This window comes from Larkinella arboricola, assembly GCF_003259745.1.
Lineage (GTDB): Bacteria > Bacteroidota > Bacteroidia > Cytophagales > Spirosomataceae > Larkinella > Larkinella arboricola.
Genome location: NZ_QLMC01000001.1, coordinates 403,700 through 461,370, shown reverse-complemented (window position 1 = coordinate 461,370; position 57,671 = coordinate 403,700). Strand labels below are relative to the sequence as shown.

General features: G+C 52.9%; 49 protein-coding genes (2 of these 49 running past the window's edge). 21 read left to right on the top strand and 28 right to left on the bottom strand.

What is annotated here, in order from left to right:
* The 5 genes from LX87_RS01915 to LX87_RS01895 form a co-directional block, all read right to left on the bottom strand.
* Positions 1-343 carry the 5' portion of an outer membrane beta-barrel protein gene (locus LX87_RS01915; RefSeq protein WP_111626478.1) on the bottom strand. 1,016 nt of this gene lie to the left of the window's left edge, so 343 of the gene's 1,359 nt are visible here — the first part of the coding sequence; its start codon is at positions 341-343; its stop codon lies beyond the left edge, outside the window.
* Complete coding sequence (locus LX87_RS01910; protein ID WP_111626477.1) at positions 324-899, bottom strand: RNA polymerase sigma factor; 576 nt, start codon at positions 897-899, stop codon at positions 324-326. The genes LX87_RS01915 and LX87_RS01910 overlap by 20 nt, the downstream gene beginning before the upstream one ends.
* A 70-nt stretch (positions 900-969) precedes the next feature.
* Positions 970-1,497, bottom strand: coding sequence for a hypothetical protein (locus LX87_RS01905; protein ID WP_111626476.1), 528 nt, complete (start codon positions 1,495-1,497; stop codon positions 970-972).
* A gap of 89 nt (positions 1,498-1,586) precedes the next feature.
* Positions 1,587-2,258 (bottom strand): hypothetical protein, encoded by a 672-nt coding sequence (locus LX87_RS01900; protein ID WP_111626475.1) that lies wholly within the window; start codon positions 2,256-2,258, stop codon positions 1,587-1,589.
* An 86-nt stretch (positions 2,259-2,344) separates the two neighbouring features.
* Positions 2,345-3,442 (bottom strand): sensor histidine kinase, encoded by a 1,098-nt coding sequence (locus LX87_RS01895; RefSeq protein ID WP_111626474.1) that lies wholly within the window; start codon positions 3,440-3,442, stop codon positions 2,345-2,347.
* 185 nt (positions 3,443-3,627) lie between these two features.
* Here LX87_RS01895 and LX87_RS01890 point away from each other — a divergent pair, with 185 nt between their 5' ends.
* On the top strand, positions 3,628-4,764 hold the full coding sequence (locus tag LX87_RS01890) for a redoxin family protein (RefSeq protein WP_111626473.1): 1,137 nt from the start codon (positions 3,628-3,630) through the stop codon (positions 4,762-4,764).
* On the opposite strand, the gene LX87_RS01885 is transcribed toward LX87_RS01890, so the two are convergent.
* Complete coding sequence (locus tag LX87_RS01885) at positions 4,761-6,002, bottom strand: MFS transporter (RefSeq protein ID WP_111626472.1); 1,242 nt, start codon at positions 6,000-6,002, stop codon at positions 4,761-4,763. The two genes, LX87_RS01890 and LX87_RS01885, sit on opposite strands and share 4 nt — an antisense overlap.
* A gap of 61 nt (positions 6,003-6,063) precedes the next feature.
* Positions 6,064-6,408: a cupin domain-containing protein gene (locus tag LX87_RS01880; RefSeq protein WP_111626471.1), complete on the bottom strand. Its 345-nt coding sequence runs from the start codon at positions 6,406-6,408 to the stop codon at positions 6,064-6,066.
* 184 nt (positions 6,409-6,592) lie between these two features.
* On the opposite strand from LX87_RS01880, the gene LX87_RS01875 reads away from it, so the two are divergent.
* Positions 6,593-7,756 carry a PAS domain-containing sensor histidine kinase gene (locus tag LX87_RS01875; protein WP_111626470.1) on the top strand — a complete coding sequence of 388 codons (1,164 nt, stop codon included), beginning with the start codon at positions 6,593-6,595 and terminating at the stop codon, positions 7,754-7,756.
* On the opposite strand, the gene LX87_RS01870 is transcribed toward LX87_RS01875, so the two are convergent.
* Genes LX87_RS01870 through LX87_RS01860 form a run of 3 tightly spaced genes read right to left on the bottom strand, consistent with a single transcriptional unit; the run spans position 7,753 to position 11,051 of the window.
* A complete protein-coding gene (locus tag LX87_RS01870; RefSeq protein ID WP_111626469.1) occupies positions 7,753-8,340 on the bottom strand; it encodes a biliverdin-producing heme oxygenase in 588 nt (195 codons plus the stop codon). The genes LX87_RS01875 and LX87_RS01870 overlap by 4 nt on opposite strands.
* Complete coding sequence (locus LX87_RS01865) at positions 8,340-8,765, bottom strand: response regulator (protein ID WP_111626468.1); 426 nt, start codon at positions 8,763-8,765, stop codon at positions 8,340-8,342. Before LX87_RS01865 ends, LX87_RS01870 begins: the two co-directional genes overlap by 1 nt.
* Before the next feature lie 12 nt (positions 8,766-8,777).
* Positions 8,778-11,051, bottom strand: coding sequence for an ATP-binding protein (locus tag LX87_RS01860; RefSeq protein ID WP_111626467.1), 2,274 nt, complete (start codon positions 11,049-11,051; stop codon positions 8,778-8,780).
* Between the two features lie 185 nt (positions 11,052-11,236).
* Here LX87_RS01860 and LX87_RS01855 point away from each other — a divergent pair, with 185 nt between their 5' ends.
* Together LX87_RS01855 and LX87_RS01850 are read left to right on the top strand one after the other, a co-directional pair.
* Positions 11,237-12,064 (top strand): glycoside hydrolase family 16 protein, encoded by an 828-nt coding sequence (locus LX87_RS01855; protein WP_111626466.1) that lies wholly within the window; start codon positions 11,237-11,239, stop codon positions 12,062-12,064.
* 70 nt (positions 12,065-12,134) lie between these two features.
* The gene (locus LX87_RS01850; protein ID WP_111626465.1) at positions 12,135-12,860 is read left to right on the top strand and encodes a DUF72 domain-containing protein; all 726 of its coding nucleotides are present in this window, start codon (positions 12,135-12,137) and stop codon (positions 12,858-12,860) included.
* 6 nt (positions 12,861-12,866) lie between these two features.
* Here the strand turns inward: LX87_RS01850 and LX87_RS01845 are convergent, their stop codons facing one another.
* The 6 genes from LX87_RS01845 to LX87_RS01820 form a co-directional block, all read right to left on the bottom strand.
* Positions 12,867-13,301 (bottom strand): ester cyclase, encoded by a 435-nt coding sequence (locus LX87_RS01845; protein ID WP_111626464.1) that lies wholly within the window; start codon positions 13,299-13,301, stop codon positions 12,867-12,869.
* Positions 13,302-13,389: 88 nt separating this feature from the next.
* The gene (locus LX87_RS01840) at positions 13,390-13,962 is read right to left on the bottom strand and encodes a Crp/Fnr family transcriptional regulator (protein WP_111626463.1); all 573 of its coding nucleotides are present in this window, start codon (positions 13,960-13,962) and stop codon (positions 13,390-13,392) included.
* Positions 13,963-13,967: 5 nt separating this feature from the next.
* Positions 13,968-15,440, bottom strand: coding sequence for a sulfatase family protein (locus LX87_RS01835; protein ID WP_111626462.1), 1,473 nt, complete (start codon positions 15,438-15,440; stop codon positions 13,968-13,970).
* An 81-nt stretch (positions 15,441-15,521) separates the two neighbouring features.
* Positions 15,522-16,028: a GNAT family N-acetyltransferase gene (locus tag LX87_RS01830; protein WP_111626461.1), complete on the bottom strand. Its 507-nt coding sequence runs from the start codon at positions 16,026-16,028 to the stop codon at positions 15,522-15,524.
* 17 nt (positions 16,029-16,045) lie between these two features.
* Complete coding sequence (locus LX87_RS01825) at positions 16,046-17,338, bottom strand: O-antigen ligase family protein (protein WP_111626460.1); 1,293 nt, start codon at positions 17,336-17,338, stop codon at positions 16,046-16,048.
* Between the two features lie 545 nt (positions 17,339-17,883).
* Positions 17,884-19,413, bottom strand: coding sequence for a PKD domain-containing protein (locus tag LX87_RS01820; RefSeq protein ID WP_111626459.1), 1,530 nt, complete (start codon positions 19,411-19,413; stop codon positions 17,884-17,886).
* Positions 19,414-19,819: 406 nt separating this feature from the next.
* On the opposite strand from LX87_RS01820, the gene LX87_RS01815 reads away from it, so the two are divergent.
* From LX87_RS01815 to LX87_RS01780, 8 genes are all read left to right on the top strand, one after another.
* Positions 19,820-20,824, top strand: coding sequence for an NAD(P)/FAD-dependent oxidoreductase (locus LX87_RS01815; protein WP_111626458.1), 1,005 nt, complete (start codon positions 19,820-19,822; stop codon positions 20,822-20,824).
* Positions 20,825-20,929: 105 nt separating this feature from the next.
* Complete coding sequence (locus LX87_RS01810) at positions 20,930-21,244, top strand: 2Fe-2S iron-sulfur cluster-binding protein (RefSeq protein ID WP_111626457.1); 315 nt, start codon at positions 20,930-20,932, stop codon at positions 21,242-21,244.
* Between the two features lie 258 nt (positions 21,245-21,502).
* Positions 21,503-24,286 carry a S8 family serine peptidase gene (locus LX87_RS01805; RefSeq protein ID WP_111626456.1) on the top strand — a complete coding sequence of 928 codons (2,784 nt, stop codon included), beginning with the start codon at positions 21,503-21,505 and terminating at the stop codon, positions 24,284-24,286.
* 29 nt (positions 24,287-24,315) lie between these two features.
* Positions 24,316-26,025 carry an amidohydrolase family protein gene (locus LX87_RS01800; protein WP_111626455.1) on the top strand — a complete coding sequence of 570 codons (1,710 nt, stop codon included), beginning with the start codon at positions 24,316-24,318 and terminating at the stop codon, positions 26,023-26,025.
* Between the two features lie 202 nt (positions 26,026-26,227).
* Complete coding sequence (locus LX87_RS01795; protein WP_111626454.1) at positions 26,228-28,543, top strand: glycoside hydrolase family 20 protein; 2,316 nt, start codon at positions 26,228-26,230, stop codon at positions 28,541-28,543.
* A 36-nt stretch (positions 28,544-28,579) separates the two neighbouring features.
* A complete protein-coding gene (locus LX87_RS01790; protein ID WP_111626453.1) occupies positions 28,580-29,491 on the top strand; it encodes a DUF1338 domain-containing protein in 912 nt (303 codons plus the stop codon).
* A gap of 97 nt (positions 29,492-29,588) precedes the next feature.
* A complete protein-coding gene (locus LX87_RS01785; RefSeq protein WP_111626452.1) occupies positions 29,589-30,611 on the top strand; it encodes an alkaline phosphatase D family protein in 1,023 nt (340 codons plus the stop codon).
* A gap of 65 nt (positions 30,612-30,676) precedes the next feature.
* Entirely contained in the window at positions 30,677-31,114 is a 438-nt protein-coding gene (locus LX87_RS01780; protein ID WP_111626451.1) for a hypothetical protein, read from the top strand.
* A 34-nt stretch (positions 31,115-31,148) separates the two neighbouring features.
* On the opposite strand, the gene LX87_RS01775 is transcribed toward LX87_RS01780, so the two are convergent.
* The 4 genes from LX87_RS01775 to LX87_RS01760 form a co-directional block, all read right to left on the bottom strand.
* The gene (locus LX87_RS01775) at positions 31,149-31,895 is read right to left on the bottom strand and encodes a class I SAM-dependent methyltransferase (protein ID WP_111626450.1); all 747 of its coding nucleotides are present in this window, start codon (positions 31,893-31,895) and stop codon (positions 31,149-31,151) included.
* Positions 31,896-31,923: 28 nt separating this feature from the next.
* On the bottom strand, positions 31,924-33,549 hold the full coding sequence (locus LX87_RS01770; RefSeq protein WP_111626449.1) for an acyl-CoA carboxylase subunit beta: 1,626 nt from the start codon (positions 33,547-33,549) through the stop codon (positions 31,924-31,926).
* 86 nt (positions 33,550-33,635) lie between these two features.
* Complete coding sequence (locus LX87_RS01765) at positions 33,636-34,622, bottom strand: MlaD family protein (RefSeq protein WP_111626448.1); 987 nt, start codon at positions 34,620-34,622, stop codon at positions 33,636-33,638.
* Between the two features lie 89 nt (positions 34,623-34,711).
* Positions 34,712-35,482 carry an N-acetylmuramoyl-L-alanine amidase family protein gene (locus tag LX87_RS01760; protein ID WP_111627443.1) on the bottom strand — a complete coding sequence of 257 codons (771 nt, stop codon included), beginning with the start codon at positions 35,480-35,482 and terminating at the stop codon, positions 34,712-34,714.
* 345 nt (positions 35,483-35,827) lie between these two features.
* Between LX87_RS01760 and LX87_RS01755 the strand changes: the two genes are divergently transcribed.
* The gene (locus LX87_RS01755; protein WP_229310511.1) at positions 35,828-38,662 is read left to right on the top strand and encodes a putative LPS assembly protein LptD; all 2,835 of its coding nucleotides are present in this window, start codon (positions 35,828-35,830) and stop codon (positions 38,660-38,662) included.
* Between the two features lie 265 nt (positions 38,663-38,927).
* Here LX87_RS01755 and LX87_RS01750 read toward each other — a convergent pair whose 3' ends face one another.
* On the bottom strand, positions 38,928-39,365 hold the full coding sequence (locus LX87_RS01750) for a DUF1573 domain-containing protein (protein WP_111626447.1): 438 nt from the start codon (positions 39,363-39,365) through the stop codon (positions 38,928-38,930).
* Positions 39,366-39,651: 286 nt separating this feature from the next.
* Between LX87_RS01750 and LX87_RS01745 the strand changes: the two genes are divergently transcribed.
* The gene (locus tag LX87_RS01745; RefSeq protein ID WP_229310510.1) at positions 39,652-42,060 is read left to right on the top strand and encodes an alpha-ketoacid dehydrogenase subunit alpha/beta; all 2,409 of its coding nucleotides are present in this window, start codon (positions 39,652-39,654) and stop codon (positions 42,058-42,060) included.
* A gap of 67 nt (positions 42,061-42,127) precedes the next feature.
* On the opposite strand, the gene LX87_RS28710 is transcribed toward LX87_RS01745, so the two are convergent.
* Positions 42,128-42,268, bottom strand: coding sequence for a hypothetical protein (locus LX87_RS28710; RefSeq protein ID WP_170139289.1), 141 nt, complete (start codon positions 42,266-42,268; stop codon positions 42,128-42,130).
* 153 nt (positions 42,269-42,421) lie between these two features.
* Here LX87_RS28710 and LX87_RS01735 point away from each other — a divergent pair, with 153 nt between their 5' ends.
* The 3 genes from LX87_RS01735 to nuoK are packed head-to-tail and all read left to right on the top strand — an operon-like array spanning position 42,422 to position 44,908.
* Entirely contained in the window at positions 42,422-44,053 is a 1,632-nt protein-coding gene (locus LX87_RS01735; protein WP_111626445.1) for a 4Fe-4S dicluster domain-containing protein, read from the top strand.
* Positions 44,054-44,067: 14 nt separating this feature from the next.
* Complete coding sequence (locus LX87_RS01730) at positions 44,068-44,592, top strand: NADH-quinone oxidoreductase subunit J family protein (RefSeq protein WP_111626444.1); 525 nt, start codon at positions 44,068-44,070, stop codon at positions 44,590-44,592.
* 7 nt (positions 44,593-44,599) lie between these two features.
* Entirely contained in the window at positions 44,600-44,908 is a 309-nt protein-coding gene (gene nuoK, locus LX87_RS01725; protein WP_111626443.1) for an NADH-quinone oxidoreductase subunit NuoK, read from the top strand.
* Between the two features lie 63 nt (positions 44,909-44,971).
* Here nuoK and LX87_RS01720 read toward each other — a convergent pair whose 3' ends face one another.
* From LX87_RS01720 to LX87_RS01700, 5 genes are all read right to left on the bottom strand, one after another.
* Positions 44,972-46,369 carry an MBL fold metallo-hydrolase gene (locus LX87_RS01720; protein WP_111626442.1) on the bottom strand — a complete coding sequence of 466 codons (1,398 nt, stop codon included), beginning with the start codon at positions 46,367-46,369 and terminating at the stop codon, positions 44,972-44,974.
* Positions 46,366-47,163, bottom strand: a complete 798-nt coding sequence (locus LX87_RS01715; RefSeq protein ID WP_111626441.1) for a sulfite exporter TauE/SafE family protein — start codon at positions 47,161-47,163, stop codon at positions 46,366-46,368. The genes LX87_RS01720 and LX87_RS01715 overlap by 4 nt, the downstream gene beginning before the upstream one ends.
* A 102-nt stretch (positions 47,164-47,265) precedes the next feature.
* A complete protein-coding gene (locus tag LX87_RS01710) occupies positions 47,266-48,765 on the bottom strand; it encodes an APC family permease (RefSeq protein WP_111626440.1) in 1,500 nt (499 codons plus the stop codon).
* Positions 48,766-48,904: 139 nt separating this feature from the next.
* Positions 48,905-51,892 carry a protein translocase subunit SecDF gene (gene secDF / locus LX87_RS01705; protein WP_111626439.1) on the bottom strand — a complete coding sequence of 996 codons (2,988 nt, stop codon included), beginning with the start codon at positions 51,890-51,892 and terminating at the stop codon, positions 48,905-48,907.
* 144 nt (positions 51,893-52,036) lie between these two features.
* Complete coding sequence (locus LX87_RS01700) at positions 52,037-52,414, bottom strand: hypothetical protein (RefSeq protein ID WP_146624412.1); 378 nt, start codon at positions 52,412-52,414, stop codon at positions 52,037-52,039.
* A gap of 125 nt (positions 52,415-52,539) precedes the next feature.
* Here LX87_RS01700 and nadC point away from each other — a divergent pair, with 125 nt between their 5' ends.
* From nadC to nadB, 4 genes are all read left to right on the top strand, one after another.
* Positions 52,540-53,373 (top strand): carboxylating nicotinate-nucleotide diphosphorylase, encoded by an 834-nt coding sequence (nadC, locus tag LX87_RS01695; protein ID WP_111626437.1) that lies wholly within the window; start codon positions 52,540-52,542, stop codon positions 53,371-53,373.
* A gap of 213 nt (positions 53,374-53,586) precedes the next feature.
* A complete protein-coding gene (nadA, locus tag LX87_RS01690; protein WP_374755111.1) occupies positions 53,587-54,510 on the top strand; it encodes a quinolinate synthase NadA in 924 nt (307 codons plus the stop codon).
* 117 nt (positions 54,511-54,627) lie between these two features.
* A complete protein-coding gene (gene map, locus LX87_RS01685) occupies positions 54,628-55,389 on the top strand; it encodes a type I methionyl aminopeptidase (RefSeq protein ID WP_111626435.1) in 762 nt (253 codons plus the stop codon).
* Between the two features lie 158 nt (positions 55,390-55,547).
* Positions 55,548-57,143 carry an L-aspartate oxidase gene (gene nadB / locus LX87_RS01680; RefSeq protein ID WP_111626434.1) on the top strand — a complete coding sequence of 532 codons (1,596 nt, stop codon included), beginning with the start codon at positions 55,548-55,550 and terminating at the stop codon, positions 57,141-57,143.
* A 1-nt stretch (position 57,144) separates the two neighbouring features.
* Here nadB and LX87_RS01675 read toward each other — a convergent pair whose 3' ends face one another.
* A protein-coding gene (locus LX87_RS01675; RefSeq protein ID WP_229310509.1) for a serine hydrolase domain-containing protein crosses the window boundary here: on the bottom strand, positions 57,145-57,671 show its final stretch. 715 nt of this gene lie beyond the right edge of the window; 527 of the gene's 1,242 nt are visible here — the last part of the coding sequence; its start codon lies off the right edge, out of view — the gene reads right to left on this strand; the stop codon is at positions 57,145-57,147.

Here is a 57,671-nt window from a genome sequence, read left to right as displayed (position 1 = left end):
GGTTGACGGGTTTAGTCGCCCCAGCAGCCTGATCCAGCACCGGATTGGCCGACCGCTGTTGAGCAACTTCCGGCTGATCGTTCGGATTAACCGGCTGCGGACGCCTGACGGACTGCTCTGGCGAATCGGACGGTTTGACGTACAGCCAGAGCGGTACGCCCAACATACCGAGCAGCAGACAGGCCGCCATTGCATACCGGAACCAGACAAAGGGCTGCCGTTGCCTGCGCCGGTTTCGCAACCGCTGAAACTCCTCCCACGAGCCGGGTTCGTAAGAGACTTCATGCCGCCCCACGGTTTTCCGAATGTGCTCGGTCAGCTTTTTATGGATAGAATCTTTCATTGTGATTCGGGAAATAACGCTTCACTAACCGCGCCAACTGCTCTTTCGCGCGCACCAGGTACACCCGCGACGAACTAACCGACAGGTTGAGTTGCCGGGCAATTTCTTCGTGTGAATACCCTTCGATTTCGTAGAGGTTAAACACCATACGGTATTGGGCAGGCAGGTGTTGCAGCAGCTTCAGAATATCGTCCGCCGTTAGTTGGCTAATGACGGAATCCTCAACCAGAACCGTCTGGCTATCGGCCTGATCCAGATCAAGTGCGTGGGTGTGTTTTGCCAGTCGGCGGTAGTGATCGAGGGCGGTGTTGACCACAATCCGGCGCAGCCAGCCGCGAAACGTTTCAGTAAATTCATACCGGTTAATCCGGTCGAAAACCTTCATAAAACTATCATTGACCACGCTGCCCGCTTCCTGCCGGGCCGGATGATAGCGTAACGCAATGGCCATAACAAACCCGTAAAAATGCTTGTAGAACATTTCCTGGTGCTGCGGACTGCCGTTGCGGCATCCTTCGATGAGTTGTCGTTCGAAAGGTGTACAGTCGGGTGCCATACCACCGGCTACGGGCGATAAAAAGAACGGGGAGCCGCGCGCGACTCCCCGTTCAACGCTGGATAGTAACTTATTTGTTGGAGACGCTGCCGTCCGGGTTCAGCGTGGTGTCCTGCACCTTCGACCCGTTGTAAACGACAAACGTTGTATTCGAATGATCGCCCTCGCCCACCACTTTGGTAATGTCAATTTTGAGCGTGTGTTCCATATCAACCGGACAGCCGAATACTTCCGCCGTTTCGTGCAGCAAGGCCAGGTGAATCGTCGGCGGATAGAGCATGATCTCCATCCCGTTCCAGACGGCTTTGAACGATTCGGGCGAGCAACCGCCTTTTACTTTGACGGTCAGAATGTTGCCCTCGCGGCTTACGTTTTCGATGGTGAACGGGATGCCCTGGGCTTTGGTCCGGGCGTTCATGGCCCGGTTGTATTCTTCCGGACTCTTCACCAGCGCAGTAAGGTCCTTACCGGACGGAGCCGGCTCGTCGTTGCCCGAATTCTGGTTACAGGCGCCGAGGGCCATCAGCAGCACAAAGCTTAGCAGGGTGGTGGTTTTTCGGTAATTCAGGATGCTGGAAAAAATGAACGTTTTTTTCATGGTAGTAGATGATAGTAAAGTATTCATCACCATGACGTAAAGCAGAAAACAAACGCTACAGGTCAGCCCTGATTTTTCAGAAAATATCGTTAGTTCAACGCGACGCCTACCACACAGGTCTGGTTATAGGATTCCACCAGATCGCCAAACCGCTTCCAGTCCCGGCGCGTGGCCGCCGGAAACCGTTGCACAAAAGCCGGACAGTCGCCAAACAGGGCTTCGTGCTCATCGTCGAAGGTTCCTTTCTTCACGATCCGGGCGTTGGTCTGGTCTTTCACCACCACAAAGCTGAGGTCTTTCGGGTTGGTGGCGATGGTAAAGTTGCCGAACGTATACTCCGCATTCTTTTTCCAGCCGTTGGCGTCGAAGTACAGCGTAATTTTTCCGGGATGGCTTAGCCGTTCGAGCAGGGCCGTTTTGCCGTCTTTACGCGGATTCGGAACCCGTTCAAACACGATTTGTTCGCGTTCACGGGGAATCGCGCCGGTCGCGTAAGCAAACTTGGGAATGTCCTGGGCCACCAGCCGCAGTTTTTCACCCTTGAAGGTCACTTTCTTGTCGTCGGCCAGCCGAACCACGATGCTGGCGGGGGCGTCATTCACCATCGTATTCACCCGGACTTTACCGCGGATGGTATCATTTTCGGTCGTGACCACGTAGCCGTCGGCCCAGGAGGTGATAGCGCCCAGTGGAGCGTATTGAGCCCTGCTAACCGTCGCACTCAGCAGCGCGAAGAAGAGACTGATTTTTAGCGTTTTCATGATGTATTGTTGTTTACTGGTTTGCAAAAGTAGACGCCAGCCCCATTAAGCTGGCAAACTTTTATGTGAACGGTATCTGCTTTCTGTTACCGCCGAATGAGCGGAACCGTTACCCGAAATTCTTCGCCATCGTCGCTGATAACGAGCGCCGGTAATCCCAGCCGCCGGAAGCGGTCGGTCAGGGTACCCAGGCCGATGGGCGTGGCCGTTACCCGCAACGGCTTGCGCTGAATTGGATTTACGACCTGCAACTGGCCCTGATCTGTCGTATGGATGTTCAGCCATAACGGTTTTTCGGGCAAAATGACGTTATAACGAATGGCATTTTCGACCAGCGTCTGAAGCGTCAGCGGGGGGAGCAGGGTGTCGAGCCACGGGTCGTCAATTTGAATCGTATACGAAATCGCCGGGCCAAACCGCTTCTGAATCAGAAACAAATACGAGTGAATGAAATTGACCTCGCTCCGCAGTGAGGTCACCTCCCGGTCGGCTTCCTGTAATAAATACCGGTATACGCTGGCGAGTTCATCCAGAAATTCGCCAGCCAGCTTTTTATCCTCGGTAATGAGCGACGACAGCGAATTGAGGGAATTAAACAAAAAGTGGGGATTTACCTGATTTTTCAGCGTATCGTACTGACTCTGCAACGCCACTTTTTTAAGTGATTCGGCTTCCAGAATTGCTTCCCGGTTTTTTTCGAGGTAGTACATGCTTTCGTAAATCACCCCAACCACAAACGCGAAGAGCAACGCCATGACCAGGTGAATCAGGTAAACGCGCGGAAACTCCGGGGGCGCAATCAGGCCCGTCAGGTCCAATTGGCTGACCGTCCAGGTTTCGGCCAGTTGCAGCGGGATGGTAAACAGCAGATACCCGCCGAACGTCATCAAAAGCCGTTGCCGAAACTGCGTCCGGTCGGCATACCATTGCCGGACCCGCATTACCCACCACCGCAGCACCTGCCAGGTTACTGCCGTCGAAACGATGCCCCAGCTAAACGTCTGGGCAAAAAGCCGCCATTTGTAGCCGTATTCGTGCAGATAAAAAAGCACGAACGGCATCACTGCCAGCGGAACGCCAATGATCTGGAGCCATGTGTCGTTGATGGGTTCGGTTCTTTTCAGCAGTTCGGGCGGATTCAGTTTGGGCACGGACACGTTGTGTTCCTGATTTGGATTCGTCAATTACGGCGGTTGTAAACCGCTCATTAAAAGTAACCTGCCCGGTATCGGTTTCAAAAAAATGTCGGTTGAATTCACATTTTTAGTCACCCAACCGGAAGAAAGTAACGACTTCACTTTCGAAATCTACAGCATTTAATTATTTTCAGGTATACTAATACAATTCCACTACCAAAAAGCGTATTACTATGATTTATAAACCTTTAACCCATCAAGTAACCTGGATAACCGGGCTGGTCCTTTTGCTGGGTCTGGCGGCTTCTGCGCCGAAGGAAGATCATAAAACGCTGGACATTGGAGCGTCAGCACCGGATTTTTCGCTACCCGGTATTGATGGAAAACAATACAGCCTGAAAAGCTTTGCCGGTTCGTCCGCGCTGGTGATTGTTTTTAGCTGCAACCACTGCCCCACCGCCCAGGCTTACGAAGACCGGCTGATTCAACTGGTGAAGGATTACAAACCGAAGCAGGTGAACTTTGTCGTTATTTCGCCCAACAACCCCGCCACGGTCAGTCTGGCCGAACTGGGGTATACCGACCTCAGCGACAGTTTTGAGGAAATGAAAATCCGTGCCAAAGCGAAAGGCTACAACTTCCCGTATCTGTACGACGGCGACACGCAGGCTACGGCCCTGAAATACGGTCCGGTGGCAACACCCCACGTTTTCATTTTCGACAAAGACCGCAAACTGCAATACGCCGGTCGGTTTGACGCCAAAGAAAAACCGGGCACGGGCAACGCCGAAGATGCCCGAACGGCTTTGGATGCGGTATTGGCGGGGCAGAAAGTGCCGGTCCCGACCACCAAAACGTTTGGCTGCTCGGTCAAGTGGATGGAAAAGGAAGATTACATCAAAAAACAGCAGGCCGAATGGGCCAAACGCCCGGTTTCGCTCGAAGACATTGATGTGGCCGGGCTGAAAAAGCTGATTCAGAACGATTCCGACAAACTGCGGCTGATCAACGTCTGGGCCACCTGGTGCGGGCCCTGCGTGCAGGAGTTTCCTGATTTTGTGAGCATTGACCGGATGTACCGCGAACGGGATTTTGAGTTCGTTTCCGTTTCAGCCGACAAACCCGATAAAAAAACCAAGGCGCTGGAATTTCTGAAAAAGAAAGAAGCTTCCAACCGGAATTACATTTTTAGTTCGGAGGATAAATACGCGCTCATCGAAGCCATCGACCCGAAATGGCAGGGCGCACTGCCTTACACGATTCTGGTAGAACCGGGCGGCAAAATCGTCTACAGCAAACAGGGCACGATCAACGTGCTGGAAATGAAAAAGCAGATTGTAGAAAACCGCCTGCTGGGACGGTATTACTAAGTCAGTATGACCTCCTCGGTCGGGTCGATCCGGAGCCAGAGCAGGCAACTACACAACAACAGAAAGGCAATCAGAAACAGCGGCAGGTTGAAGTCGCCCGTGACGTTAACAATATACCCGAACAAAACGCCCAGAAAAACCGCCCCGAGTTGCCCGACGGTATTCATGGCCCCCGATACCATGCCCGACTGGCTCCGGCCTACGTCGTTGCAAACCGCAAACGAAACCGGCAGGGTCAGGTCTTTGAAACCCATGCCCATCGACAGAAAGATGGCCGCCGTTGAATTGTCCTGGGTTAGCGCCGACAACAGAATCATGGCCGACGAAAGCCCGAGCCCCACAATACCGACCACCCGCCGACCGGTTTTCAGGCCGTAGCGTTTGGCCAGCCAGTCGCTCAGATAACCGCCCGTAAAGCAACCAATGGCCCCCAGCAAAAACGGCAGCGTGGCAAACCACTGCATTTCTTCCTTGCCGAAGTGACGGCCTTCGCGGAGATACGTCGGCAGCCAGCCCGTAAAGAAATAAGCGCCGTACATATAAAAATGAAACATCAGCATGATGGCCCACATGTTCTGACTCCGCAACACCGCCCGCCAGGGAATGTGATGGCTCGCCGTCCGAAACCGCCGGTTTTGCTCGATGTATTCCAGCTCGTCGGTGCTGATGTCCTGTTTTTCGCGCGGAAAATCGCGGAACCAGACGTACCAGCAAACCGCCCAGAGCAGGCCCAGCAACCCCATGACGTAGAAGGAAGCCCGCCAGCCAAACTGCGTAGCCACCGGCACCACCACCCAGGGGGCCAGCATTCCGCCCACGCGCCCGGCTGCCCAGATGTAAGCCTGGGCCCGTCCGGTTTCCTGCCGTGGAAACCAGCGAGAGACCACAATCGACGCGTTGGGGTACGCCCCGGCTTCGCCCATTCCGAACAAAAACCGCACGACCACCAGGTATAACCAACTGGCCGCCGTTCCGGTCAGTGCCGTAAACACCGACCACCAGCCCACCACCCGCGTCAACACCCGGCGAGGGCCTAGCCGGTCGCCAAGCGCACCGGTTGGTAGTTCGAACAGGGCGTAGGCCAGCGCAAACGCGCTCAGAACCCAGCCCCATTGGTCATTGCCGATTGCCAGGTCGGTCTTGATGTCCGACGCAACCAGCGAAATGCAGGTACGGTCGATGTAGGTAATGGCCGAAAGCGCAAATAAAAACGAGAGAACCCGGGAACGGTAATTCATGAAGAGCCAGTGGTAAATCCTGACTCAAAATAGTGAAATAATGAATGGTACCGTCTGCTTTTCAGGATTTCAGAAAATCCTCGCGCATGGGCGTAAACACGTCCACCAGCATTCCGGCTTCCAGAGCTAACGCACCGTGTGGAATGTTGGGTGGCACATGATAGACATCACCGGCTTTCAGTTCGCGGGTTTCGTCGCCAATCGTGATGGCAAACCGTCCGCTTTCGATGTAGCTCATCTGCGTGTGGTAGTGGTGGTGAACAGCGCCGATACCGCCCGCTTCAAACTGGACCTTCACCAGCATGAGGTTGGCGTCGTAGGCCATGATTTTACGCCGGACACCGGGGCCAGCCTCCTCCCAGGGTTGATTTTCATCGTTACTAAAAAGACTTTCAAAAGCCACCATGCCGTAAACATAAAGGTGAGACGTTGATTGCAAAACTACCAGAATGGCCGGAAGAATGGTGCCGGATATATACCGCCAGACAATAGTTTTTAGCGTTTCCGGCGAAAAATCAACAATTAACCAATTATCTTAGTTGAATATATTCCGAGTACTATCCGCGCGATCTATCTATATTTTAACGCCCTTGGATTCGACGATTGACCTCTTACAGAATGAAATTGCCCGTCTGCGGGCGCTGATGGATAGCTCACAATCAGCGCTGTACCTACTGAAACCGGTGTATGGCCATCAGGGCCAGATCACGGATTTTACATTTGTTGTTGTTAACAAAAAGTTATCGGCTTTTGTTGGCCAGGAGCCGGAAGCCCTGCGCGGTACACGCTACAGCCAGTGGTTCCCGCAGTACAGAACCAACGGTATTTTCGAGTATTACTGCCGGGCCTTTGCCCAACTGACGCCCCTCCAGTTTGAACACCATTATATCAACGACGGTACAGACTCCTGGCTTACGCTCGAAGCCAGTCGCCTGGGTGATGAACTACAAGTAACGTTTCTGGATATTACCGAAAACAAACGAATTCAGTATCAACTGGAAGCGACAATTCACCAGATCAAAAATTCCAACGAAAACCTGGAGCAGTTTGCTTACATCGCTTCCCACGACTTACAGGAGCCGCTGCGGAAATTGCAGGCATTCGGCGATGTGCTGCAAAGCCAGTTTGCGGATAGTCTGGTAGATGGTGAGATCGATCTGGTCCGGCGGATTCAGAACTCGGCCAAGCGTATGCAGGTGCTGGTACGCGATCTGCTGACGTACTCACGGCTATCGACCCAGACCGAACCGTTCGAAAACATTTCCTTGTCGCGCCTGATTAAAGAAGTGCTCAATGATCTGGAAATAATGATTACGGAAAAGCAGGCCACGGTTCGGGTATCGGCCCTGCCAAATCTGCTCGGCAATCCGCTGCGTTTGCGGCAGTTGTTCCAGAATCTGGTAGCCAATGCCATTAAATTTCAGAAACCCGATCAGAAACCGCTTATCCAGATCAGCGCCCGTCACGCTGTACCGAACGAACTGCCGGAAGAACTGAAGGCGCAGGAACAACGGTTATTTCTGCTGGTGGAAGTGGCCGACAATGGCATTGGTTTCGACGAAAAATACAAATCCCGGATTTTCCAACCCTTCCAGCGGCTCGAAAGCCGTTCGACGTACAGCGGCACGGGTATTGGGCTGGCCATCTGTAAGAAAGTGGCCGAGATTCACGGCGGAGTCATTGATGTAAGCAGCCAGGTCGGACAGGGCTCAACGTTTAAAGTATTTCTCCCGGTGTACGGTCGAACCAGCTAAACCACCGCCGGATTCTGCCGCTTCGTGTGTCTGAATACATCGTGATAAGCCCGGAAGGTCCGGTGCGCGGCTTCAACGATCTGGTCGTGATCTGATTCCTTCTGCCCGGCCAGAATAGCCCCAAACGCTTTCCACTTTTCCAGTGCTTCCGCGCCATAGCCTCGGTAAAAACGAGCGTTCTGGAGCAACGGTTTTAACTCCGGACTCTTCTGCAAATGGTGAAAAACAACCTTTCCGCCCAGCATGGACCCTTCGCCTACATAAGCCGCACCCAGCAACGCAACGGGCGACCAGTCCGCAAACAGTTCTGGCAGCGGGTCGGGCAGCGGGATGTTCAACTCCGCCAGATCGGCTTCCAGCCAGGGCGTTTTCCGGCGGTCATCGGGGCGGTATGCCTGAAAAAACACCGGATGCCGGTCGATGGCCGTTTCCAGCGCGTGATGAAACAGCCAGTGAACCCGGAGCAGATGACTATATTGCCCGGCTGTTAGCTGACCGGCCTTCAGTGGTTCGGTATACAGTAACTCTTCAGTTTCTTCGTGGACGGCCCGGGTGTCGAGCCGCAATCGTTCCGCTAACGTCATTAGGTTACAATATTGTTATCAATCAGCCAGAAATCACAAAGCCGTCTCAGCATCTGATTAATGGACTGGTAACTCCCCGGCTTTACTACGTAGGCATTGGCGCCCAGGGCAAGCGACTGGCTGATGTCCTGGGGGTTGTCGGAGGTACTGAAAACCACAATCGGCAGTAACCGCGTTCGAGCCAGGGAGCGGGCTCTCTGGATGATTTCAAAACCACTGTATTCCGACAAATCCAGGTCGAGCAGCAGGAGCTTCGGTAAAGGAGCGGTCTGTTGCCCGTATTTGCCTTCGGCGGTGAGGTAATCCAGGGCTTCGGAGCCGACATTGATTACTTTATAGGAGATACCTTTCTCCATTTTACGAATGACCCGACCAAAAACATCGGCATCATCCGGGTTATCTTCAACATAGAGTACGTCTAACATGGTCGAGTGCGCTTATAGTACTTGTTGTTCCTTCGGAAACGATACGGAGAAGGTGGTTTCGCGGTTGGGTTCGCTATGAAACCAGATTTTCCCCCGGTGCCGGCTGATGATCCGTTTGACAATGGCCAATCCCACGCCGGTTCCCTCAATTCCAGCGGCATTGTCCAACCGTTTGAACAGGTCGAACATTTTGGCCGCATGCTTCATGTCGAAGCCAATGCCATTATCCCTGACGGTATAAATAACTTCCTCGTCGGTTTCCCGGCCCTCCACGCGTACCAGGGGCTCCTGAGCCCGCTGCGTGTACTTGGCGGCATTGGAAATCAGGTTCGTAAAAACCTGATTGACCATCGTTGGATCACCGTAAATGGAAGGCAGGGTACCAAATTCTATTCGGACGTTCCTTTTCTTCTTCGTTTCGGTAATCAGAATTTCATCCCGAATCACTTCCAGCAGATGAACCATATCGAGCGGCTGAAAATTCAGCTCCGTACGGCCCATCCGGGAATAATACAGAATATGCCGGATCAGTGACCGCATCCGTTCCGTCGAATCCAGAATTTTCTGGAACATGACGCGCGTATCCTCATCCATCACCGCTCCCTGTTCTTCCATAATGATTTCGGCGTAACACCGAATGGAGGACAGGGGCGTTCGTAAATCGTGCGAAACCGTATAGCTGAATGCGTCCAGTTCTTCGTAGGCTGTCCGCAGCCGTTCGTTCAACTGGCGGACTTCATTGGCTTTGCGGGCGACTACCTGCAACACGTCTTCCCGTAGTTTGATGGCTACCGAAATTTCGGCATCTTTCCAGGGTTCCGAGGTATTTCGGACGGTTTGCGACCAGGCTTCAAAGCTCTTGCGGGGATGCAGAAACGGTCTGCCTCCTTCGTCGACCGTTACGGGTTTGTCCGGATTTCCGGCCCACGTCACCTGCCGAATCCGCTCCGGTTTAAACCACAGCAGGTATTCGTTCAATTCTTTCGACAAAACAATGGCCATCATCCCGGAAGCGACATCCCGAAAGTTTTCGGCGGGTGGGTAAAGTTCCGGCAGCCGATCGGTTTCAAACACCGTATCGAACGGCTGCGAACCCAGCCAGTTGGTGATTCCGGCCACGGCGTAATCCGCCGGCACGGTTCCCATCGAATAAAACTTCGTATCGAACGCCAGCACCGCGCCAGTGGCGTCGGCAATGTTCAGGGCCGTAACCGGGTGCTGTGTCAGACCCGCTACCACATCCCAGTCTTTCAGGATCTGGCTGTTGAGCGCCTGACCATTCTGCTGAATCTCAAACAGAAACGACTGGTCCTGTTCGTCTTTCCGGAATTCAAGCGCCGACGACAGAAGCTGGCTGACAAACTTGGCCGCCTGCCGCGCCGGAAAATCGACAAACCGGGGGGAGCTGTGGTGGCAGGAAATCAGTCCCCACAATTCACCACGATACAGCAGCGAAATGCTCATGGATGCCTGCACACCCATGTTTTTTAAATATTCGATGTGCACCGGCGATACGGCCCGCAATACCGAGTGGGTCAAATCCAGCGGCTGACCATTATCCTTGCTGCCCACCGAAAAAATGGGGGAAGGCGTACTTCCAACATCCGCAATGATCCGGACCAGATTGATTTTGTACAATTCACGGGCCTGACGCGGAATGTCCGAAGCCGGGTAATGCAGACCCAGATACGGCTCCAGATGCGGCTCCCGTTCTTCGGCGATGACTTCGCCGTGCCAGTCGGGTCCAAATCGGTACACCATAACACGGTCGTAACCGATAATCTGCTTGACCCGCCGGGCGGTATTCCGGATCAGTTCAGACAGTGTACGGTTGGATTGCACTTCGGTCAGCGCTTCGGCAATCAACTGCTGATCGAGGTTGAGGCTACCCGAGGTGGAAACCTGCGGCTCCCACTCCAGCACAATGTAGTCTTTATGCTGGTGCAGAATCAGGTTCCAGTCCTGCTCATTGAGCCGAAACCGGTGTGGGTTCATGCGTGACCAGGCATTATCGCGTTTCCCCACGTTCAGGATAGACATCAGAGCCTCCGAGGGTATGTCTGTTCCAGTCAACAGGGCCTCCAGCGGTTTACCCAGCAAATCCGTAGCCGATTGGTGAACGAGCTGCTGAATATTTTCACTGGCATACCGAATAAGGAAGGTATCCGCCGTAATGGCCACTAAATAACCATGAGCCTGAATGTATCCAGGAATATGAATCGGCTCTGATTCACAATTGGTTAAATCAACTTCCGAGTTCGGTATATTGGCAGTAGGTACAGTCATTCTCAACGTAGCTGCCAGACCAGAATGGCCCGGCGGATTAATCAGTAAAAATTCTGAACAAACAAACTATAAAAGTTAAAGCAGGCGCTCTACCAAGACAAATAAAACTCAAAAAACTTATCAACGGTTTAACGAATGGTATCTTTTTCGAATTGTGTACTTTCACCTTCCTATCCTGACCGCCCATGAATCTGTCTCTTTTTCTGCTCCCGTGTCTATGGTTTTTGATCAGCCCGTTTAGCCCACCCGCTGCCGAATGGCAACTGGTCTGGGCCGATGAATTCAACACGCCCGGACCACCCGACCCCCGGAAATGGGTGTTTGAAACCGGTTTCGTCCGCAACAACGAACACCAGTGGTACCAGCCCGACAACGCCCGCTGTGAGAACGGCTTTCTGGTCATTGAAGCCCGGCGCGAAAGCCGCCCCAATCCGGCGTATCAGCCCGGCAGCACCAACTGGAAAACCAGCCGGGACTCAATTCACTATACGTCCGCCAGCCTGATGACGAAGGGTTTACACCAATGGCAGTATGGCCGGTTCGAGATGCGGGGGCGGATCGACACCCGCCCGGGTATGTGGCCCGCCTTCTGGACGCTGGGCGTATCAGGTGAGTGGCCCGCCAACGGCGAAATCGACATCATGGAGTATTACCGGGATATGCTGCTGGCCAATGCGGTATGGGGTACCAACAAGCAATGGGTGGGCGAGTGGAGTACCACGAAAAAGCCGCTTTCGACGTTCAACGATCCGAACTGGTCGGAGAAATTTCACGTCTGGCGGATGGACTGGGACAAGGATTTCATCAGGCTGTACGTCGATGACCAGTTGCTCAACTCAGTCGATCTGTCGAAAACGATCAACGGCGACGGCACCGGTAAGAATCCATTTCATCAAACTCACTATCTGCTCCTGAGCCTCGCCCTTGGGGGCCAGAACGGCGGTGATCCGGCGGCAACAAAATTCCCCGCCCGGTTTGAGGTGGATTATGTGCGGGTTTATCAACAACCTTAAGGGGTAGAAATGAGTTATTTCACAGAGTTAAGTCAAGGCTCCGCTTAACTCTGCGAAACAACGTTTCTTTATGAGCATCCACATCGGTACATCAGGCTGGAGTTACGACCACTGGCAGGGCGTTTTGTATCCCCACCACACCCCGGTTCATGACCGGCTTTCCTACTACATACAGCAGTTCCAAACCGTTGAACTGAACAGCAGTTTTTACCGCTGGCCCCAGCTAAGCACGTTTGCCGGATGGCGCAGCCGCCTGCCCGACGGTTTTAAGCTCACCGTCAAAGCCCCCCGGGGATTGACCCACGCCAAAAAACTCTACGCTCCGGAAGTCTGGCTGGACCGCATCAAAACCTGCTGGCATACCCTGGGCGAGAAGCGGGCCATTCTGCTGGTGCAGCTCACCCCTCACCTGGCGTACGATTATGAGCGGCTGGCTTATTTTCTGGAACAAGTACCCGACTGGCTGCAAATCGCCGTTGAGTTTCGGCACCTGAGCTGGCACAACGAGGAAACGTTTGCCCTCCTGGAACGGCATCAGGCGGCTTACTGCATTATGAGTGGCGCGAACCTGCCCTGCATTTTGCGGGCCACTGCGCCGTTTGTGTACATCCGAATGCATGGCCCCGATACCCACCATTTATACGGCGGTTCTTATTCCGACGCCGACCTGCACTGGTGGGCCGACCGCATCCGGGAATGGACGGCTCAGGGGAAGGATGTGTACATGTATTTCAATAACGACGGCGAAGGTAATGCCGTCCGGAACGCACTAACCCTGAAGGGAATTGTTGGATAACACCTTCTATTGCTGAACCTTACACCCGTGGGTGCTGGTGCGCAACTGGTTTTCCAGCGAATTGCCGTCGAGCAGCGCCCAGTGCTGGCTGATCTTTCCGTTCTTCAATTTAAAGCAGCGATAACCGACCACGGACGCTTCCGTTCCGGTGGGTTGGATGCCGCGCCAGCTACCGGTATGCCGGGCCAGCAGGCGGAATTTCACGATGCAGGTGTCTCCCTCGGTCACCTGTTCTTCCAGAACGGTTTTGTGCTCGAACGCCTGGCTGGTGGCCCTGATCCATTGTTTCAACCCTTCCCGGTTGGCCGGGAGTGCCTCTGGAAGCGAATGATCAACAAAATCGGGGGCGAGGTAGGCATCCAGTGCCTCCAGACGGTTTTTGTTCCAGATCTCTTCAATAAAATCGGCGACGATCATGCGGTTGGCGGCTGGCGTTTGCATGTTGTATACGGTTTGCTGGTTGATTACAGTAGCAAAAATCGCCGGATTTTCTGGAAGTGACCTGTGATAAAAATCACAAAATGAAGGGCTACGGATTTTTGCGAATGCGGCTCAGTGTTTCCCGCGCAATGCCCAGATAGGAAGCAAGTTGCGAAAGTGAAACCCGTTGCAGCAGATGCGGATGATGGCGCAGCATGAACTGGTACCGCTCGGCTGGCGAATACACTTTAAACCAATTGGCGTGTTCTTCCTGCTCCATCAGCATATGCTCGAGCAGGTTTCGGCCAAAGGATTCAATTTCGGCCGATTGACGGTACAAATCCAGCAGTTTACCTCGGTCGAACTCCCAAACCGTGGTTGTTTCGCCCGCCTGAATCGAACAGGCGGAAGGGGTTGCCGTGCGCAGGCTTCGTAAATCCGTTACAAAATTGTTTTCGAACGAAAACCGGGTATTGATCTCCCGGCCGTCCCTGTCGTAAAAGGTCCGTAAATAACCCTTTTCGACGTACCAGAGGGCCTGACAAACCTGTCCTTCGATCAGCAGAAACTGACCTTTTTTCAGCAATTTTGGCTGTGTTGAAGCAATCAGCAGGGTCAATGCCTCCGGCGACAGATTCGCTATGGCCCTGATTTGATTCGCCAAAACCCGATCCTGGTTCATTGCTTTTATTCAAATTCCCACTTGCTGACCCACATATCTTTTGTCTGCTGCTGAAACCGTTTCAGTTTTTCCTGCATTCGCTTCAAAATGGCCTGGTGCTTCGGATCGCTGGCCAGATTCCTGACTTCATGGGGGTCGGCCTCCAGGTCATACAGTTCGAAGCGCGGGCGGTGCAGATACGCTTCGACGGTTCGTTTGCCGTACAGCTTCCGGCCCGTCTGGCGCACATCCTGCCAGGTAAAGGAATGATACAGATCGAGTGCCATAGGAAAGGATAATTCGTGGGCGATGTTGAAAATCAGCTTATACCGCCGTTCGCGCAGCACGCGCATCGGGTAATACATTGTCACTTCGTGCAGGGTGTGGGAGCCGTAAACCTCGTCCCAGCCCGTTGCCCGGTCCTGCTCAATAATCGATTTGAAGCTCCGGCCCTGGCTGTAAACCGTATCCGGACGTACCCCCGCAAAATCCAGCAACGTCGGCGTCAGATCAACCCACGAAATCATGGCATCCTGCACAAATCCCGGTTTTTGCGGTTTGGGCAGTTTAACAATCAGCGGCAGTTTCATACCGGGTTCGTACAAGGTGGTTTTCGAACCGGGAAACGGCGCCCCGTTGTCCGACAGATATACAATGACGGTATTGTCGTACTGACCCGTTTCTTTCAGCAACGCTACCAGCCGCTCCACCCCCTGATCCAGCCGACTGATTGATTCGTAATACTGCGCCAGCTCCATGCGGGTTGCGCGCGTATCGGGTAAATACGGCGGCACCTGAACCTGAAAAGGCTGGTAAAAAACGTCGTGAACCTGCGGATAACCGCCAGGCCGGTTGCCAAATAAATTGGCTTTATCGCCTTTAAAAACCGGCATACCGCTGGCCGATACGGTATTGCTCCGGTGTGGGTCGTCGGTGGCGAAATAAAGAAAAAACGGCTTTTCAGACGCTTCAGAAAACAAGGGGTAACACAGATCGGCCATTTCGACGGGGCTGCGGCCAATGGAAGCCGGATTGTTGGTTTTGCCCCCCCGAAGCACTTTTTGAAAATGATACGCCCGCTCGGGAGCTACATGAAATTTACCAATCCGGGCGGTTTGATAACCGGCCTTCTGGAGCATAACCGGCAGCGAGCGCACGGTATCGAACGAACTGAAATGGTGCTCGCGGTGCTCCAGACCGTACATCCCGTTAGCGTGGTTGTGCAGGCCCGTCAGCAATACCGACCGGCTGGGGCTGCAACTGGCCGTTGTACAGAACGCATTCGTAAAGCGGACACCTTCGGCCGCCAGTTGATCGATGTGGGGCGTTTTGACGGCCGGGTTTCCGTAACACCCCACGGCTTCGCGCCCGTGGTCGTCGGCAACAATCAGGACGATGTTGGGCCGGGGGTCTTTCCGGTTTTGTGTTTTCTGTTGGGGGCGAAAAGCCGTTATCAGCGTCAGGCCCAGCAAGGTCAGGGCGAACAGAAGGCGTACCATGATTCCATTTTTACGGTAAAAATAGAATTTGTGCGCAAAGCTGCACTGGCCTTTCTGTACTATCTTGTGGTAAAAACCCTTTTATGTAGTTACCAGTCGTTTTTCGTAGCAATAAAACCGCAAACCGGGCCGAAAGCTCAACCCAATCTCACCGGCAAACTGATACCCTAATTTGGGAAAAAGCCGTTGGGTGGCTTCGTTTTGGGTGTTGGTATCAATCCGTAGCACGCTGATACCACGCTGGCGGGCAACCTCTTCGGCCTGATTCATCAACTGAGCCGCAATGCCCCGCCCCCGAACGGCCGGATCGACGGCCAGCCGGTGCACCACAACGGCGGTTTCGGTCAGGTCCCAGCCCACTTCGGCGTATTCGGGCTCCTGGTCGGTGGTGATGGCGGCTAACCCCACTAGTTGGTGATCAAGCTCGGCCACCCAGAGCTGATCCTGAGCAATGTCGTTTTCAAAAACAGCCGCGTTTGGATACTGGTCATCCCATTGAAGATTACCGGTCGCCCGCATGAGCGGCACCACGCGTCGAATTAACTGAAGAATAGCCGGAATATCATCTAAAATAGCTAAACGAATCATTCTTACTTATCAGAATGTTATCCGATTTCCTGTACCAGATTTTTTATCCGGCTAGGGCTTTCCCGCACGACCGGACCGGCTTCGACCGGGCTGGATTGCAGCCGCATTCCGGCAAAGAAAAACAGGGACGTAAAGAAGGAATAAAATGTAATGCCTTTCTGCTGCGACCAGACGTTCTCGGTAAAAAAGGTGACGATAAAGATCATCAGCAGAATGGCGTATAAGTGATCGCGCCGACGGACGGCATTGGCAAGCTGAACCCCAAGAACCAATATAAACAACGCGATACCCACCAGGCCAAACGAGAGCCATTGATTCAGGTATTCGTTATGGGTATCAAACGCTTCCAGCGGGACGTTTAGCCTGCGGGCATATTCCTCATATTTAACTTTCAGGGCCGGATCAACTCCGCCGGGGCCAAGGCCCACCAGCCAGTTCTGCGCCAATACGTCCAGATCAACCGACAGAATGACCTGGCGCATCTGCACCGAATTATCCATTGGATTGTCGTTTGGTTTCGCGTCCAGCACCGCCGAAAACTCACCGACCCGCTGACTGCTGAACGGAATGGACAGGAAGGCGATGGACAACGAAATCAGTAATACGGCCAGAACCGGCACAATTTTTTGTTTTCTGGCCCGATTGATCCAGGCGTAATAACAAAGAATCACGAAGAGTGCAATCACCGGCGCTTTGGGCATCAGGGCCATCAGGAACAAAAACAGCGGGAATTGAACAGCCCCCAGTTTCCAGCCTTTGAACTGGTGCCGGTGTTTCTGAGAAAGCAGCAAAATCGCCGAGGCAAAACAGAGGTAAATACCCATATAGGTGGGGTGCATACCGGTAATTTTTTCAAAATACAGCCGGTACTGGATGTGAGCATCCGGGCTGCTTACGTGCCAGCCGTATTCGTATAGATAGAATACATTGCCCACCAGACAGGAAATAAAACAGGCGTAAACAAAGTAAATCAGTTCGCCAGCAATGATTTTCCGCGTTTGGGGCTGCATCAGAAGGAAGGCTAAGGGCCCCGCCAATAAACTGGCTTTCTGTTCCAGATCGAACAGAACATCCGACCGATAAGCCGGCTCCGTAAATGGAACATACAGGGCGTAGAGCAGGTAGATGCTACCCAGAAGCAAAGCCCCGCCATAGGGCCGGAAATGCTTTTGTTTAACGGAAAAATTATCTCTGACGGCCCAGTAAACAAAAACGCCCATCAGGATAAAAATCTGCACCCGGTTGGGCAGAAAAAAACAAATCATGACAAGCCGGGCTAAATACTTATCGTACGCAATCAGGTTGTTCATTTAGTGTCGAGTTTGCTGGAGATTCGCTATCGGATCAGGCCGGAAACCATTCTTCCCAATCCGGCTCCTGGCTGTTCATCAAACCATTTTGCCAGCAATTGGTTCTCATAAACCGGTTTTTGCTCCAACAGGTGATTCCTTTATTAACAGGTGATTCTTCTATTTTATTTTCCTGAAAGACCCATACGGTCAGAAAGTGGTTGTAATTGTTACGTTAATCTTATCGTATAGTCCAGTAGGCGCGGCACGAATCAGAACCTAATTCATTGTTCATCAGCGATTCCCTTTCGGTAAATTATTTTTATTTTTTTGCTGCTTGTGGCCGGTTGGGTTTAGTCCAGTACATTTCTGTCTGGCAATATGCTATTAAAACAAGGTTTTTCAGGACTATACCACGTCTTTCTTTCTCATTACGCTCGTCAGGCTAAAATTAGAAAAATCCAGCACTATTCAAGATCAGCCGCCATCAAACAAAACAGCCCGGCACAAGCTGTACCGGGCTGTCGTTACTATCCCTAAACCCTTAATCTCAAAACTTTATCACTTTATTTTTCGAGCTGGATGTTATCCTGTGCGTTCGCCGTGAAGGTATTCGCCGTCGAAGCATCGTCGTTCAGCCTGCCCGTGTAGCTAACAAACACTCCGTAACCACCGCTTTTCGAAACCACCGTATTTTTAAGCGTCAGATTGCCACCATATAGGGCCAGGTTCGCTTTTTTACCCGAAACAATAACCAGGCTGCCCCCGTTGCTGATCTCGGCGTTTTCGATCAGGTTCCGTGAATTGGTCGAATAAATGATCATCCCTTTCCAGTAAGCACCCGTCCGTTCGGCACCCGTGAACGTCACTTTCTCAGTGGCCGTTCCTTTGGCAATCAGATAGCCTTTGCTGTTGATCATAATCATCACATCGCGGGCGGCTTCAATCGTTACTCCAGGACTCAGCGTCAGGCCGATTTCAACCGCGAAATCACCCAGCAGCCGATACGGCGTTTTATCTTTGAAACCATTCCAGGTAATATCATTACCGTCGCGCAGATAATACCCTTTGATTTCAACCACGTTGCGACCGTTTTCGCCCGTGAAGACCGAAGCCGCATCCAGCTTGACCACGTTGGCCGGATCGACGATAATACCGGCTTCCGTGTTTTTCGTAAAGCTATTGGCCGCAAATTCGCGCAGAATACCGCCTTCCTGTACCAGCAAACCGTATCCGTCGTTTTGCGAGAACAAACTATTTTTCAGAGCGATCTGGGCTTTTCCACCGCCAAACAGGGCCATTCCGGCTTTCGTGGAGCTAACGAGCGCACGGCTTCCGGCGTGCATTACTTCGATGTATTCGAACACGTTGGCATTGCTACCCGAGTAAATCATGATACCCGACCAGAAGCCTTTCGTCTTTTCGGCCCCAATGAAGCGGATTTTTTTCTCGGCAGTTCCTTTGGCAACGACCAAACCGCCGTTATCATTGATATCCAGACGCGTATCCCGCTCGAAGGCAATTACAACACCGGGCTCAATGGTCAGTTCGTGCGAAACGGCGATGCTTTTTGTAACAATATAATCCGGCAGTTCAGGATTGGCAACGCGATCCGTCAGGACGGTTTTAACGGTAATGCTCTTGTCGATGGCAATGGGCTGAGCCACCGTTGCCGTCAGTTTTACTTTATCCTTGCTGGTTCCGTTGGCGTTGGAAACCGTCAATTCCAGTTCATAATCCCCTACTTCGTCGGGTACGAAGGTCGGCTTGGCCGTGTTTGCTGAGGATATGGCAGCCGTACTTTTAGCAGGTTTGGTAGCAACGGTCCACTGGAAGGTCAGCGGAGCCCCTTTGCTGTCGGTTGAAGCGCTACCGTCCAGCTTAACGGTTTCCCCGACCTGAACCTGCTGGTCCGCCCCGGCATTGGCCGTTAGCGTACTGGTTTGATCAGGAGTTGGGTCTACTTCGTCTTTTTTACAGCCTGTGACCAGGAAAGTGGCAGAAAGGAGAATGGCAACCGCACGTTTGGCAAATGAGGCACTACCCCACACGGTTTTTTTCGCGACTGGCGTCGCGGCAGGTACTTGGTTTTTCATGGTTTGATGTTGTTTACTGTTTTGGCACTAGCGTTCAACTACGGCTACAAAATTGGGGACTTTACCGGAGTAACTATATTTCATTTTACGACGAAAAAGCGGCTTTTTACGACAACTGGCGCTCCAGGATAACTTTTTCCGGAACGGCCTCCACTCATTACCATACGTTATATAATATTACCCAATACAATACCTATTGTTATACTTATTCACTTTCTTCTCCTTTACTTTGCAACGTTGTTCAGGCAGCTTAAGCAGGTCCGCAGGCTGAAAATCCAAAAGGTTATTGCCGAAGTTTTGTGGCCTTAACCCTCACATTCACAGGAAAGTCTGTCAGTGTTTTTAGCCATAAGGAGACTGCCCGAATCCACACCAGAATCGATTAAAACAGGAACTGACAAAGACAATGATTACTACTGACATTTGCATTATCGGCGCCGGTCCGGTCGGGCTGTTTGCCGTTTTTGAAGCGGGTTTATTGAAAATGCGCTGCCACCTGATCGACGCACTGCCGCAGGTAGGTGGGCAATTATCCGAGATCTATCCCCAGAAACCGATCTACGACATCCCCGGCTTTCCGGACGTCAAGGCCCAGACGCTGGTCGATAATCTGATGGAACAGATTGCCCCCTTTCATCCTTCGTTTACGCTGGGTGAGCGCGTCGAAAGTCTGGAGCGCCAGCCCGACGGCTCGTTCCACATTACGACCAACGAGCAAACCGTCGTACACTGCCAGGTGGTGGTGATTGCGGGCGGCCTGGGCTGTTTCGAACCCCGGAAACCGGACATTGCGGGATTGGAACAATTTGAGGGCAAAGGCGTTGCGTACATGGTCAAGAATCCGGAACTCCTGCGCGACCGGCGGGTGGTACTGGCAGGCGGGGGCGACTCGGCTCTGGACTGGACGGTTTTTCTGGCCGACATCGCCCGCGAAGTAACCCTGATTCATCGCAGCGACAGTTTCCGGGGCGCACCCGACTCAGCCGAAAAAGTGTTTGAACTGGCGAAGGATGGGCGCATTAACCTGATTCTGCAATCGAACATCAGCAGCGTTTCGGGCAACGGCCATTTGCAGGAAGTTACGATTACGGCCAAAGACAAAACCGTTACGAACCTGGCTACCGACCACCTGATTCCGCTTTTCGGCCTGACGCCCAAACTCGGTCCCATCGCCGACTGGGGGCTCCAGATCGACAAATCAGCCATTGCGGTTGATACCGTGGATTATTCCACCAATGTCGAACGGATTTACGCCATCGGCGACATTAACACCTATCCGGGCAAGCTGAAACTCATTCTGTGCGGTTTCCACGAAGCCGCCCTGATGTGCCAGAGCGCGTTTAAATACGTGTATCCCGATCAGAAATTAAGTTTCAAATACACCACCGTTAACGGAGTACCTACTTTTTAAAAGATACAAGACAGGAGACACTAGACAAAAGACCAATTAAATCTACCGTCTCTTATCTCCTGTCTATTGTCTTTTGTCTATTCTCCCATTCTTTTGTCTACATCCATGATCCACATCACCATTGAAGACCGTAACGGCGACCGGCAGCCGCTGGAAATTCCGGAGGGCATCAGCCTGAGCCTGATGGAAGTCCTGAAAGCATCGGACTATCCCATTCAAGCAACCTGCGGGGGGATGGCGTTGTGTGCGACCTGTCACGTAGCCGTGCTGGAAGGTGCCGATGCCCTGCCGCCGGTTAACGATGCGGAGGGCGACCTGCTGGACACGCTGCCGGATGCCGATACCGACAGTCGGCTGGCGTGTCAGCTGCGCGTCGATGAAACCATGCAGGGAGCGATTTTCCGGATACGGGCCGAGTAAGACGCCCGTTGAGACCGTTTACAGGATAAAGGCTTCCGGACGAAAACGCTTCTTCCATTCACCTATAGTACAAGAACTAAGCCCGGAGCCTTCCGGGCTTTTTTTCTACCAAAACCAACCAAAATAACTTATAGTCAACCGTTTACTCATCACTCCTACCGGTCACTCAAAGCTTTACTAACGCAACTTCCTTTCTCCGTAATATCGTCTGATAACCGTCAAACAGACAAGCTTCTTTCACCCCTAAATTCTTAACCGGTGGCACAGACTAACATTTTTGAGTCGGCGCAGTCGTTGCTTCGAGATCGGGCGTATGCGAATTATGCGGCTCATTTAAACGAAATTGAACGGGTTCAAAGCGGTATTCAGCAAAACCGGACCGGCCAGTTGTCCTTAACCGATATCACCAACGATACAAGTCGGCTTTCCAAACGCATCGCCCGGGAAGGGATTCGCCTGGACAAAGCCCTGGAGCGAATCAATGGCGTACCGAATTTTCAGGACGTATCGATTGTCGGGAAGATTCTCCGGAGTGCAACCAGCGTCTGCCGGATCGTTATCCAGAATCAATTCGGCGTCAGCGGGTACGGTACGGGGTTTCTGGTGAGCCCCAACGTATTGATTACCAACAACCACGTTTTACCGGATCTGGAAACCGCCAGCCGTTCACAGGCTCAGTTCAACTATGAACTTGATGCCGACGGCCGCGTTCTGACGCCCGTTACGTTTAACCTCCGACCCGATCTGTTTTTCCTGACCTCCACCTACGAAGAACGTCAGGGCTCTCCCTATGATGGACGCGACTTTACGCTGGTGGCGGTCGAAACCACCGGTTCCGAAGGGGCGGCTCTGGACCGGTTTGGGTACATTCAGATGGATAGCTCGCTTGGTAAAATCATCGAAGGAGAAAACTGCGTCGTGATTCAGCACCCGAAAGGCGACTACAAGAAAGTGGTTCTGAAAGACATCCGACTGATTACGCTAACGGACAATTTTCTGATTTACGAATCGGACACCTTGCCCGGCTCATCCGGCAGTGTGGTGCTGGGGTTGGGTACCGGCGCGGTCGTTGCGCTGCACCACAGTTCCATTCCCCGGAAAGATGCCGCGGGCAACTGGCTGCGGAAAGACGGTTCCATTGTCCAGCCCGGTGACGTCGATGAGCAAATTGACTGGATTGGCAACGAAGGTGTCCGCGTCAGTTGCATTGTCGAAGCGTTCAGCAACATGCCGGTCGCGGACGCCATGCAGCCCCTCCGGCGCCAAATCATTGAAGCTCAAACCCCTTCCCTTAAAATCATGAGTCCTTCACCAGCTCTTGTGGAAGCCAAACCAACCCCTTCAACCACTCCGGCTCCTGAAAAAAGAGAAAGCGCCACCCCGGTTGACCGGCTTCAGTATTTTGAGATCACCCTGTCCAGCCAGCCCGTGTTGCAGGACGATTGGGAGGGGCGAGCCAGCACCCTGGTAGAAGGATTCGTTGACGAAACACCCCTGATTCCGTCGTCATTTGACCCCGATATCCGGCGGAAACGGTATTTGACCCTCCGCTCCAACCGCAACCCGTGGGAACTGGCGCAACAGCTGGAAACCCTGCCGCATGTCGAAAGCTGCGAACCGGATCTGGAAACGTTGACAGACATTGGCGTTGATGCCGGAGAAACCGGTCCGGATCGCTTTGAATCGTTCAACCCCGGCAAGGACAGTGGACTCGCAACCTGGCAGAAAGAAGAGGAAACGTTTCTAAAGAATTTTGGCGACTCAGTCTGCGTCCAGAAGGGCAAAAAAGTTAAAAGTCCGGCTTTCTACCACCGCTGGTGGAACTGGTCGGCTGTGAACTGTCTCGACGATACCGAGCGCCTGAAACGGGCCGACTGGCAGGCAATCCGGGATAATCTGGCCGAACTGCGGTTTGTTCAACTGGATACCGGCTACTCGACGCACTCCAAGGTTTTTGCCGGATACGATACCGACAAGGATTTCGATTTTATCGACCAGGACACCGATGCCCGCGATTTAATGGAGCGAAAACTCCTGAAATTTCCGGGCCACGGCACCCGAACGGCCAGCATTGCCGTAGGAAACGTTTTGCAGACGGACCCCAATACCGTCAACGGCAACAGCGGTCTGCTGACGTTCGGCGGTAAAACGCTGGCCCGACTCATTCCGTATCGCATTGCCAAGTCGGTGATCCTGCTGGGTCGCGGGAAAGAACTCGTGGATGCGGCCAACTATGCCATTCAGAGTCAGGCTGACGTAATGTTTATGTGCATGGGAACCTATCCCAAATCCATGTTTGCGGCCATTGCCCGCGAGGTTTATGAACAGGGAATCATCTGGGTTTGTGCCGCTGGCAACCAGGTCGAACTGGTGGTAGCCCCGGCCATTTACCCCGGTACGATTGCGGTAGCGGCCACCAACCCGAAAGACCTGCCCTGGAAAGGCAGCAGCAACGGGCCGATGGTCGATATTGCGGCCCCGGGCGAAAGCGTGTACGTACCGATTACCGATGAGGAAGGCAACGAATTCATGTCGTATGGCGACGGTACCAGCTACGCGACTCCGCACGTGGCTTCGGCGGCTATGCTCTGGAAAGCAAAACACCTTCATGAACTGCCCCAGAAATACCGCTTTCCCTGGCAGATTGTGGAAGCCTTCCGAACCACGCTGAAAAATACCGCCCGAAAACCGTCGGAATGGACGCCCAACATGTCTAAACTGTACGGAGCCGGTATTCTGGACATTGATGCGCTCCTGAATGCCGACTTACCAGAAGCCGATACCCTGACGCATGCCTACGAGGGCGTGTCAACCGAATTACCCAAAGACATTGGTTTTGTGGAAGCGGGTCATTTCGTCTGGAACATCCTGCGCCGGAAACTCCGCCCCGGACCGACCGAGAGTGCAACGGGATTAACCCAGCGAGGGCAACTGGCGCTGGATGCGTTCACCACCCGCCCGCCGGTGAGAGCTGTTGAATCCGCCGGTTTAAGTGATACCGTCGGCACTGAAGCGTTGTTACGTGAATTCTTCAAACAGTAACCTCAACCTTCTTTATTCTTCATAAAGACATGGCGGCTTCTCATTATTTCGATTTCCATTTCCACCCGGTTTTTAAGCAATTCATTTGTGAGTTCGAAGGACAATATCCTTCAAACCGGACGGCCGACGCACTGCTGGAACCCATTAATTTAAAAAACCCACTGACCGATTTTCTGGAAGAAGAGTTTCTGCACATTCTGGAAAGTCAGTCCTGCTTTAGTCAGCTAAAGTCCGGTCAGGTGACGCTGGGGGTGGCCAACATTGCCCCGATTGAACGGCTTTTTGCCCAGAAACAGGGACTGTTCGGCGTTGTCTTAAACTCCAGTTTTTTCACCAGCCCGGTTGATCAGACCTACATGGAGAAAATCCGCACGGGCCAAATTTCCTACTACCAGTTGTTTATGCGGGAACTAAGTCTGTACCAGACGCTCGACAAAGCCGGTCAGGTAACGCTGCTCTCCCGCAAAAAACCGGCTCCACTCGCTACCGACCGGCCCAATCTGACGCTGGCGCTGGAAGGGGCGCACAGCCTGTGCCGAACGCTGATCGGGCAACCCGGCAAACCGGATACTCTTCAGACCAGCGCGTCGACTCCGCTGGCCGACGACTTCAAAACCCATCCGGCCCTGGATGCCGCCCAGAGTTTACAGCATTTGCAACAGGCCCTCTGGGATTCGGACCTTGACCTGATGTCGCTGGTCATCACGCACTTATCGCACATCCCCGAACAGTTGATTGCCACCCATGCGTTCGGCCTTAAGATGTTGAAAGACGAAGCGGCTTATCCAATCGGCAACGGGATTACGCCCGCCGGAAAACGGCTGATCGATCAGGCTTACACGCTTCAGGTGAATGTGGGCACGTCAGATGTCCCCGATCTCAAAGCGGCCCCGGTTTTGATTGATATTAAGCACATGAGCTTAAAATCCCGTCTGGATTTTTACGAATACCGTCGGTCGAAAGGGTATCAGTTACCGATTATTGCCAGTCATATGGGCGTTACCGGCTACTCAATCGATGAATGGAAAGCCGCTCTGAACCAGGCAACGATGATTCGGCTGAAAGCCAGTAACATGCCGATTGTCCGGCTAGAAACCGAGCGGAGGATAGCCGGTAAATGGGGCACAGTCAACAAGACGTTTACGTACAATCCCTGGACCATCAATCTGATGGACGAAGACATTGAAGAAGTACTGAATAGCAACGGATTGATTGGAATCAGCCTGGACGTTCGGATTCTGGGCTGGCAGAACGCACTGGGGAAAGGCGAAAAAGAAGAATATATCTCGGCGGAAGAATTTCGGTTTTTCTTCCCGGATTTATCCAAAAAGCTGGCAGCCGAGAAGATTGATCCAGCCGAATCGTTTCTGGTTCCCACCAAGGAAGAACGGCATCCGCTGGCCATGTGTTTCAACATTCTGCATGTGGTTTCAACCGGGCAAATCCGAACCGACAAAGACCCCTGGGAACACATCACCATCGGCAGCGATTTCGACGGCCTGATTAACCCCGTCATCAACTGCCGGGATGCCAGCAAAACGTCGGCGCTGGAAGCCGCCCTGATCCGCTGGCTACCCGTAGCCGAAGAAGCTTACCGGAAAGAAAACGGGGGCGGGCCGCTCCTGCCCAAAGACGCAAACGGACGGATTAACAACGACGCTCTGAAAGCCCACATTCGGGGTATTTTATACGAAAACGGCAAAAACTTTATCAACAGGTGGCTGAACAGTTCTTTGTAACGCTTTTCAACCTTCTGTAAACCAGTTACCGGTTCCCGAAGGACGGTTTGGGGATTTGGTAACTGGTTTAGCCTTACGCCAGCTTTCATACGGTTTCTAATCTTGGGAGCCCGTTCCAGAAAAAGCCGGTTGCTCGTAATCTGTCAGCGGTGAGGGCATTTTTGCCTACCTTTGATTTTACCAACCACCGTTTACTTGCTGCATGAGATCCATCTTTGCCCTTCTGTTCTGCCTAACGCTTTCTTTTTCGCTTTTTGCCCAATCCGACAACGCTTACAACCTCCTCCCCTTTCCGGCCCAGTTTTCGGGTAAAGACGGTCAGTTCACCGTCACGGCCGCCACACGGGTTTTGGTTGCCACCAAAGACGCGGGCCAGCGGGCAGCCGCCCAGACGCTGGTTACGCAGCTAAAAGCCGCTAGTGGTTTGCCGGTTGCCGTAACTCCAACGACGCCCGCTCTGGTGAAAGGTAAGCACATCGTTTTTCAGGCTCACAAGGCCGGGAAATGCGGTCCGGAAGGCTATATTCTGAATGTTTCGCCCGAACGGGTTGTGGTAGAAGCCGAAACCCCGAAAGGTTATTTCTACGCCGTTCAGACGCTGCTGCAATTGCTGCCAACGGAGGTGTTCAGCCCGACGAAACTTACCGGAGTAACCTGGGCGATTCCGGCCTGCCAGATTCTCGACCGGCCCCGCTACGCCTACCGGGGTTTGATGCTCGATGTAAGCCGCCATTTCATGCCGGTGTCGTTTGTTAAACGGTTTATCGACCTGATGGCGCTGCACAAATTCAACACCTTCCACTGGCATTTGACCGACGATCAGGGCTGGCGCATCGAGATCAAGAAATACCCCAAACTGACACAAATTGGCTCGAAACGGAAAGAAACCGTGCTGGGCCATAACGCCGAGAACTACCCGTTTCAGTACGACGGAAAAGAATACGGCGGTTTTTATACGCAGGAACAGATCAAAGAAGTCGTTCGGTACGCGGCTGCGCGGCACATTACCATCATTCCGGAAATTGAAATGCCCGGCCACGCGCTGGCGGCCCTGGCTTCCTACCCCGAATTTTCGTGCGATCCGGCCAAAAAATACGAGGTCGCCACGCGCTGGGGCATTTTCAAAGAGGTATATTGCCCGAGCGAACCCACCTTTGCGTTTTTGCAGAATGTGCTGACGGAAATGATGGCGTTATTCCCCGGAAAATACATCCACATCGGCGGGGACGAGTGCCCGAAAGATGCCTGGAAAGCCAGCGCCTTCTGTCAGAACCTGATTAAAAAACTGAAGCTGAAAGACGAAGACGCCCTACAGAGCTACTTCATCCAGCGCATCGAAAAATTCGTCAATTCGAAAGGCCGGGCCATCATTGGCTGGGACGAGATTCTGGAAGGTGGCTTGGCCAAAAATGCAACGGTGATGAGCTGGCGCGGCACCGAAGGCGGTATTGAAGCTGCCAAACAGAAGCATAACGTGGTGATGACGCCCGGCGAATTCTGTTATCTGGACCAGTATCAGGGTAATCCGGCGCAGGAACCACTGGCCGGTGGCGGCTATCTGCCCATCGAAAAAGTCTACAGCTACGAACCTACCCCGGCGGAATTGACACCCGAACAGCAGAAGTTTATTCTGGGCGTTCAGGGCAACGTCTGGACCGAATACATCCCGACGACCCAACACGTCGAATACATGGTGTATCCGCGGGCGTCGGCGCTGGCCGAGATCGGCTGGATGCCCAAAGGACCGCGCAACTTCGAGGATTTTGCCATGCGGCTGAAAGAGCACCTCAAACGGCTTTCGTACCTGAACGTCAATTATTCCAAACGCCTGCTCGACATTCGGGCCGTCACGCAGTTTACTGACGCCGACCAGTTGCAGGTGCGGCTGGAGAAGCTCGACTCCGACAGCAAAATTTATTATACGACTAACGGCAAAGAACCCTCGACGGCTTCCACTGAATACGCAACGCCGATTTCATTGAAGAAAACGACGACCATTAAAGCCATCACGACCGCCGGGGCCAAGTTTGAAGAAACGTTCTACATTCACCGGGCTAAAGGAAAACCGTACACCTACGCGAACGCAGCCGCCGAGAAATCCGATCCAACGAAGAAAAAACTGACCGACGGACAGGTGGCCCAAAGCCCGCGCAATAAGTCGGAATGGGTCACGGTGTCGGGCAACGACCTGGAAGTAACCATTGACCTCGGCGAAGTCCGGCCCGTCACGAAGGTTTCCGCCAACTTCCTGAAACGCATTTCGTACAACGATTTTCCGCCTTCGTCGGTCGAAATCGGGTTGTCGCAGGATGGCACGACGTACAAAGATGCGATCAATCAGCCGGTTCAATACGAGCTTGAAGGCAAATGGGGCATGTTGCCCGTGGTAGCCGATTTCAAAACCGCCCGGGCGCGGTACGTGCGAATCCGGGCCAAAAACGCGGGTCCGGCCCCGGCGGGTTTGCCCCGTGAAGGATTACCCACGTCGGTGAGCGTAGACGAGGTAGTGGTCGAATGACAAAATCGGTATCTTTACCAAAAGACCCTTTTAACCATGACCACATCATCCCAAAAACTCCAAACCCTCGACGCCGTTCTGGACGGCCTGATGAGCCGCTACCGGGAGCGCGTACCGGACGTAATGGGTATCATCAACGCCCTGGTTGGCGAGAAGGTAGTTCCGTCGGCCGACGCCATTGAAAACGACCACATTGCCTTTCGGACGATGGGCGTCCCGAGCCTCGGCATTCAGTCGTTCGAGAAGATTTTTCTGCACTACGGCTACGAGAAGCGTGAACCGTATGATTTCAAGGAAAAGAAGCTGAATGCGTATTGGTACAGTCCGCCCAAACCGCATTATCCGCGCATTTTCGTCAGCGAACTACGCGTGCGGGATTTGTCAGACCAGGCGCAGCACATCATTTACCAGTACACCGATACCGTGGTTTTTGACCCGGTTGATAGCCTGGACCTGGACGATGCCCAGGCCGTCGATCAGTTTCTGCACCAACCGCTCTGGCAAACGCCCACGCTCAACGACTATCTGACGTTGCTAAAGGAAAGCGAGTATGCCGCCTGGGTGATTTACAACCGGTATTACCTGAATCACTTCACGATCAGCGTTCACAACCTGAAACCGGGTTATAATACCATTCAGGAATTTACGGATTTTCTGGAACGACATGGTTTTAAACTCAACACGGCGGGCGGCAAAATCAAGATCAGCCCGGATGGAGGGTTGTTGCAGGCTTCCACGGTGGCCCAGATGCTTGACGCGGAGTTTGCCGACGGCCAGACCCACCGGATTGCGGGTTCGTACGTCGAGTTTGCCGAACGGCGCGTCTTGCCCCAGTTTCAGCACCTGCCGCCCGACCAGATCCGGCGCGAACACCGACGCGACGGTTTTGAAGCTGGCAATGCCGATAAGATTTTTGAAAGCACGTTTACGTCGCAAACGGGGAAATAAACAGCAGGATTGATTTATCCTGTTAACAAATCTTGAAGTCCGCGCCAAAACCGCGCGGACTTTTTACTTTTGTACCAATTCACTTACCCAAGACCCCATGAAAAAACTTGTTTACCTGACCTTCCTTGCCGGTTCCGCGCTGACCGCCTGCCGCAGCCCGAAAACCGCAGCCACCGCATCGAACGCCGAAAAGCCGGTTACCACCATTGCCTTTGGTTCGTGCAGCGACCAGAAACGCCCGATGCTTCTCTGGGACGATATTGCGGCCCAGAAACCGGATGTCTGGGTCTGGCTCGGCGACAACATCTACGGCGACTCGGAAAACATGGATACGCTCAAGGCCAAGTACGACAAACAGAAATCGCATCCGGGTTACGCCGAGTTGCGGCAATCCACCAAAATTGTCGGCGTTTGGGATGATCACGATTACGGCGTCAACGACGGTGGCAAAGAGTATCCGCGCAAGAAAGAGAGCCAGCAGTTGATGCTCGATTTTCTGGATGTTCCCGCCAGCGACCCGCTCCGGAAGCAGGAAGGCGCTTATTCGGCACACACGTATGGACCGAAAGGCCAGCGCGTGAAGGTGATTCTGCTGGATGGCCGGTATTTCCGCGACCCGCTGAAGAAAGAAGGTAAAGTGAACGTTCCGGACCCGTCCGGCGACATTCTGGGCGAAACCCAATGGAAATGGCTGGAGCGGCAGTTGACCAACTCCGACGCCGATGTGCACATCATTGGCTCGGGGATTCAGTTTCTGGCCAACGATCATAAGTCCGAAAAATGGGGCAATTTTCCCACCGCCCGGCAGCGGTTTTTCGACCTGCTGGGTAAAACCAAACCCAAAGGCACCGTTCTGATCAGTGGCGACCGGCACATTGCCGAAGTTTCCAAAATCAGCGTACCGGGCCTGGGTTACGACCTCTACGACATCACCAGCAGCGGCCTCACCCACGTCGGCAAGCCCCGCGAAGAAGTGAATGCCCTGCGCGTCGGCGAGGTGGTTTTCGAGCTGAACTACGGGCTGTTTACCATTAACTGGAACCAGAAACCGCTTACGGTAACCACCCAGATCAAAGGCGACAACCGGAGTACGTATCTGACGCAGGAACTACGGTTTTAATCAGCCTTTAGCTTCCTATTCTCGGCCAAAATCATTATATTGGGAGAGATCAAAGCTCTCCCGCCATGTATCAGGAAAAACAGCAATTTCGTCAGCCGTGGCTCTGGGTGCTCCTTATTGGTGTTTTAGGCGTTACGCTCTACCGCCAGGAGTCTGTTTCAATCGGCATTGTCGTGGCCGTGCTGGGCCTGTTTGCTTTCTTACGACTCGAAACCCGCATTGACGACGAAGGCATTTCTTATCAATGGTTTCCGTTTCAGCTTCGGCCCCGGGTCATCAACTGGCATGCCATTGAGCAGGTCAGTATCCGCAACTATTCGGCGCTGGGCGAGTTCGGTGGATGGGGAATCCGTTTCGGGTGGAAAGCAACCGCACATACGGTTTCCGGCAATGCCAGCATTGAAATTCAGATGAAAGGTAAAAAACGGTTTTTGCTCATTGGCACCCAGTGTCCCGATGACGTGCGCCAAGCCATCGAACAGGTGAAGCATACTATCGCTTAAGCAGCACAGGGGCACCCTGCCCATGCCGGTAGAGCTATCGAATGGCAACAACCCCCAGGCGTTTGTAGTCGGCATACCAACGGCCATCGCGAAACAGCACGGGTTTTAAAGTGGCTTTGGTAGCCTCCAGGATGTCTGCCCGGTCGGCGGTTGATACGCCCTCAAAAAAGTTGGGGCCAAATTGTTCTATCCAGTCGGTCAAACCGTTTTCGGGGTCGTCCAACAAGGTGTCCCGGTCGTAGTGCTGGGCGAGTTGTACCCGAAAACCGTGTTTCTCCAGAGCCGTTGCGTACTCGCCAACCGACGGAAAATACCACCAGGAAACCGTTCGGTCATAACCCCGCAGCCGAAGTTGCCGAACCACTTCGTCCGTAATCTGCTGAACATTGCCCTTTCCGCCAAACTCCGCAACCAACCGTCCACCCGGTTTCAAATGCTGATGCATCTGGCGAATAACCGCTTCGTAATCGGTAATCCAGTGGAGCGTCGCGTTTGAAAAAATGGCATCAAAGCGTTGCGGCACCTCAAAACGGGTTGCGTCGGCCAACTGAAAATCCAGTTCGGGAAACTGTTGCCGGGCTTTGTCAAGCATCGACGCCGAAGCGTCCAGCCCGATCACTGTTGCACCCCGGTTCGCAAGTTGTTGAGTCAGTTCGCCGGAACCGCAGCCTAGATCCAGAATCAATTCGCCCGGTTGCGGATTCAGTACGTCGATCAAACCCGCACCGTACTGGAAAACAAAAGCGTGTTTTTCGGTATAAAGGTCAGCGTTCCACTGCATAATAGTCGATAGTAGTCTAATGGCTTCTCTAGGTCTGAATCACGCCCACATTGAACGGTTTCGTGATCGGCGCGTGGTTGGCGGCTTCAATGCCCATTGAAATCCAGGTCCGGGTGTCGAGCGGGTCAATGACGGCATCGACCCAGAGCCGGGCGGCCGCGTAGTAGGGCGAAAGCTGTTCGTTGTATTGATTCGTAATTTTTTGCAGCAGTTCCTGTTCTTTTTCCGGCGTAATGGTTTCGCCCCGGGCTTTCAGCGACGCCACCTGAATCTGCAACAGCGTTTTGGCCGCCGACGCCCCGCTCATCACCGCCATCTGGGCCGTGGGCCAGGCCACGATCAGCCGGGGGTCATAGGCTTTGCCGCACATGGCGTAGTTGCCCGCACCGTAGGAATTTCCCACCACCACCGTAAACTTCGGTACGACCGAGTTCGCCACCGCGTTCACCATCTTGGCGCCGTCTTTGATAATCCCGCCCTGCTCCGACCGGCTGCCGACCATGAACCCCGTAACATCCTGCAAGAACACCAGCGGTATTTTTTTCTGGTTGCAATTCATGATAAACCGCGCGGCCTTATCAGCCGAATCGGAATAGATAACGCCCCCCATCTGCATTTCAACCGGGCCGCTGGTGCCGCCCGCTCCCGTCCGGCCTTTCGCCTTGACGACTTTCCGCTGGTTGGCGACAATGCCAACCGCCCAGCCGTCAATGCGGGCGTAACCGCACAGGATGGTCTGGCCGTAGAGTTCCTTGTATTCGTCGAATTCGGAGTTATCCACCAGTCGGGCGATGATCTCGCGCATGTCGTACGGCTTGACGCGATCACTGGGGAGCAGGCTGTAGATTTCTTCAGGATTCTGGGCGGGCAAAACAGTTTTTGTTCGGTTGAAACCCGCTTTTTCCGGCTCGCCCATTTTATCGAAAATCCGGCGAATGGCATCCAGACAGCTTTTGTCGTCGGGGTATTTATTGTCCGTTACGCCCGAAATCTCGCTGTGGGTACTGGCTCCGCCGAGCGTTTCAGCATCCACGTCCTCGCCAATCGACGCCTTGACCAGATACGGCCCCGCCAGAAAAATAGAACCCGTTCCCTCCACAATCAGGGCCTCGTCCGACATGATTGGCAAGTAAGCGCCACCAGCCACGCAACTGCCCATAATGGCAGCCACCTGCACAATACCCATTGCCGACATCTGGGCGTTGTTCCGAAAAATCCGTCCAAAATGCTCTTTATCGGCAAACACCTCATCCTGAAGCGGCAAATACACGCCCGCGCTATCGACCAGGTAGATGATCGGCAGGCGGTTTTCCATCGCAATTTCCTGCGCCCGGAGGTTTTTCTTGGCCGTAATCGGGAACCAGGCCCCGGCTTTGACGGTCGCGTCGTTAGCCACAATGATGCACTGCCGACCCGCTACGTAACCAATCCCGATCACCACGCCCCCCGACGGGCAACCACCGTGTTCGGTGTACAGTCCCTCACCGGCAAACAGCCCGATTTCGATAAAAGAAGTCCCATTGTCGATCAGGTAATCAATCCGTTCGCGGGCCGTGAGCTTGCCCTTCCGGTGCTGATCGTCGATCTTCTTCGGACCGCCACCGAGTTTCGTTTGAGCAGCCTTACGGTTTAATTCGTCCAGGAGTGGCGTCATGGTAATCAGGCGGGTTAATATCCGTAAAACTAAAAAGACCTGTAAGGGGATCAAACCCTACAGGTCTTCTGGCTATTGTTTTTGCGTTATTGCGTCGAATCCGAAACGATAACGGTAGCACTCTGGGCGGGTGTTGTTGCCGCCGATTTCTTTTCCTTCCGGCCAAACAGCGAGAAATGAACATACCGCTTCGGGTTTTCGCGAAAATCCGTCAGTAGTTTCTCTAGACTGGCCGTAGCACCGTTGACATTTCGGTAAAGTGCTTCGTCACCTTTCAGTTTGCCCAGGGTGCCTTTGCCGCTGTTGATATCAGCCAGCATTTGCTGTAACGTGCCAATGCTCTGGTTTGCGCTCGCCAGCGTCTGACCCAGTTTCAGGGCATTGAGTGAATCGGCAAACGTGTTGGCTTTAGCCAGCAACGGTTTTACCTGCTTCTCCGTCTCGGCCAGTGATGCCGACAGGCTGCTCAGGTTCGCCATCAGCCGCCGGATACTCTCCCGGTTCTCCCCAACGGTCAGTTGCAGGGTTCCGGTGGTGGCCTCGACCCCTTCCAGCGTCTTGTTCAGAATCAGCCCGGTTCGGTCGAATTGTTTGACAATCCGGTTCAGGTTGAACGTCAGGGAGTCTACGCTGTTTAAAACGGGCAGCGTTTTTTCTTTGATCAAAGCCGTTATGCCCGCTTCTTTTCCACTAACGAGCGTATCTCCGCTCTCCAATGAGGTATTCGACGGCTTGATTTGCAGGATAATAACTTTTCCGCCCAGCACCCCGGCATCGGCCAGAACGGCTTTGGAACCCTGTCCTATTTTAATTTGCTTATCAATGTCCAGCGTGACGAGCAACTGGTTGCTTCGCGTCGGCAAAATCTCAATCCGGTCTACCCGACCAACGCTTAAACCGTTGAGCTGCACCGGATTCGAAGCCGTTAAGCCGTCCACATTGTCGTATACAACCAGGTATTTATTAGACCGGGAAAATATGTCGGAGCCCTTGAGAAAGTTAAATCCGAAATAGAGCATCGCCAGTGTTACCACGGCCAGAATGCCTACTTTTGCTTCTTTTGAAAGTTTCATGCGTGGATTGTGAAGGGATGAATGGTTAGGATGGTTAATCACCCATTCCACTCAACAATAAAAACCGTTGCGAAGTTAGCAACATCTGGTTACCCTTCCGCATCTACCTCGCCTTTATACGCCTTAAAGGCCCGAAAAATGGCGTTGGCCAGTTCGTGCTGCCCTTCTTCCGAAGCCAGATACCGTTCTTCTTCCGGGTTGGTAATATAGCCGGTTTCGATCAGTACGCTGGGCATGGTAGTGCGCCAGAGCACCAGAAAACCGGCCTGCTTGACGCCCCGGCTGGGCCGCTCGGCATTTTTCCGGAAACTCCACTCTACTTTCTGGGCAAAATCGACGCTGCTGTTCATGAACGCGTGCTGGTAGTTGGCCAGCATGATGTGCGCCAGGGGCGAATCCGGATCAAAGCCCTGATAATTTTCTTTGTAGTTGCTTTCTTTCAAGATAACCGCGTTCTCGCGTTTGGCCACGTCCAGGTTTCCGTTCGTTTTGTGCAAACCCATGGTGTAGGTTTCCGTGCCGTTGACGCGGCTGGACGAGGGGCTGGCGTTCACGTGAATCGAAATAAACAGATCCGCTTTGTTGCGATTGGCAATGGCGGATCGCTCGTTGAGTTCGATGAATACATCCGTTGTCCGCGTAAAAACGACTTTTACATCCGGCAATTCTTCCCTGATTCGCCGGCCCAGTTCCTGGGCAATTTTCAGGACGATACGGGACTCGCGGTTGCGCTTGGTCATGGTGCCGGGGTCTTTTCCGCCGTGGCCGGGGTCGAGAACCACCGTTCGCAGGCGCCCGGGCCGGACCTCCGCCGTTTGCTGATCCTGTTTGGGATTATCCTGTGGTAAAACCGGTTTCATGCCCGGTAATATGACCAGACAGAGTATGGTTATCAGAAAAGTTCCTGCAATCCATAGTGATCGACCGGCGCTTTTAACTACCGTTCCCGAAGCTTTAATAATTTTTAACAGGTTAAACCGTTTCAAGGCAGTATTGGAATGAAGTTAGCGACTAACTTTGTGAATCCGGCATACCGGAAGCTGATTAGCAATTCGTTCTGACGATTGGCAGCGTAAGCCAGCGCTGTATTACGGGCAAATATAATTTTTTTGATAAAACTGAAAAATATATACTTTATTTTACGGAACCTGGTTAGTTGCCTGCTCGTTCTGCTGCCGCTGGTTATCCACGCCCAGCAAAAACCAGTGCGCCGTACCCTTCCGGCCTTTACTCCGCGTTCGGCTGCGCCCACGTCGGCTACCGTAACCGGCAATTCGGTGGTGGTTGACACCACGCGCCGGGATTCGCTCAGCGTGGCGCGGCTGGATTCGGTCAATACCGGCGGTGATTTGCAGACAACCGTTAATTATTCCGCCAAAGATTCAACCTTATTTGACGCCACCGGACAGATTGTTGAACTTTTTGGCGACGCCAAAGTCGATTATGGAGACATTCACCTGACGGCTGCGTACATCAAACTCAACTGGACCACCAACGAAGTTTTCGCCCAGGGCCGTTACGATTCGACCGCAAAAAAAACGATTGGCCTGCCTGTCTTTCAGGATAATAGCGGCCGGTATGACACCCAGGAAATCCGTTATAATTTCAAAACCAGAAAAGGCTTCATTAAGGGCGTCATTACGGCCCAGGGCGAGGGCAATGTTCGGGGAAAAACCGTTAAAAAAGATGCGGAAGACAATCTGTACATTCGAAACGCCATCTACACGACCTGTAACCTGACCACCCCCCACTTTCATATCAACGCCAGTAAGATAAAAGTTGTTCACAACAGGCAGTTGATCTCCGGGCCTTTCAACCTGGTCATAAACGACATTCCTACGCCGTTGGCATTACCGTTCGGCTTTTTCCCGGTTCCGAAGAAAAACGAAATCGGAACGTCCGGGCTGATTTTTCCGCAATACGGGGAGGAGCCCAACGGCCGCGGTTTTTACCTGCGCGACGGCGGTTATTATTTTGCCATCAGTCAGTACGTCAACGCCAGCATCAGGGGACAGATTTATTCCAACGGAAGCTGGGGTCTCGGCATTACATCGGAATACCTGAAACGATATCGCTTTGGCGGTAATTTCTCGCTGACCTACGCCCGAAACCGCACCAGGTCGCTCTTTGATGAGACCCCCCCGAGCAACGACTTCAGCATTCTCTGGTCGCACTCGCCCCGGCCCCGCGGCAACTCGCAGTTTTCGGCCAACGTCAACGTCAGCAGCAACAGCTACAACCAGTTAAATACCTCCCTTTCCTCAGGGCGCTACGTTTCCAACGCGGCTAACTCGGGCGTCAATTTCAGCCGCAAATTCGGGCAATACGTCACGAGTTCGGCCAACCTGAACGTTAGCCAGAACTTCGGGCGGTTTAATCCAACTACCAACCGGCGCGAAAACGGTCAGACCAACATTTCATCGGGGATTAACTTTGGCGTTGCGCAGATTGCACCTTTCGCCCTGAAAGGAGGCACGGGCCGCTGGTACGAAAGCTTCCGGCTGGGGCTCGACTTCAACTCCCAGATTACTGTTAACAATACCATCCGGAGGGTCGATACCACGGGTCTGGGATTCCCGCTATTCACCACGCTGTCGTATGTAGGCGATCCTCTTCAAAGCGTTCGGGATAGTCTTGAGGCTGTTCGCAATCAGGAACTTTATAGCAACTCCAGCCTGCTTCCGTTCACGATGGCCAACCTGCCGACCATTCTGAATAACGCACAAATTACCACCCGGTATTCGCTGCCCATTTCGCTGCCTAACTTCAAGCTCGCCCGGTATCTGAACTTTACACCGGGGGTTTCGCTGAGCGGGGATATTTACACCAAATCCCTGCAATATAGATACATTGCCGACCGCCGGGCGGTGCAGGTCGATACGGTTTCCGGCATTTCCGCGACGTATTTCCTCTCGTTCAGTGCGTCGATGAACACCCGCGCTTACGGAACCTTCTTTATCCGGGCGGGCCGACTGGAAGCCATTCGACACACCATTGCGCCGTCCATTTCGTTCAGCTATACGCCGGACCTGTCCAGCGCCTTTACCACCACCATAGACCAGTTTAATGACCCTTACGACTCGTCAAAACCGTTACGTATTTCGCGCTACCGGGGTCTGGGTGGTACGGCCGGGACCTCGAGCTTTACAAGCCGGTCCGCTGCGATCAGTTACAGCATTGTAAACCAGATTGAAATGAAGCTCCGGTCGCGCAGTGATTCGGCCAAGAGCGAGTTCGAGAAAGTTTCGCTGTTCGACAACATCAGTCTGTCGGGTTCGTACAACCCGTATGCCACCCGCTACAAGTTATCGCCCGTCAACCTGAGCGCCAACACACAGATTCTGAAGAAAGTCAGTTTTAACTTTTCGGCGGTATTTGACCCGTACGCTTATGCCGACAACATCAAAAACCCAACCGGTGTCTACTGGATTCCGGATCTACCCTATTCTTATTTTTATCAGACCGGCCCTTACGTTAACGCCTACCGGCTTAATAAAACCGACAGACTGGCCATCAATGAAGGGCAGGGACTGGCGCATTTGCAAAACCTGAATTTTTACCTGAGCACGCAGTTTGCCCCCAAGGGATCGCAGAAACCGAAGGTTGCCCCCAATCCGCAGAACCAGACGCCCACCGATGCCGCCGAACTGCGAAACATCAACCGGAACCCCGAAGATTACGTTGATTTCAGCATTCCCTGGAGCGTTAACCTGAGTTATACCTTTAGCCTGACGAAACTCACCCCGGCCGAGAGCCAGATTATCCAGGCTCTACAGGTCACCGGCGACCTGAGCCTGACGCCCAAGTGGAAGATTTCGGTGCAGTCCGGTTTTGACTTTTCCGCCAAAGCCCCTTCACTGACCACGATCTCGGTACACCGCGATCTGCACTGCTGGGACATGAATTTCAGTTATACACCGTTCTCCGGCAACCGGTTTCGTTCCAATTTCTATTCGTTCGATCTACGGGTGAAGTCGGCCATTTTGCAGGATTTGAAAATCAGCCGTCGACGGTCATCGGGTGGATACGGTTATTATTGATAACCCACCAAGCAAAATCCGGTGGGACCGAAGACGGTTTTGACTGGCAACCTTCTATCAGCCTTTCAAAACCCGTTCCGGTTTTCGGCGTAATCGTACTGGTAGCGGGCTTTCTTATCTCCATTACCCGGCTGACAACAAGGCTTTAGTGCCGATTAGTTATTAACCGGCCTCCGGACCTGCCTGAATTCACAAGCCCGATAAAACCAAAAGGGCTGTCCACGTTGGTGAACAGCCCTTTTGAGCCAAAATGCTTTATAGCGTATTAGCGGGTGCCTTTCTTCTTGTTTTTGTCAGCGCCGGGTGCTGCCGGAGAAGCGGCTGCTGTCTCTTTGGATACGACTTCGCCCGTCAGCGTCAGGGGGATGGACGACCGTTCTCCGTTGCTGACGACCGTTACATTCTTATTGAACGAGCCCATCGAGGCCGCATTATACGTAGCTTTCACGAACCCTTTCTGGCCTGGCATAACGGCACTTTTGGTCCAGTCAGGCGTGGTGCAGCCACAAGAAGGAGTTGCCTGAGAAATGACGACGGGGTCCGTACCGGTATTCGTAAATTCGAATGTGTGCGTAACCGGCGTTCCTTGCGGCACCTTGCCGAAATCGTGCGACTCCTTGGTGAATTTGATTACGCCTTTCTGAGCGAAAGAAACAGTCGCAAATGCCAGAAAAACTACGATTAGTGAAAAAGCCTTTTTCATTTCTTTTTAAAAATTTAGTTACAAACAAACGGGTAAAGAACTTTACAATCCTATTCTGTTACAAAAGGTTTGCCAACATTTATTTGGTGCCTGTTCGCTTAACAAAGAAAGGCATAAATTCGTTTTTTTGAAAGCTGCCAAACTTTATATTATTTTTACTCCGACCGCTGGAGTTACTTTGTTTGTTCAAAGATTTTGCGTTTTAGGTATCTTATTGAAACACAACCAGAACCCTTTGAACAGGCAATGAATACGCAAACGAGAATCTCTAAACCGTGGCCGTTCTGTGATTGCAAACGAACAACTGAACATAACCGATACACTAACGCCGGAAAAAATCCTGCAGGACTATCGACTGGCTTGCGAAAGCCGGGCGGCCAGCCTACTGGGTCGGCGCGAGGTGATGGGGGGACGAGCCAAGTTCGGCATTTTCGGCGATGGCAAAGAAGTTGCCCAACTGGCAGCCGCCCACGCTTTCCGGGCTGGCGACTTCCGTTCGGGCTACTACCGTGATCAGACGTTCGTAGTGGCCCTCGGCGAACTGACCTGGACCGAATTCTTCGCCCAGCTTTACGCCCACACCGACCTTGAAGCCGACCCCAACTCGGGAGGCCGCCAGATGAACGGCCATTATGCCACCCGATGGCTCGACGAAAACGGTCTGTGGCGCAACCAAACCGAACTTTACAACTCTGTTGGTGATATTGCCCCGACGGCAGGCCAGATACCAAGAGCAGTTGGTCTGGCCTACGCATCGAGGCTGTATCGTCAAAACCCGCATCTACAGGTTTTGACGACATTTTCCCGAAATGGTAACGAAATTACTTTCGGAACGATTGGTGATGCCTCAACCACGCAGGGAATGTTTCTGGAAACCATGAATGCCGCTGGCGTTCTGCAAGTTCCGCTGCTGATGTCAGTTTGGGACGATGGCTACGGCATTTCCGTTCCGGTTGAATACCAGACCACCAAAGGCAGCATTTCGAAAGCACTGGCCGGTTTGCAACGGACGGCAACAGAGAAGGGCATCGAAATTATGACAGTGACAGGCTGGGATTACCCGGCCCTGATCGAAACCTATCAGAAAGCCGCCCGCCTTTGCCGGGAAGAACACGTTCCGGTACTGGTTCACGTTCAGAAACTGACGCAGCCGCAGGGCCATTCAACATCCGGTTCGCACGAACGGTATAAAAGCCCCGAACGACTGGAATGGGAACGTCAGCACGATTGCAACCGGCAATTTCGCCAGTGGATTCTGGAAAACGGCTATGCGACGCATGACGAACTGGATGCCATCGAGCGGGATGCCGCCCGGATTACCAAAGCCGCCCGTCAGGATGCCTGGAACGCTTATCTGGCTTCCCTGAAAGACGATTATGAGGAAGCCATGCTGCTGCTGCAACAGGCCACCGAAACCAGCCCGGCGAGTGAGCCCATTGCCAGGCTCCGGCATCAGTTGCAAACAACGTACGTACCTATTCGCCGGGACGCCGTAGCGGCTGTGAAGCGTGCGCTGCGGTATTTGCGCACCGAAGATTCGGAAGCGAAGCAGGGTCTGCTGGCGTGGCTGAACCGCACTACTGCCGAAAACGAAGATCGCTATAGTTCGCATTTATACAGTCAGTCGCCCGATTCACCCCTGAAAGTAACCCCCATACCGGCCCGTTACACCGACGAAAGTCCGCTGGTTGACGGTTACCAGTTGATGCAGCGGTATTTCGACAGCCTATTTGCCCGCGACCCCCGAGTGGTGACCATCGGCGAAGACGTTGGACATATTGGCGACGTTAACCAGGGGCTTGCCGGTTTACAGGAGAAATATGGCGAACTGCGCATCACCGACACCGGAATTCGGGAAACCACCATTATCGGGCAGGGTATCGGCATGGCTATGCGGGGTTTGAAACCGATTGTTGAAATTCAGTACTTCGACTATGTTTTTTACGCGCTGGCCACGCTGACCGACGATCTGGCTACACTGCATTACCGAACCAAAGGCGGTCAGAAAGCTCCACTTATCATTCGTACACGTGGGCACCGGCTGGAAGGCATCTGGCACTCGGGATCGCCCATGAGCGCCATGATTAACAGCCTGCGCGGGCTACACATTCTGGTGCCCCGAAACATGACCCAGGCCGCCGGTTTTTACAATACACTCATTAAAGGCGACGACCCGGCCCTGTTGGTTGAACCGCTAAACGGCTACCGGCTGAAAGAGCGTTTGCCGGAAAATCTGGGCGAATTCTGCCTGCCGCTCGGCGTTCCGGAAACGCTGCGCAATGGCTCCGACATTACCATTGTTACCTACGGTTCCATGTGCCGGATCGTGCTGGAAGCCGCCGAGCAACTGGAGCAGTTTAACATTCAGGCCGAGGTGATCGACGTACAAACCCTGTTACCCTTCGACCGGTCGCATACGATTGTGGAGTCCATCAAAAAGACCAGCCGGGTATTGTTTGCCGACGAGGACTTTCCGGGGGGGGCTTCGGCGTATATGATGCAGCAGGTGGTTGAGAAGCAGGATGCGTACCGTTACCTCGATTCCGCTCCGCGTACGCTTACGGCCAGGTCCCACCGCCCGGCCTACGGTTCGGATGGCGATTATTTTTCCAAACCCAACATAGAAGACGTTTTTGACGCGGTGTACGAGATCATGAACGAGTCCGATCCGGCCCGCTTCCCGAAACTATACTAAACGGAAACACCGTATTTATCTTTTCGCTTCCGAAAAACCGCCTGCCCAAAGCCGGGCGGTTTACAGTTTACGTGTCTTTAACCGGAAGCGTCCGGAAAACCGTCTGGATGCTTCTGGCTCCGCCGTCTTCATGGCATTCAGCCGTATCGAACGTACTCACTTCCGAAACGAGAACGAACGCATCCGCTTGTTCATGGGTTAAAAACAAAGATTCGCTGGTTTTTAATACCTTCCGCTTATCTTTCCGTTTATAAATCCGCAGCTGTAACTTATAGAGACTCAGAAAACTTTCTGGCACTGAGAAACTTTCTACGCTTATTTTCCTCTTTATTTTTTAAGCAGGATATTACTTTTGTTACAAATGAATCAATATTTTAAAGATATACAGGAGGGTATCCAAACGACGCTGACGGGGCTCAAGCTCACGTTTCGGCACATTTGGAACGCCCGCCAAAGCCGCAAACCGATTAACGTCCAGCAATCGGACTACTTCGGCCAGGATACGGGTATTGTCACGCTACAATATCCGTTTGAGACCATTCCGCTGCCCGATAACGGCCGCTACCGGCTCCATAATGAAATAGACGACTGCATCGTCTGTGATAAATGCGCGAAAGTTTGTCCGGTGGACTGCATCACGATTGATACCATCAAGGCCACCGAAGAAGTTGGAAAGGCATCAGATGGTTCGCCCATTCGTCTCTACGCGGGCAAGTTCGATATTGATATGGCCAAGTGCTGCTATTGCGGCCTTTGCACCACCGTTTGCCCGACCGAATGCCTGACGATGACCAAAACGTACGACTTCAGCGAGTACGAGTTGGGTAACATGACATACCATTACGCCAACCTGTCGCCCGAACAAGCGGATGAGAAGCGGGCCCTGTACGAGCAGTTTGTGCGGGAAAAAGAAGAACTCAAGGCGCAACAGGCTGCCGCCAAAGCGGCTCCGGCCACCGCATCAGATACGCCGAAAAAGCCGGTTTTCCGGCCCGGCATGAAACCGGCTGCGAAACCCGTTGATCCGGACACGGAACCCGAAGCGGCAGAAACCGCCCCAGCAACCGACACCCCGGCTCCAAAACCGCGTCCGGTGTTCCGGCCCACGCTGAAAGCTCCGACGACGCAACCGCCCCAGGAAGAGCAAAAACCGTTGACGGAGCAGAATTCAGCCGGATCCGCGGCCGAGCACCCACTCACGGATGTAACGCCCGACGAAGCAGAAAAGATTGCGATGGAAGGACTCGAAAAACCGGCTGCTCCCCGCCCGGCATTCCGGCCCACGCTTCGCCCGAAAACCGCTCCGCCCCCGGAAGATGTTAAGCCGATAGACGCCAAGAAAGCCGATGAATCCGGTGCGGAAGAACCTAAAGCGGTTCCGGCTAAACCAGCGTTTCGGCCCACCCTACGGCCCAAACCCGCTCCAGCCCCGTTGGAAGAAGCAAAGCCCACGGCGGAAACCCCGTCAGAGCAGCCTATTGTTGATGAGTCCAAACCCGTTGCAGAGCGACCCGGTTTTCGGCCTACCATGCGGCCCAAATCGGCTACGCCAACGGAGTCCAACGCCGAAAAGCCAAATGCAGGTGCGCCTACGGTTCCGGAACAACCGGCGGGAGAAGAAGCCCGGCCAGCGGTTGGCAAACCCGCATTTCGGCCCACCATGCGGCCCAAAAATCCGCCCGTAGCCAGTGAGGAAGTAAAACCGGCTGAAGTGCCCAAAGCCGTTGAGCCGCCGGTTGCTGACCAGCCTACGGCAGACGAAGAGCAACCGGTTGCGGCCAGGCCAGCCTTCCGCCCGACCATGCGGCCCAAAACGGTGCCGACTCCGCCCCCTGACGCGCCGAAGCCGATTGAGCCCGTTGCCGAAAAACCCGAAGTTCCGGAAGCCGACGGACAGGAGGCCGACGAGCAGGCACCAACCGAGCCACCCAAACCGCGTCCGGCGTTCCGGCCCAGCATGAAACCGAAAACACCGCCCAAAAGCGACTCATAATTACTACTAAAGCCGTGGTTCAGATTGTTTTTTATTTGTTTATCCTTTTCACGCTTGGCTCGGCGCTGATGGTTTTGCTGACGAAAAACGTGCTGTATGCGGCATTTTTTCTGCTGTTGACACTACTGGGCGTGGCCGGGCTGTTTGTGCTGGCGGGTGCGGATTTTCTGGCCGTTTCACAAATTATGATCTACGTGGGTGGGGTGCTGGTGCTGATCATTTTCGGCGTCATGCTGACAAACAAAAACCAGACCAAACCGACGGAATACACACAGCCTAATCACATCCTGACTCAACACCGAAGCTGGTTGTGGGCGTTGCTGGTGGCAGGCGGTATTTTTAGTGTGCTTTACACGGCTTTGGTGCGGGGAAACTTCGTGCTGCTTCATCAGGGCGATGTGACGTACCGCTCGACCGTTGATATCATAGGGCGGCAACTGATGACCGAATACTTGATACCGTTCGAAATTGCGGGGGTGTTATTGCTGGTAGCCCTGATTGGCGCCACGACAATTGCCAGTTCGTCAAGAAAAAAATGAGTTGAAGATGGAAATCAATTCCGGAATATTCCTGCTTGTCGGGGCCGCGCTGTTCAGCATTGGCCTGGCCATTGTACTGCTGAAACGCCACGCGATTATGGTGTTAATGGGCGTTGAACTGATGCTGAACGCCGTCAATCTGAACCTGATTGCATTTAGTCAAAACGATCCGGAACGGCTACAGGGGCAATTATTCAGTCTGTTTGTCATGATTGTGGCAGCCGCCGAAGCAGCCATTGCGCTCGCTATCATTTTACAGGTATACCGTCACTTCAATACCGTCCAACTCGACGAGCTAAATGAACTCAAAAAATAAAGCAGCCCCGGCCAGCGACTGCTTTATTTTTGAGACTTCCTTTATAAAACTCCGAACGCCCGTTTATCCGTGAGCAGGTGTTTCGTTTACGATAGGTACCTGACCGGTCTTTTTGATTGCCCCCATACCCCCTTCCACATTAATCAGGTTATCAAAGCCACGAGCTTTCAGAATTGAAGCTGCCACCATCGAACGGTAGCCGCCCGCGCAATGCACATAAACCGGCCTGGTTTTGCTTACTTCTGCCATGTGGTCGTTCAGATTGTCCAGTGGCAGGTTTTCGGCTCCTTTAACGTGTTCGGCGGCAAACTCGTCGGGTTTGCGAACATCCACCACCTGGCCCTGCGTATACTGCTGGACAAATTGATCGGCGGAAATTGACTCTACCGCATCCACTTCCTTACCCGCTTGCTGCCAGGAAGCAAAACCACCGTCGAGATACCCAATGCTGTGATCATAACCGACCCGGGCCAGCCGCCGAACGGTTTCTTCTTCCTGACCAACGGGCGTCACCAGGGCAATTGGCTGTTTCAAATCCGGAATCAGGGCTCCCACCCAGGGCGCAAACTGGCCCTTCAAACCGATATTGATTGCGTTGGGAATAAAGCCTTTGGCAAATTCCTGCGCTTCGCGTACATCAAGCACCACGGCACCGGTTTCATTAACGGCGGCTTCGAACGCATCGGGCGAAAGGGCACGGTCTCCGCGCTCCATCACCTCGTCAATAGCTTCATAACCTTCCTTATTCAGGCGTGCATTCTCGGCAAAATAGGCAGGTGCTTTGGTCAGACCGTCGAGCACGGCTTTGGTAAACTCTTCTTTCGTCTGCGCCCGAAGTGCGTAATTAAACCGCTTCTGATTGCCGAGCGTATCGGTGGTTTCCTTGCTCATGTTTTTCCCACAAGCCGATCCGGCACCGTGAGCCGGATACACAATTACGTCATCTTCCAGCGGCATAATCTTCGTATGCAGGCTGTCGTACAGCATACCGGCCAGATCCTCCTCCGTCAAATCGCCTTTAATCGCCAGGTCCGGGCGACCCACATCCCCGATGAACAGCGTATCGCCGGTAAAAATGGCGTGATTTTTTCCGTTTTCATCCATCAGCAGATACGTAGTGGATTCGGTTGTGTGGCCGGGGGTATGCAGTACTTTGATGGTCACCTTCCCCAGCTTAAACACCTCGCCGTCTTTGGCGTGATAGGCTTCGAAACGGGTGGGTGAATTGGGGCCGTAGACAATAGTTGCTCCGGTTTTTTTGGCCAGATCCAGGTGACCCGACACGAAATCGGCGTGAAAATGCGTCTCGAAAACGTATTTAATTGTAGCACCGTTTTGCCGGGCTTTTTTCAAATAGGTATCGGTGTCCCGCAGGGGATCAATGACAGCCGCTTCACCTTCGCTTTCCAGGTAGTAGGCTCCCTGAGCCAGACACCCTGTATACAATTGTTCAACAATCATGATTTGCTAATTTCTTTGACCAGCATATAGACCGCAACCAGTAGTACCAGACTACCAAACCCGCGTTTTAGATAAACCGGCGATACGAACCGGGCCAGGTAGATGCCCAACAGGATTCCGCCGATAGAGAAAGCCGTAAACTCCAGTAGAAACGGCCAATTCAGATCATTCCGGTGCAGATCGCCCGAAAAGCCGACGAACGAATTGACGGCTATAATCAGGACTGAGGTTGCCACCGCCCGCCGAATGGGTAACCCCGCCAGCACCACCAGCATAGGCACAATCAGAAACCCGCCCCCGGCGCCGATAGTTCCCGTCAGTAACCCGACTCCCAGCCCGTCCAGGGCCAGCAAACCCAGCCGAGGTTTACCAGAACCGGCTTCTTCCAGATGAGGCTGACGAATCATAGCCTGGGCTGCCAGAATCATAACAAAGGCAAAAAAATACAAAATAGCTTCGTCTTTCGGCAATTGTAACGAACCAATCTGAATCAACGGATCGGGGATGGCCGGAACCAGAAACCGCCGGGTCAGAAACACCGACAGAAACGACGGTATGGCAAAAGCCGCCGTGACGGTAAAATCAATCTCTTTTTTTAAAGCGTACCCGACCGAACCCACCAGCGAGGTTGACCCGACCACAAACAGGGAGTACGAAGTAGCCAGTACGGGTGGAATTTGAAACAAATAAACAAAAACCGGTACCGTCAGAATGGAGCCTCCCCCGCCTGCCAGACCGATTACCAAACCGGCTACTACGGCGGCTCCATAGCCTAGTATGTCGGTCAGTGTCATTCGTCGGAAGTTAATAATACCGTGTAGCCTATAGAATAAGCAGAAAAGCCCCCCGTATACGAACGGGAGGCTTTTCTGTACCAAGTAAAATCGATTGCTTTGCTATAGATCATTCAGTTTGCTGTTGCGCCGACTGTAGACAAAATAAACAATCATCCCCAAAAGCAGCCAGACAACGGCCAGTTTCTGGGCGAGTCCGCTCAGGTTGAAAATCAAGACGGTATTAACAATAATTCCCAACGGGGCAATAATGTTTAGAGCCGGTGCTCTGAACGGCCGCTCCCGATCCGGATCACGACGACGCAGAATCCAGACAGCCAGACAAACCATCGCAAACGCGAACAGGGTTCCGAAGCTGGTCATATCGCCCAGCAGACTGATGGGCGTAAAAGCCGCCACAATGGAAACAATTGTTCCGACCAGAACCGTACTTTTCCAGGGGGTTTTGAACTTGGGGTGAATTTCGCGGAAGAAACCGGGCAGCAGACCGTCTTTAGCCATCCCCAGGAAAACCCGGGTTTGACCCAGCATCATCACCAGCATCACCGACACCAGACCCACCGTGGCTGCCAGCGTAATGATAAATACCGCCCAGCCCTGTCCGGCTTTATCGAAGGCATAGGCTACCGGTGCCTTCAGTGCATCACCGACAATATCCTGGTAATTAATCATACCGGTCAGGACCAGCGAAACAAGAATATACAAAACGGTACAGACCAGCAACGAGGTAATGATGGCAAACGGCATGTCTTTACGCGGGTTGACAGCTTCACCAGCCTGGGTGGATACAGCATCAAAACCGATGTAGGCAAAGAATATCGCCGAAGCGCCACTCAGTATCCCGCCCCAGCCGTAGGCATCGTGCGGCTGACCGTTTTCGCCCGGAATGGTAGTAGGTTCGGGAATGAACGGCTTCCAGTTTTCGGGAATTATGTAGAAAGCGCCAACCACAATGACAAAAATAACGGCAGCGACTTTCAGAATCACGATCATGTTGTTGGTGTTGGCCGCTTCCTTGATTCCTTTTATGAGGATGTAAGTAACCAGCCAGACGATCAGAAAAGCGGGCAGATTGATAGCAAATGCGGGTGCCTCCAGACCGTTCAGCTCGGCATAGTTCGCGGCTGAAACCGGGTCGTTGCGCAACCAAAAGGGAATCTCAATCCCAAAGAGGTGAATCAGTTTATTAAAATACCCCGACCAGCTAACGGCAACCGTCATGGCCCCCATGGCATATTCCAGAATCAGACCCCAGCCAATCGCCCAGGCAAACAATTCGCCAATGGTTCCGTACGCATACGCATAGGCAGAACCCTCGACAGGCAACATAGAAGCAAATTCACCGTAACAGAGAGCCGCGAAAATACAGCCAATTCCGGCAACAATAAAAGACAAGGCCAGTGCCGGACCAGCGTGGTAGTGGGCGGCCGTTCCGGTTAATACAAAAATCCCGCCCCCGATGATGGCGCCGATTCCAATTGCAGTTAAGCTCCACTTACCCAGAACTCGCTTTAATTCACTTTTTTGAATGTCCTGTTCGAACAGGTACATTGGCTTTTTGCGCCAGACACTCCGGTCATTGACAGGGGTTTTCGTTTCCATGCAGGAAAGAACGTTTAGGGACTAATATAAATGTTGACGAAATATAAATTGGCGAATATATCAGTAATGCTACAAAATAATTCGCAGAAAAACGAAAAAGCTGAACCTTCCAGTCCAGCTTTTTCGCTACAGATAAGAATTATGCACGCGCCGTTTTTGTGGTTTTTGCCGCAATATCCGGCGTCGTCGGCGTGTCATTCAGTTGGTCTTTGCTCAACGCATCAACCACAATCGGAGTGGCCACGAACAGGGATGAATACGTCCCTACAATAACCCCAATCAACATCGCGAACGAGAAACCGCGGATGGTTTCGCCCCCGAAGATGAACAGGACAATCAGAACGAGCATGGTCGAAAGACCCGTCACGGCGGTCCGGCTCAGCGTACTGTTCAAGGCGTTGTTAATAATGACAGAAATGCTTTCTTTCCGCCCTTTTGTATCACGCAGGTATTCCCGAACACGGTCGAAAACCACGACGGTATCGTTCATTGAATAACCCATGATGGTTAGCAAGGCACCGACAAAAGCCTGGTCGATATCCAGCGAGAACGGCAGAAAACCGTTACCGATTGAGAAAATAGCCAGAATGATCAGAACGTCGTGGAACAGGGCCACCACCGCACCATAACCGAACGCCAGCTTCTTGAACCGGATCAGAATGTAACAGAATACCACGGCTACAGCCAGCAGAATCGACCAGAGTGCCGAGTAAATCAAGTCATTGGCGATAGCCGGACCGACTTTCTGGGAGCTTTCAATGCTTCCTTTGTTGCCCTGAATTTTGGCAATACCGGCCAGCAGTTTCGCTTCCGCTTCTTTGTCCGATTCTGGCGTCGTTGCATCGGCCAGGTAGCTGGTCGTTACCCGAACCTGATTACCGCCAACACCCGTACCGCCGTAGGTTTTCACTTCGAGTGAACCCGGCAGTTCGTTTTCCAATGCGCTCCGGACATCTTCGGTGCCCACGCTTTTCTCGAAGCGAACAACGTATGAACGGCCCCCTTTGAAGTCAACACCCAGACCAAAACCTTTGAAAACAACGGAAAGGATACCCAGCGCAATGACAACCGATGAAATGGTATAATACAGTTTCCGACGCGATACAAAGTCGAAAGCCGAATCCTTGAAGAGATTTTTTGACCAGTTGGTACCGAACGCCAGCGTTTTGCCGTCTTTCACATACTGCTCCAGAATGATCCGGGTGATGAAGATGGCGGCAAACAGCGAGGTCAGAATACCGATTACCAGCGTCGTGGCAAAACCGAGAATCAGACCGGTTCCGAAAATAAACAGGATTACCCCGGTCAGCAAGGTCGTTACGTTGGAGTCGATGATGGACGAGTAGGCATTCTTGAAACCGTCGGCAATGGCCTGTTTAAATGGTTTACCCAGCGCCAGTTCTTCCTTGATCCGCTCAAAAATCAACACGTTGGCATCAACGGCCATACCGATCGTCAATACGATACCGGCAATACCCGGCATGGTCAATACCGCACCCAGCGAAGCCATGATGCCCAGCAGGAAGAACAGGTTGACAAACAAAGCCAGATCGGCAATGAAACCCGCCCGACCGTAGTAGGCTACCACAAAAACCAGTACGATGATCAACCCAACCACTGACGAGATTACCCCGGCCGAAACGGCTTCAGAACCCAGCGTTGCACCCACTACGGCCTCTTCCACAATGTTGGTCGGCGCAGGCAGTTTACCGGCTTTCAGGATGTTCGCCATGTCCTTGGTTTCATCAACGGTAAAGTTACCCGAGATGCTGGAGCTACCGTTCGGAATTTCGTTCTGAACCGTTGGAGCCGTATACACTAGGTTGTCCAGAATGATAGCAACCGGGCGGTTGATGTTAGCCGCCGTCAGCGTCCGCCATTTGCGGGCTCCGTCAGCGTTCATACGCATCGTTACTTCCGGACGGCCCCGGTCGTCGTAGTCGTTGGTCGCATCCACAATTACATCACCTTCCAGAGGTGCTTTACCGGCTGGCTTGCGGATGAAATACAAGGCCAGAATTTCTTTGTTATCGTTGGTGGCAACGGCTTTACGATCCCACAGCATCATCGCATCAGCCGGGAACAGGGCTTTCACCTCCGGACGACTCAGAATGTCGTTGGCACGGGCCGTATCTTTCAGGTAAACGCCCAGTTGGTTCTGCGACATGGGCACAAAAAGACTGGTCAGCGCGGCATTCTGAGCCGCCGTAGCTGAGGTGTCGTTTTTGGCTGAATCGCCTTTAGCCGCCTGGTTTTTCTGCGCTAACTGAGCCGCCAGTGAGTTATCCTTCTTGGTGGTGTCGGTCGTGGCAGTTGCCGCCTTTTGGGTGGCCGCCTGTTTGCGTTCGGCCTCCAGTTGCACCAGATACGCGCCCAGTTGATCCAGACCACCCGCCACTTCATTCAACGTATACACTTCGGCAAACTCCAGCTTGGCCGCCCCCGACAGCAGTCGGCGAACGCGCTCGGGGTTGTCGATACCCGGCAATTCGATCAGAATCCGGCCTGAGCCCGGCAACCGCTGAATGTTAGGGTTGGCTACCCCAAACTTATCAACCCGTGCCTGAATGATCTGGAACGCCCGGCTGATAGAACCGTCTACTTCCTCGTTAATCAGCTTGCGAACATCGGCGTCTGACGACTGGAAGTTGATTTTTCCGCGGTTGGCGCTATTGGCAAAAATCGTTGCCAGCTTCGTATTGGGGGCAATGTCTTTGTAAGCGTTGATGAAGAGATCCACAAAGCTCGACTGGCTTGACTTCTGGGCTTCAACCGCCTGTTTCAGGGCCTGCTCAAACTTGGGGTCACGCGTACCGCCTGCCAGCCCCCGCAGAATTTCAGCGGGCGAAACTTCCAGCACAACGTGCATACCACCCTGTAAGTCCAGACCCAGCCCTAACTCGCGGGTAGTTACTTCCTCCAGGGTATTGCCCAGATAGACCGGCTCTTTCCAGAGCGAATCCATGTAGTGCTGTTTTTTGTCCAGATCTACGGTCCCGTTTGCCAGGGTAGCGTAGTTTGTCGCGTCTTGCTTGATGCTGTTCGACACGAACGTAAACGACAGGTAGTAAACGCATAAAAGCGCAATTACACCCGTCAGAATAAGTATTCCGACTCGGTTTTGCATTAGACTTTAGCTAATTAGATAATAGAGGAAACAGATAAGACAATTGAAAAAATAGAAAGGTATAACGAGTAGACGAGCACGGAGCCTTGCTATAGGGCGGTTTCTTTGTTCTCTAGTCTAACGTCTCCCTTCTGAAACAAAAAATCAGGGTGCATTAATGGCAATATGATGCCCAAAAACGTAGCAGAGGAATGAAAAATAGAAATACGGTATCTCGAAGAAACGTGGAATAACCGTCTGCTTGAGTTCAAAAAACAGCACGGGTGGAGGCAGCAGATAAACCGTCTGCGAGAAGCCAAACGTATGGGCAGGTGTAACGACGGCATCAAACGACGTAGCCTGAACCGTTGCCTCCTTGGTGTCGCCCGCCTTTTTTTCGTTTTTCGGCGCCTGAACAGTTTGCTTTTCCGACAGTTGTTCAACAGACAGCCAGGAAGGACCGCCCGACGCCACCAACAGGAGCAACCCGGTCAGAAACAGGCTCATCAAACGAATAAAGTCCTTACGCTGTTGTTGCTTCATGAACGTTTATAATGGGCTCGACGGAACGAGGGCAACAAATTTCGCAATATTTCCGCAAGAAAGCAAATGGGTTTTTTGCGGGCATTTTTCAAGAAGTCCATTAACTTTCGCGAAATAAGTAGACAATGACATTACAGGAATTTATTCAAACCGCCCTAGCCGAAGATGTCGGCGATGGCGATCATACCTCCCTCTCGACAATTCCCGCCGACGCCAAACGACGAGCCCGGCTGCTGGTGAAGCAAGACGGTATTCTGGCGGGTGTCGAAGTGGCCCAGGCGATTTTTCAGGAAGTGGATCCGGAACTGGAGGTCCACGTCAATATCCAGGATGGCTCGGCCATTCACTACGGCGACATCGTACTGACGGTGAACGGCCGGGCGCAGTCGATTCTGAAAGCTGAGCGGCTCGTGCTGAACTGCATGCAGCGCATGAGCGGGATTGCCACGCACACCCGGACGATGGTAAGCCTGCTGGAAGGCACCAAAGCCAAACTGCTAGATACACGCAAAACAACGCCCAATTTCCGGGTTTGCGAAAAAATGGCGGTTAAAATTGGCGGGGCCGTCAACCACCGGTTTGGCTTGTTCGATATGATCCTGATTAAAGATAACCACATCGACTACGCGGGTGGGATTGAAGCCGCCATAACCAAAGCCGTTGACTACCTGAAAACCACCGGACGGTCGTTACCGATTGAGGTGGAGGTCCGGAATCAGCAGGAAGTTGAGGACGTACTCCGGCTGGGACACGTCGACCGCATGCTGCTGGATAACTTCGAACCCGAAGAACTAAAAAGGATGGTTGAACTCATCGACGGACGGATTATCACGGAAGCCTCAGGCGGCATCAACGATACGAACCTGCGGGCCTATGCCGAAACCGGCGTCGATTACATTTCGTCCGGCGCCCTGACCCACCAGGTCAAGAGCCTCGACATGAGCTTGAAAGCATATTAACGGCTCTGATCACCTCTGATATTCTCTGATCAGCTCTGTGTAATAAATTTAGGCTGTTACACAGAGTTTATCAGAGAAAACCGGAGTTTATCAGAGTTTTTTAGCGTTTGTTTTTGTTTACTCACTATGGCAACGATTCCACTTACGTTAGATGAAGAAATTCGGCAAATTGGCTACATCAGCCGCTCGACGCCGAAAGATAAACAGGTTTTGATGGACGAAATCCGGCGGATGAAAAAAGAGAAAAACGCCGTGATTCTGGCCCACTATTACGTCGACAGCGACATTCAGGATCTGGCCGATTACATTGGCGACAGCCTGGGTTTGTCGCAGCAGGCAGCCGCCACCGACGCCGAGATGATTGTGTTCTGCGGAGTCCACTTCATGGGCGAAACCGCTAAAATCCTGTCGCCCGACAAAAAAGTCGTTATTCCGGACCTGAATGCGGGTTGTTCGCTGGCGGATTCGGCACCGGCAGATGAGTTTGCGGCTTTCAAGGCTAAATACCCGGATCATATCGTCATCAGTTACATCAACTGCTCGGCGGAAATCAAGGCGCTGTCGGATATTATCTGTACCTCGTCCAATGCCGTCAAGATTGTCGAGAGTCTGCCGAAAGATCAGAAGATTATCTTCGCACCGGATGCGAACCTCGGACGGTTTGTGGCGAAAAAAACCGGCCGGGATATGGTCTTATGGGATGGCGCCTGCATTGTTCATATTGACATTTCGCAGGAAAAACTGACGGTTTTGCGGCAGAAGTACCCGGGCGCCAAGTTTATCGCCCACCCCGAGTGCCAGGAACACATTCTGAGCCAGGCTGACTTTGTGGGTTCGACGACGGCTTTGCTGAAATACGTGGTCGATCAGCCCGATGAGGTGTTTATCGTGGGTACGGAAGCCGGGATTCTGCACAAGATGAAGCAGGCCGTTCCGAACAAAAAAATCATTCCGGCCCCGGCCAGCGAAAACAACACCTGTGCCTGTTCGGAATGTCCGTACATGAAAATGAATACGCTCGAAAAGCTGTACAACACGCTGTATTACGAAAAACCGGAGATCAACGTACCAGAAGACGTGCGGGTGAAAGCCGAAGCGTCGGTTTTGCGGATGCTGGAAATGAGTAAAGGGCTGTAAATATGACCGTATAAGAGCCTCATTAACGAGAGCTTTGAGGCTCTTTTCTTCATTCCGCAATCTGGACTTTTCTGTTAGATTTACCGGATTGTGCATATAAAACAAATCGCCAAAGTTATGTCATTGAAATCAGAGGAAGATTTGATAGGGATGCAGCAGATCAGCCAGATCGTTGGCTCAACGCTCAGACTCATGCAACAATATGCCAAACCCGGAATGTCGACGCTTGAATTGGATCAATACGGGAAACAGCTTCTGCAACAGCACGGTGCCCGATCGGCCCCTAAACTCACCTATCGTTTTCCGGGCTGGACCTGCATCAGCCTGAACGATGAAGTCTGTCACGGTATTCCTTCTGCCAAACGGATTCTCAAAGAAGGGGATTTGGTCAATATCGATGTATCCGCCGAGTTAAACGGGTATTGGTCCGACAACGGCGGGTCTTTCGTTCTTGGGCGGGATATTCATCAGCATAGCGCCCTGGTCGAAGCCTCGAAGCGCATTCTGGCCAAAGCCATCAGCCACATCCGGGGTGGGGTACAACTCGCCGAGATTGGGCGCCTGATTGAAACCGAAGCCCGCCAATCGGGTTATCGGGTCATCAAGAATCTGGCCGGACACGGTATTGGTCGTCGCCTGCACGAAGAACCGCTTGAGATTTTATGCTATTATGATGCGTCCAATAAAAAGCGTTTCCGGAAGCACTCGGTAGTGGCTATCGAAACCTTTTTATCCACGAAAGCCTCCTATGCGCAGGACAAAGGAGATGGGTGGACCTTGATTGCCAGAGACAGTTTTGCGGTGCAGCATGAACACACCATCGTCGTGACCGATAAGGAACCAATTATCCTGACCGCTGCAAATCAACTCTGGAATTGAGGCAATACGACCTCCATACATCAGTAATTGTTGCAACAGTCTCCAGCTTTTGACTTTTGCCACAAACACAATTGCATTACTTAATTTGTTGGGTACTTGCTTTCCAGAGTAATGTGCCTTGATTTTAGCACTGTAGAAGTAACCACTCCTTACCCCCTATGCCCCAACATTTTGATTTCCTCGTGATCGGTTCCGGCATCGCTGGACTGAGTTACGCCACCAAACTGGCAATTCATTTTGAAGCTCAGAATCGACCTGTTCGTATTGCGGTTATTACCAAAGTCCGGGCCGACGAAACCAATACCAAGTACGCACAGGGCGGCATCGCTGCCGTGTGGGCCGAGGAAGATTCATTTGAGAAACACATTGAGGATACCATGATTGCGGGCGACTTCCTGAGCAACCGCGAAGTCGTCGAAATTGTGGTGCGGGAAGCTCCCGAGCGAATCCGCGAACTGATCGACTACGGAACCCGCTTCGATAAGGAAGACGACGGCGCCTACGATCTGGCAAAAGAAGGCGGCCACTCCGACCACCGGATTCTGCATTTCAAGGACATTACGGGGGCCGAAATTGAGCGGGCCCTGCTCGAAAAAGCGCAGTCACTGCCATCCATCCAGATTTTCACGCATTACTACGCCGTCGACCTGCTTACGCGCCACCACCTGGGCGAAACCGTCCACCGGTACGATACCGACAACCGCTGCTTCGGTGCTTATGTACTGGACACGCAAACTGGCCGCGTTGAGAAGTTTCTCGCAAAAACCACGCTGCTGGCGACAGGCGGCATCGGCAACGTCTACCAGAGCACCACCAACCCGACCATTGCCACCGGCGACGGGATTGCGATGGCCTACCGCGCCAAGTCGGTCTGCAAGGACATGGAATTCATCCAGTTCCACCCAACGGCCTTATACGAACCGGGTAAAAAACCGAGTTTCCTGATTTCAGAAGCCGTGCGTGGTTTTGGCGGTATCCTGAAAAACATGAAGGGCGAAACGTTCATGGAGAATTACGACACCCGCCTGTCGCTGGCTCCGCGCGACATTGTGGCCCGCGCTATCGACTCCGAGATGAAGAAATCCGGCGATCCGCACGTGTATCTGGACGTGACCCACCTCGATTTTGAAAAGTTTGTGGAACATTTCCCCAATATCACCGCCTATTGCCGCGACAACCTCGGTATCGACGTTCGGAAAGATTACATTCCTGTCGTTCCGGCGCAGCATTATATGTGTGGGGGCATCAAAGTGAACGAGTATGGCCAGACGAACATCAATTTCCTGTATGCCGCCGGAGAGTGTTCATGCACCGGCTTACACGGCGCCAACCGACTGGCCTCCAACTCGTTGCTCGAAGCCGTGGTATTTGGTCACCGGGCGTATTTGAAAACCGTTGAGAATTTTGACAAAGCCGCCATTCCCGACAACCTGCCCGAATGGAATGACGCCGGAACGACGCACCCGGAAGAACTGGTGCTGGTGACGGAAATGCAGCGGGAACTGGAGTCGATTATGTCGAATTACGTCGGCATCGTCCGTACCAATCGCCGGATGAAGCGGGCGCTGGACCGGCTGGAGCTGATTTACCTCGAACACGAAGAACTGTACCGCCAGTCGAAGGTGTCGAGCCGGATTTGCGAACTGCGGAACATGATTGAAGTAGCTTATCTGGTGATTAAAGCCGCCATGGCCCGGCATGATAACCGGGGTCTGCACTTCAATCTGGATATTGAGAAGCAGGAAACGGCCTGACCTAAACGTCCACCTCACCGGTTTCGGCTTCCGGTTCGGCGTTGGAAGGATGACCGTGCAACACTTCGAGTAACTCCTTAACCTGGTAGACTGACTTGTTGTAACGGTTTCCAAGCAGAATGATCACAAAGTCGTCTTTGGGGCTAAACCAGAACAGGCTGTTGTACCCTTTCCACCAACCCGTGTGGTAGATGTATTCCGGCTGGTTCTGGTTGTTGACATACATCCGGAAGCCGTAGCCGTAATTTTTGGTGCCTTTTCGCTCGAAACTCCGGGGCAGGAAGGCTTCGGCCAGCAGCGATTTCCGGAGCAGACAGTCGCCGTTGAGCGCCCGGTACCACCTGAACAGATCGCCGACGGTGGAGTAAATCCCTTTGTCGCCCACCACATTATCGTAATAATCTTTCGGAATCCGGCGGTTCCACTGGTAGCCCGCCGTACGGTATTGGTTGATGGAGTCGTTGCGGGTTGTTGCCACCCACGTATTTTTCATGCCCAGCGGTTCGAAAATGTTCTTTTTCGCAAACT

What these genes read in the sequence shown, in the direction of transcription:
- LX87_RS01910 (WP_111626477.1), bottom strand. Translation starts at nt 899, where the DNA reads ATGGCACCCGACTGTACACCTTTCGAACGACAACTCATCGAAGGATGC.
- LX87_RS01905 (WP_111626476.1), bottom strand. Translation starts at nt 1,497, where the DNA reads ATGAAAAAAACGTTCATTTTTTCCAGCATCCTGAATTACCGAAAAACC.
- LX87_RS01900 (WP_111626475.1), bottom strand. Translation starts at nt 2,258, where the DNA reads ATGAAAACGCTAAAAATCAGTCTCTTCTTCGCGCTGCTGAGTGCGACG.
- LX87_RS01890 (WP_111626473.1), top strand. Translation starts at nt 3,628, where the DNA reads ATGATTTATAAACCTTTAACCCATCAAGTAACCTGGATAACCGGGCTG.
- LX87_RS01885 (WP_111626472.1), bottom strand. Translation starts at nt 6,002, where the DNA reads ATGAATTACCGTTCCCGGGTTCTCTCGTTTTTATTTGCGCTTTCGGCC.
- LX87_RS01880 (WP_111626471.1), bottom strand. Translation starts at nt 6,408, where the DNA reads ATGGTGGCTTTTGAAAGTCTTTTTAGTAACGATGAAAATCAACCCTGG.
- LX87_RS01870 (WP_111626469.1), bottom strand. Translation starts at nt 8,340, where the DNA reads ATGACGTTAGCGGAACGATTGCGGCTCGACACCCGGGCCGTCCACGAA.
- LX87_RS01865 (WP_111626468.1), bottom strand. Translation starts at nt 8,765, where the DNA reads ATGTTAGACGTACTCTATGTTGAAGATAACCCGGATGATGCCGATGTT.
- LX87_RS01860 (WP_111626467.1), bottom strand. Translation starts at nt 11,051, where the DNA reads ATGACTGTACCTACTGCCAATATACCGAACTCGGAAGTTGATTTAACC.
- LX87_RS01855 (WP_111626466.1), top strand. Translation starts at nt 11,237, where the DNA reads ATGAATCTGTCTCTTTTTCTGCTCCCGTGTCTATGGTTTTTGATCAGC.
- LX87_RS01850 (WP_111626465.1), top strand. Translation starts at nt 12,135, where the DNA reads ATGAGCATCCACATCGGTACATCAGGCTGGAGTTACGACCACTGGCAG.
- LX87_RS01845 (WP_111626464.1), bottom strand. Translation starts at nt 13,301, where the DNA reads ATGCAAACGCCAGCCGCCAACCGCATGATCGTCGCCGATTTTATTGAA.
- LX87_RS01840 (WP_111626463.1), bottom strand. Translation starts at nt 13,962, where the DNA reads ATGAACCAGGATCGGGTTTTGGCGAATCAAATCAGGGCCATAGCGAAT.
- LX87_RS01835 (WP_111626462.1), bottom strand. Translation starts at nt 15,440, where the DNA reads ATGGTACGCCTTCTGTTCGCCCTGACCTTGCTGGGCCTGACGCTGATA.
- LX87_RS01830 (WP_111626461.1), bottom strand. Translation starts at nt 16,028, where the DNA reads ATGATTCGTTTAGCTATTTTAGATGATATTCCGGCTATTCTTCAGTTA.
- LX87_RS01825 (WP_111626460.1), bottom strand. Translation starts at nt 17,338, where the DNA reads ATGAACAACCTGATTGCGTACGATAAGTATTTAGCCCGGCTTGTCATG.
- LX87_RS01820 (WP_111626459.1), bottom strand. Translation starts at nt 19,413, where the DNA reads ATGAAAAACCAAGTACCTGCCGCGACGCCAGTCGCGAAAAAAACCGTG.
- LX87_RS01815 (WP_111626458.1), top strand. Translation starts at nt 19,820, where the DNA reads ATGATTACTACTGACATTTGCATTATCGGCGCCGGTCCGGTCGGGCTG.
- LX87_RS01810 (WP_111626457.1), top strand. Translation starts at nt 20,930, where the DNA reads ATGATCCACATCACCATTGAAGACCGTAACGGCGACCGGCAGCCGCTG.
- LX87_RS01800 (WP_111626455.1), top strand. Translation starts at nt 24,316, where the DNA reads ATGGCGGCTTCTCATTATTTCGATTTCCATTTCCACCCGGTTTTTAAG.
- LX87_RS01795 (WP_111626454.1), top strand. Translation starts at nt 26,228, where the DNA reads ATGAGATCCATCTTTGCCCTTCTGTTCTGCCTAACGCTTTCTTTTTCG.
- LX87_RS01790 (WP_111626453.1), top strand. Translation starts at nt 28,580, where the DNA reads ATGACCACATCATCCCAAAAACTCCAAACCCTCGACGCCGTTCTGGAC.
- LX87_RS01785 (WP_111626452.1), top strand. Translation starts at nt 29,589, where the DNA reads ATGAAAAAACTTGTTTACCTGACCTTCCTTGCCGGTTCCGCGCTGACC.
- LX87_RS01780 (WP_111626451.1), top strand. Translation starts at nt 30,677, where the DNA reads ATGTATCAGGAAAAACAGCAATTTCGTCAGCCGTGGCTCTGGGTGCTC.
- LX87_RS01775 (WP_111626450.1), bottom strand. Translation starts at nt 31,895, where the DNA reads ATGCAGTGGAACGCTGACCTTTATACCGAAAAACACGCTTTTGTTTTC.
- LX87_RS01770 (WP_111626449.1), bottom strand. Translation starts at nt 33,549, where the DNA reads ATGACGCCACTCCTGGACGAATTAAACCGTAAGGCTGCTCAAACGAAA.
- LX87_RS01765 (WP_111626448.1), bottom strand. Translation starts at nt 34,622, where the DNA reads ATGAAACTTTCAAAAGAAGCAAAAGTAGGCATTCTGGCCGTGGTAACA.
- LX87_RS01760 (WP_111627443.1), bottom strand. Translation starts at nt 35,482, where the DNA reads ATGAAACCGGTTTTACCACAGGATAATCCCAAACAGGATCAGCAAACG.
- LX87_RS01750 (WP_111626447.1), bottom strand. Translation starts at nt 39,365, where the DNA reads ATGAAAAAGGCTTTTTCACTAATCGTAGTTTTTCTGGCATTTGCGACT.
- LX87_RS01735 (WP_111626445.1), top strand. Translation starts at nt 42,422, where the DNA reads ATGAATCAATATTTTAAAGATATACAGGAGGGTATCCAAACGACGCTG.
- nuoK (WP_111626443.1), top strand. Translation starts at nt 44,600, where the DNA reads ATGGAAATCAATTCCGGAATATTCCTGCTTGTCGGGGCCGCGCTGTTC.
- LX87_RS01720 (WP_111626442.1), bottom strand. Translation starts at nt 46,369, where the DNA reads ATGATTGTTGAACAATTGTATACAGGGTGTCTGGCTCAGGGAGCCTAC.
- LX87_RS01715 (WP_111626441.1), bottom strand. Translation starts at nt 47,163, where the DNA reads ATGACACTGACCGACATACTAGGCTATGGAGCCGCCGTAGTAGCCGGT.
- LX87_RS01710 (WP_111626440.1), bottom strand. Translation starts at nt 48,765, where the DNA reads ATGGAAACGAAAACCCCTGTCAATGACCGGAGTGTCTGGCGCAAAAAG.
- secDF (WP_111626439.1), bottom strand. Translation starts at nt 51,892, where the DNA reads ATGCAAAACCGAGTCGGAATACTTATTCTGACGGGTGTAATTGCGCTT.
- LX87_RS01700 (WP_146624412.1), bottom strand. Translation starts at nt 52,414, where the DNA reads ATGAAGCAACAACAGCGTAAGGACTTTATTCGTTTGATGAGCCTGTTT.
- nadC (WP_111626437.1), top strand. Translation starts at nt 52,540, where the DNA reads ATGACATTACAGGAATTTATTCAAACCGCCCTAGCCGAAGATGTCGGC.
- nadA (WP_374755111.1), top strand. Translation starts at nt 53,587, where the DNA reads ATGGACGAAATCCGGCGGATGAAAAAAGAGAAAAACGCCGTGATTCTG.
- map (WP_111626435.1), top strand. Translation starts at nt 54,628, where the DNA reads ATGTCATTGAAATCAGAGGAAGATTTGATAGGGATGCAGCAGATCAGC.
- nadB (WP_111626434.1), top strand. Translation starts at nt 55,548, where the DNA reads ATGCCCCAACATTTTGATTTCCTCGTGATCGGTTCCGGCATCGCTGGA.